Source organism: Variovorax sp. P4_B11 (genome assembly GCF_056402355.1).
The window spans coordinates 1-56451 of record NZ_JBFUHO010000017.1; the positions used below are offsets into that span (position 1 = coordinate 1).

Genomic DNA, 56451 nt, shown 5'->3' on the forward strand with positions numbered 1-56451 from the left:
ATATAGGATATAGGCCCCGGCGGCGTTGGCCCGAATGCGATCAACGGTGGCCGGCCGAACGAAATAGCGCTCCAACATGACAACCTCCAATCTATGGTGGGAAGGGAGATTGATCGTCGCTCTCAGGGCCTCGCCTTATGTGCCTATCCTCAACGAAACTGCAAGGCTTGGCGCGGCGCTCAGGCCGGTTGGGCACATAACGCACCTGGGCACAAAACTACGATTTTGTTCCCGGGAACAAAATCGTAGATGCCCCGGCGCGCGATGCCGCCCAGCGCAGCGAACGAGCGGGTGTGGGCGTCGAACAGCATTTCGTGGCCCTGGCTCGGATAGGCCACCAACCAGAACGCTCGGCTCGCGCAAAGCTTCAGGTGCGAGACCTGCATGCGCCAGTAGATGCCGCCCACCACCAGCCCTTCCTCGCTCCAATCGAATTGGAACGCCTCACCAAGTTCAAACGCCAGCGGCACGAACGCCTTGGTCGCCGCACCTTGGCCCTCGCCCTGGCGCCAGGCCCGGATGAAGTCGGTGAGGCGGCTGTAGCCGCCTTGGTAGCCCTGCGCCTTGATCTCGGCATGCAGTGCTCGCGCCGTGCGCCGCTCGTGCTTGGGACGTCGTGAGTCAACGCGCAGAGACTGAATCAGCGCTTCGTGGAAGGCGCTCAGCTTGCCCGCTGCCGCCTCCCGGCGGTATCGAGGCTCGACCTCCGCCGGCGCCTTGACCCACTTCTTCACGGTGTTGCGCGACAGGCCCGTACGCCTTGCGATGTCGCTGAACGAGAGATGGTCGCGGAAGTGCATCCGCTTGACCTTGCCAATCATGTCCATGGTGATCACCTGTTCGCCCTGCTGAAATATTCAGCAGAACAGTTGAGCACCCTGGTCAATTTTGGATCGGCAGCCTCCGGTTTAGATGGTCAGTTTTCGGTCGGCGCCAACACTCTCGGGTGCAACGCCATCCGCGTTCGCGGCTGACGGGGGCACGGAAAGGGTGCGGTCAATCCTCTTGGCGACCCAGTACGGAGGAGCGGTGTGAGTTGTGGGGGCGCTCAGGGCCCCGACAGCCCCTTTGCTGAATCGAGGATGGAAGGGGGAAGGGCGTCGCATGCTGCGTGGCCAGATAGGAAATCACGAGTAGGACGCCCTGGACCCGAAGAGATAGACAACAGTTGTGGCCCAAAAGTGCCGTCTTTCCCAGGTGGACGCTACTCGCGCCTGTTTGATAAGTTGGCCGGGTGTCAGAAGGACACCTTGCGCCGTCTTCTGCTTCATCAACCACAATAGGACGCGCAGACGATAGTGCGTGGTTGACTCATACAGTGTGTCTCGCGCTTTCGGAGCGCGTCGGTTCAGATTGAGGATCTTGCTCTCATTTACGCCAACTGAAGCGGCAGCACGTTCAAGAGTAAATTTCACGGGTCGGCCGGGCTTGGCGAACCAGTCGGCCATTGCCGTCTCAATCGAATCTGAAAGTTCCGCATCACGCGCGGCGGTAAGTTGTTTGCCGCGATCCACTTTCCGGCTCCGACGCGAGTCATGCATCCATTCGCGATCTCGATAGTACGCCCTCGCGCATGCTTCCCGACGCTGATCGTACGAGCCGCTAGCAAGGATGACTTGCCGATCCTCGCTCACGGAAGGTATTCTCAACACTGAACGTTGGCGGGGTGCTAGCTGCCTCTCAAGCCAAGCACGATCGTTGAATACAAGGAACCAAAAGAGGAACCGCGATCTTCGGTGCAAGCGATGCCAGCTAAGGCGGCGCTTGGTGGACCGAATCATGGCGCGCACAATCTCGCGCGCTTGGGAGGTGCTTTCAATCTTGTCGAGTGACCTGCCCGTTGCATTGCTAACCGGACTGAGCTGGCTAATTGCTTGCTGTGCGCTTTCGTGATTGAAACCTAGTGCCACCAGGCAGGCGCAAAGCGTTGGCATAGTCTCTTGATCCAAGAACAACCGACTGGGTACTGGATTGGCCGTGCTTCGGTGCCAAGCACTGAGAATGGGGCCAAACATTTTGAGTACCACTTTGTCTAGATCGGTGTCTCGCTCCCGGCAGACCCGCCTAATGAAGGCAACTATCTCGCTGGCGGGCCTTGGAGCGTATCTGGAGTACAAGCAGTCATACTCGAACACCGCGAGTTGGCAAATGGGCGATAAGCTGTTCAAGGGCGGCTCACTGCATTGAGTCAGTTCAAAGCCGCAGTTCTCGCATCGCACCGAAACTCTCACAAAATCCGCCCTTGGAATCAGGACTCTGTCGCAACCAGGGCATTGATGAATCAGTCTCACGCCGTGCTCGTGACACACGAGCGATCCTGGAAGTTGATGACTCCGGCGCACGATGGGGACACCCGCGGCGCTGCCAAGGTCCTGTAGAAGACATGTGGGGCAGATCCTCAGATGCAGCCGCGGGTGGGACACCGCCAAGACGACTTCCAAGCGAGTAGGGAGTCGCGAGAGGGCTTCGACATGCCTTCTAGAAAGCTGACGTTGGGTATAGAAGCAAGCCCAGTATGGCTTGGTGCTAAGCCTCTGGATCAAATCGTCAAGACTAATCTCCAACTTCTCGGAAAGGTCGATCCATGTGGGCCTCAGTTCGCTAATATCCATTATTTGCCCTGCRCAGAGAGTCCTTGAAAACCCAAGCCATTTCAGGAATGAATACTTGGAGAGCACGGCGTTCTCATGGGCGAGGCGAGAGAAGTAGCTCCCCGCAATTTCGTCCGTCTCCCACTCTGGCATCCACGGAAAGGGGTACATGGACTACTCTTCCTCTTTCTGTGCGACTTTTGGCGCCGGCGCGCGGTTCAGGCCGGCGAGCTTGAGGGCCTTCCACTGAGGAAAGCAGCCGTTGATATCCGCTAGCTCGGCTCCCGCTCTGGCATAGCGCAGCTGCTGGAAGTCCATCACGCTCTCAACGTTTTGTTGCAGGGCTTCTCTGCAGCGGGGGAGGCGAGGAAGTTGCGATCGTAGGGAGGTCTGCGGTGCTACGGCGCGCATCAACGCGGACATGGAGAGCCGGCGCCTCGGTGAGCGGGCGCGTTGAGCGGAGGATGTCGCCTCGATGCGGCGGGCGTAGTTTTGATCGCGCTTTTCCCAATCGATCCTCGAACGCCGCGTCTTCCGAGTGGTCGAGGCCGGCGCGTGACCGGGACCAGCAATCAGCCAGTTTCGGTCGTGACGGTAGAGCCATGCGTACGCGGCTCCGTCCAGAACGCGACGCTGACGGACGGACGCGGAAACCAGGCCAGTGTTGATCCACCTCCTGCGATAGCCGCGAACAATCTCAGCACTAAGCACACCTTCTTCTTGCGGAAGTGAGAAGACCATACAGGCGCGGATTCGGTACACCGAACTCAACGACAACAACGCTTCCTTGGCGACTTGCGCGGCCGGGGCGCCGGTGCTCAGGCGCTGCTGGACGTGACTCAGACGATCGGGCGTTAACGACTTGCGTCGTTCGGCAATCGGAAGGCCGAGGACGCGCCTGCGCTTGACGACCGTTGACACCGACAGTCCCACTTCCATTGCCGCCGCCCGGCAGCTGACATCGCAATTGGAAACGGCGCTAGCAACCGCAGTGTTGTCCTCTGGAGTCGAAGCCGCCAGTGAATCCGGGACCGAGGCGCCCCTGGCCTTCGCAGCCGCCGCATAGGCGGTGAACGAACCGAACAAGCAGTCGATCAGAACGATGTGCGTCAGGGGATGTGCGAGCCTCTCAGGACGTTGAAACAGCGGATATAGCCAGCTCAGGACAGGTCCCGCGCGATCCGCAATTCGATCTCCCACCGCCCAGCCGCGAAAGCTGTCGTTGGTCTCAAGAATCAATGATGAGATCTTTTGCCACTTGGGCCGACCGGTCGGACTGCACAGGCCCATCTCCTTCAGTCTGGCCAGGTAGGTTCCGGTGCATAGGTCGCCAGTGAGCGAAGGGTCTTTCGAGTTGAGGGCCTCGAACGAGGACACAGCGAACGCGGTCAGGGAAGCCATCGATTGCCGGCCCACCACTATGGGTGTTCCTGCCATGGGAGGAAGCCGCAAAGCGCTACGTGCGCCGTCTTCGCTCTGGACAAGATGCTGAACGAGCGGCGTGCGATGAATCGGGCAGACCAGAACGCCCGGCAGGAGGTGGGCACGGTGCCAGTAGAGGACCCCTTCGTCGTCCCACGCGAGTCGATCACACTCCACGCACGAACGAAAGCTCGCTGTCGCCGAGAACCGCTGCGCGACCAGGCCAAGCCAGGTTTTCAGTGAGGGGCCGGGTCCGTGCGTGGCCCGAACAACGAGTTCCCGCCATCGCTCGGCTGGCATGAAGCGCCGGTGGTACGGATACTGGGTCGTTCTCTCGACGATCTTCGCTATCGAGGGATAGGGGCTGATTTCCGGCCACCGTTCAAGCATTGCGCCAATGTTCGACGGAAGATCCGCGCTGGAGATGGCCTTTGAGTCGCCGAACACGGAGCGAAGGAACCGTCGGCTGGAGCCTGCGCAGTTGTACGCGTCAACCCGCCCGAGGTAGCAGTAAAGCGCCTCGTCCTCCAGGTGTGAGGGTGTGTAGGGCAGGGCACCCAGCGAAGCCATGATGACGAAACTCAGAACGTGGGCTTGACGAAGGGGAGCACCACACCTCCCTTTGTCGATTTTGGCTTCGAGCCCGATGGGCCCTTGGTCGAAGCAGTAGGCTTCTTCTTGCCCTTGGATGTGGCGTTCGACTTTTTCTTGGGGGCGGACGTTTGCTGCTCCTCGCCGAATTCGTCGAACTCCGGCTCGGCTTCGCCGCTCTCCAGCGGCTCGTGCGCCCATCCGAGCTGGTCCAGTAGATCCATCAGGCCGCTCTTGGGAATCAAATCGTCGAACTTCTGAAGGTCAGCGGCATTTCCGGAGAGCAGTGCCTTGATCGCCGGCTTGAGGAGAACCATGTCCGTCTCGGCCACCCTCTCGAAGGAAAGGTCGTCGATCACCTCGCGATCGCCGATCTCGATTCTCTGCGCCAGTGAGAAGCTCATTGCGGTGAAGGCGGGGTTGCCGCCACTACAGGTGTGCCACGCATCCAAAATCTCCTTCCTCAGGGGACCAGGATGCTTGACGATGCGGTATACCCATAGGGCGCGGGCAAGCTCCACCCACTGGGGGTCGTCTCTGCGCATCACAGGGAACTTCGTCATCCCGCCGGATGTGAGCTTCCGAATATTTCTCACGCTGTTGGCGATCACGGGCTCCAACGCAGGCGTCGCCGACAACAAGAGCGAGACGCCAGCACGCTCGAGGATTTGGCTGAACATGTTGAGGACCATCTCAGCTTGTTTCCCTCGCGCGGCGCGCAAGTGCTGAAGGTCGTCAATGAAGATCAATCCGAGTGCCACAGCCCACGCGACCCGCCGCATCAGCAGCGTCATCAATGGGATTGTGCGTACAGCCTTGGCTTCCCTAGCGTAGTGAGTATTCTCGAGAATCATGTCGACGGTTTCGAACAACTGAACGCAGAAACCCAGCAGGGATGCGTCCTGCATGACTGCCATAGGAATGACCGGAATCTGCCTGCACCTGAAAGGACGTCCCTTGTATTGCGTGTGTTCAATCACGTGGCAATAGGGTGCGAAAACTGCCCCACCAAACGTCGTCTTTCCGCTGCCTGAAACGGCCATGATCAACTGTCCACAGGCGCTCGACTTGAAGGCGAGCGCTCGCAGAGCGGCGTCGCTATTCGCGGTTGCGAGTTGGCTGCGGTGTCGTTGGCCCTCGACGGTGAACGGATTTCGGCTCACGTATGCATCTCGAAGGTTGATCGTGGTGCTCGTGGCAGCATTTCGATATTCGGCAAACGGGTAGATCAACGATCCGATTCGCCCGAGCTCAGCGATCCTCACGAGATCACCTTTCTTCCTGTCTGCATCGGAGAATTTCGGTGGAAAGTATTCGATGCGGTCCAGGATCTCGTCCTTTGTTTCCTCCAAAGGCGGAAGCGCCTCAATGAAGGGATTTCCGTCGTACTTCCGAACCCCAGTGGGCTTGTAGTTTGCTGGTATGGATGAATATCGGATCATGATGGTCTCCGTTCGCTTGTCCGTTTGATAATCGAAGCGCGCTCTGCCTTCTCCAGCTCCCTCCAGCTAGGCGCCGAAGTTTTGCCTGTGGAAGGTGGCCGGCCTGCGGGTCGAGCAGGCTTCTTCCGCCCAGTGAGCGCCTCCTTCAGCTTGACGGTTTGACTACGGCGCCGAGCCCGTGTCTCATCCGGACTTGCACGGCGCGCGGGCTGGCGGGCGGTCGGCTGCCTCTTGGGCTTCGCGGAAACGTGTGCGATCTTGATGTCGTTCTTGGCCGTCGCCCACAGGAGCGCTCCGGGCTTCTTGAGCACTTCCTCTTCCTCCATCAACACCCCTTTTGTTTGCTGTCTGTCGGAGTCGTTCATTCGCCAATGGGACCACCCTCCGGTGCGGGTAACCACGTGAAGCTCCTCCCGGAAGGTCTTGTCGTAGTGGACTTCAACTGCCTTGGGTCGAGCGGTCGAGTTGTTCGCGAGAAAAAGGGCGGCGCGATCCACCGGCTCATATGAGCGCTTCTCGAACTTGACTCGACCATTGGAGATCGACCCGTTTCCCACGGAGAGAAGCTTGCGTAGTAGGTCGTTCTCCGTGAGCGCGGAGACGCGCGCACCGGTGATGTGCTCGCAACCCCAGAGGTATGCCTTGGCTGGAATGGGAGGGACGCCCGCCTGGATCAATTGGAGGTTGGCTTTCAGGGCCTTGTGGGGCTTGTTGTTGTGTTCGTCTACCACCTTCAGCACACACCTGTAGACATCTCGCAGGGAACTGGCAGCCGCCCTTTGGGCCTTCTTGGCGATTCGCCTTGACTTGGGGTCGGTCGGGCGCTCGGCATAGACGCCGCGCAGGCCGCTTCGAGCCATGTTCCGCTTAAGTTCTCGGATGGCTCGCTCGATCAATCGCGCGTTTGGAGTCTGGGGCGGCATAGTGAGGGACTCCATCTTCAAGCCCTCCACCGAGGCCTTCAGGTTGGCAATCGATTTGAGGTCGCTTCCCCTGTCGTGCGCGATCGCGAAGGGTGCGCGGGCACGGGGCCAGCGGTTCTCGTCAACTTCGATACCCAGGCAACGAAATCGCGCAGTCCGCGGGGTGAAGGCGAGAAGGAGGAGGTATTTGAGCTCCTCCCATGCCGGGGCGTTCAAGGTGACGTACACCGCCACGATAAACCGACTCCATCGGTCGATCATCAAGTAGATCCACGGTTTGTAGAGAAGAACAGCTTCTCCGTTCGCGTCCTTGCTTACGACATCGACTCTTCCTCCGGTCGCGTCAGCTTCGTAAATTTCGCCTGGGCCGCTTGCAAGTACGGATCTTCCGGGATCATTGCCTACGAGCGCGGGAATGTTGTCGAGGACCTCCTGTTCATAGTCCGTGTGTGCCTTCGTGTAGATCGCGAACTGGCGCTCGGTGACGGGCAGGACGCACCGCTCGTTGATGAAGTCGCCGAATTCTTTCGGGTGACTCTTGGCAAACTCGACCTTCATGTATTCGTCATGAGCCGTCGTTAAGTCGGATTTGTTCTTGCCGGTCCTCTTGGCGGCCTTGATCATGTCTCCAATGTCATCGTTCGAAACGACAAATGTGTTGTCGCCCAAGTCGGCAGCCTCCACGGGCTGGCGCCCCCGACGTTTGGGTGCGGGTTTGGCCTTGGTGCTTTCGTAGGCCTTGCTTGTCCCACGGTCAGGACCGGGAACGAGAGGGGTTAGCCCCTCCTGCACCCGACCGAAGTAGTAGAAGCGGAGTAACGTCCGAGCCACGGTGGTGTAGCTCATCTTGAGTTCATCCGCGCGCTTCTGAATCAGCGCTTTGAACTGACCGCGATTCAGGTTGCTCTCCACATCAAATTTTTTGACCAGCGCTGAGATCCATCCGAAGGCGATCTCGTCGGTCCGTTCAGTTTCCCGAAGCTCCTTCTTGCGCGAGATCTCCGGTTGCTCTCCAACCGGATGCCTTCGAAAAAGCTCTTCAGGTAGTTCGACCTTGAAAAGCCCACATTTCCCAGCCTTGAGGTCTTTCTCGACATCGCGTCTGCCCAACGCTCGGGGTCTTCTGGCTGCCCTCGCGCCGGAGGCCGTCGTATAGGCCATAACATAGATTCGCGCGTTGAAGAGGTGCGTGATTCGAAGGGACGGCGCCGCGTCGCGGCCCTTGTACCGAAGCAGCAGTCCAACGGCGAGCGTCGTTGTGCCAGCACTGACCAAGCCGTCTGTCTTCATGGCAAAAGGATGAGGGAATGATCCAGGCTTATGGGCCTGTGAAGGTCCACGTGGATCAGGTTGGACCACGCACAGTACCGAAAGAGGCTCACCCCATCACGTTGCCGCGTTCTTGAGGCGGCGCGGCAAACGAGCTCCTCTAGAGGTGTCGCGATCTCGAAGCCGCGCTGAAATGCGTCGGCGAAGCGTCGTGCGGCCTCCTCCCGAGGCGTGTAGCAGTCCACGAACCATTGGCGGATGAAACGGAGACTGCTCAGGAGTTCCCGTGTCAACTCGCTCGCCTCCACGCAGGCCCAGTCAATTCCGACCTCGGTGCACCACTGGTGCTCGATGTCCAGCCGGGCCGCGACCTCTGCTTTTGCGACATCTTTCTTGGTCTTGAGGCTCCGTGCCAGTGGAACGATCTTCGAACCAGCGCGTCTGCTGATGATGAAGTCAATCGTGAATGGCGCTGGATAGCGTCCGCGGTAGGGATGGCGGATATGGGACTGAGCGCAAAGCCGCATCGTGCTTTGAAGATCCAGGATCGGCCACTGCTCTTGAATGTCAGAATTTTCCGGATTGCGTTCTTCCAGCAGGAAGTAAGTCGCCTCGAGCGAGGAAAGAAAGTGAAACGGTCGATCGATTCTGATGCCGAGGAAGTTCGAGCATGTGCCACGAGATCCGAATTCGGAAACCTTGATCCATGATTGGTAGGCGGCGCCTTCGCCTAGGCCGATCCCTTTTTTGATGGCGGCCTGAAGGTATGGCGGATACACCGATGGGTCATGTGGCCAGTCCATAGCCGCAACCACCTGATCGTATGTGTCTTCCGAGGCGAGCCTCGTGCGTTCCCGGGGAACTTATCAGTTCCATTTCCCGGTGGGAGGGAGTGTGCAGCTAGCCTTCGTCGCGTGGGCCAGATGTACCCTGTTGCTGTGGGCGAGAGTAGGTCAGCTCAATGCCCTGCAGCGGCCTTGCGGCGGGCCCCGCGAACTCCTTCATCGAGTTGGAGGGTCCTTTGCAACGTGTCCATGGTCCTAGCTTAGTCGCCAGATTTCAAGTTTCAAGAACGTAGACGCGCAAGCAATCGCGGTGCGTGACACGTTACCGGCCGGCGCCTCACGCTGGATCCACTGCGATAGGCGTAAGCGATTGCGTGTGCGCAGACTGATCGAAGCCGACGGAGATTAATTCGGCATGGCACTGCAATCTCCGTCGAGTCGTTACAGGCGCAGGCTCCTGGTGTCACTATGAGTTTGCTGGTGCTGTTCCAAGATGATCTAGCGCGCCGGGGCCAAGCGGGATCAACGCTGCGCAAACGGCTCGAAGCCGCTGCGCGGCGCACAGGGTCAACATCCGGTTCAGACTGTCTGCTGTCCTTCGAATTCGGCTGGCGAATGACGGCGGCCGCCGAAACCCGACCTTGGCCCTTTTTTGTGACGAACGGCCGGTCTACTTTGGAACTTGACCTCGCCGACATCGTTTAGGAAGTTCGAGTTCGACGCCGGCGTCGTGGACACATTGTCTCCATGGAAATCGGCCGCGATTCACTCGATGCGCTCCTCGCTCACCTTGACGCCGAAGGCTGGATGGACTGCCCTTGAGGCAACAGTCGCAGCCAAGATCGGAGGTTCGGCGAGCAGGCTCTTTGCCCCCGTAGCCGACCTCCGCGGCGCGCGAGCAACAATTTCTGTCGGATTGAGAACTCCAGACTCAGGCTTCTGCCGAAGCGGTGGAAAATCGTTGTGAGTACTCTCTCGGGCTTACGCCTAGCCGACGGGCAAATGCCTTTCGGAGCACGTCGACGCTCCGATAACCACACCGCCGCGAAATCTCCTCCAAAGAGCGCCCACCGAATTCCAGCGCCCTGCAGACGGCTTCAAGGCGCGCTTCTTCGACGTACTTCGCCGGCGTAGTGCCCAACTCTCGCTCGAAAATTCGAATCAGCGTTCGCACACTGGTGGCCGACTTGTCCGCAAGGACTTCAACCGTGAGGTCTGTGTGCAGATGTTCGGTAATCCAGGCACGTAGCTCCTCAAGCTTCGAACTGAGCCCATGCTGCGCTTGCAAGGACACACTGAACTGTGCCTGTCCGCCAGGACGCTGCAGGAAAAGGACCAGATTCCTGGCGATTTCCAAAGCGATGTCACTGCCCAGGTCCTCGCCCACCAGGGCGAGCGCGAGGTCGATGCCCGCCGATATGCCGGCGGAAGTGTACACGTTGCCGTCCTTCACCCAGATTGGGTTCGCATCGACTCGAACCGCAGGATAGAGTTCGGCCAGACGTCGCGCCATTGCCCAGTGCGTCGTCGCCCGACGGCCATCCAGCAAACCCGCGTCGGCGAGAGCAAAAGCTCCCACGCATATCGAGCACACCCGCTTCACTGAGCGCGAGCGCGTTCGAATCCACTCGATGGCCGTGCGATCCAGGCTTAGCTCAGGGCTGAACCCTGAGGTCACGACCAACGTGTCGATGGGCTTGCTTGAACGTCGCTCTTGCTCGAGCGTGCGGTGTGCTGTCAGGGCGATTCCTGTTTCACTCTGCAGATTGAGGTTGCTCCCTGAGCACACCAGCTCGAGGTTGTACGGCGGAGGTTGCGACCCATTTAGGCGATTCGCTAGCGTAAAGACCTCTGCCGGACCGATGACATCGAGGGCAACCACCGGTGGCAAGCCGAGGATCACGATGCGTCTTCGCGCCACTTGGGGTGGCTTGCCGGGCAGCTTTCGTTTGGTCATCGTGGTCTCCGTCGGGTAGTTCCATTTCGGCATAAATCGTCCATAAACTGTCACTTACGTCTTGCCATCAACTCCTACAGTGAAGGCCTGTCAACGAAACCTTCGGAGCACGCGACATGGAAACTCCCATCCTCATCGAATCAGCGCTCCGAGTTCTGCACTGACCCGCAAGGCATCCTCGCTCGTAGAGCGGGTATGCACCCGCGACGAAGAACCATGTGCACCGAACCTGGTGGTGACGGCTAGTGCAGGCTCTGCATCGCGACGCCTCCTGCCGTACGCAAGCCGACGACACCTTGCCTCGGCAAGTGCGCTTTGTCCGCCCGCCTAATCTGCTCAGCAGACGGCAGACTCATGGGAGGACCGCCAGGGTCAGCCAGTTTGCAACTAGTGAGGCTTACCGCTGCCGTGTGCTCGTGAAAAGCCAGATGTCAAAGCTCTCCACAGGAGAATTGAAATGACTCCACTAGACAGAAACCCGACATCCCGCCGCGAGCTCCTGTTCGCAGCTGCCGCCGGCGGTTTGCCGCTCTTCCTGCCGATTTCAGCTCGCGCAACCGAGGTTTCATACAACCTTGCGCCTCCAATGGCCTCGGCGGTCCCATACCGTGAGCATCGCATACCGCATGACGGCCACATGACTTACGCTCGTGAATATCCGGGGCAGGGTCCTGCCTACGTCATGATGCACGGATTCCCGGACAATCTCCACATTTACGACTACGTTATACCGTACCTGACGAAGGCTGGCCGGCGCGTTGTCGTTTTCGACTTTCTTGGCTTCGGACAGTCAGAAAAGGTTGCATCTGGGGACTTTCGCTACACGTTCGATCAGCAGGTAGGCGACTTGGCTGCCGTGGCCGACGCGCTGAAGCTCAAAAAGTTCATTCCGGTCGGTCACGACGCCGGCGGTCCGATTGCCGTCAACTATGCGATCGACCATCCTGATCGGATCGAGTGGCTTTGTCTGATGAACTGCTATTACGCAGAATCGCCGACGTTGAGGCTTCCGGAGATCATCGAAGTATTTGGAAACCCATCGCTGAAAGACCTCGCGGACACGCTTCTGAACACGCCTGAGATGATGAACTGGCTACTGAGCTTTCAGGACAGCCACTTCCAGGCCAAAATGCCTCCCGCGCTCCAGGAACGCTTCAACGGTATCCTGCGGCCGATCGTTCGCGAAAACTTCGCGGCCGGGGCAGGACCAGCTTTTCGTCAGATGACCTCTCAGGTCAGGGACAACGTGGCCTACAACACGACCCGACTTCCCGATGTTCGCAAGTTCGCTCCGAAGGTGTCTCTCATCTGGGGAACTGAGGATCCCTATCTGACTCCGGAAGCCGCCAATGCAATCGCAGCGAACTTTCCACATGCCACGGTAAAGTCGGTGGAGGCTGGCCATTGGCTGATGATCGACAGACCCGAGGAGGTCGGGAGGCTTATTCTGCAAGGGGCATAGGTGCTAACCCAGAGGCAGTCGAATGTCATCATGCTGCTTGCGGCGGAGCGCTCCGAGAACAAGTTCATGCCCGTCGATCCGGTGGCACGCGCCAGGTCTGTGGGCGCTTTTTCTATCTTCTGACTGACGTCATCGCGGTAAGTCACAGTGCAGTCCGATTTGAGCAAATCGGTGCGAGCGCTCAAGCCTCGTACATCAATGAACTGGCAAGAGCCTCACTCATCGAGGCGGAAATAATGCCGGACTCGGCAGGGTTCATGGCTGGCGATACGTTTTCGCTTGCCGACATTGCGGAATTTGCCAACGCCAATGCTTCCAGCGGCAGCATTCAGCGGCCGAATCACCCCGCACCTATGCGCTGGTTTCAGGAAATCGCACAACGCTCCGCCGTAGTCCATGGACTGAAGGCATTCGAATGAGAGCCTTACGTGGAAGCTGAATGTCGAGCATTTGTCCGATACTTCCCCCCACGAGCTTGCTAAGTCCCGGTTGAATCCTTCAACCTGAAATCCGACGTCGACCGCCGGATCTTCCAAAAGTGGTTTTGTCGAGAATGAGTCGACAAGAAGGGGACATTGACGATAAAGGTTCAAGCTTTGAGGAGCGAATCACCAAGCTTCTGGCAGCACAAGGCTTTGATGCAAAGAACATCCAGGTGCAGAGGGGAGCGGACCGAGCCACTTACGACTATGACGTGGTGTTCTCGTGGGACGAGTACGTGTTCCTTTTCGAGTGCAAGAATCGCAGCTTGCCTGGCGGCAGCCCCATCGCAATGTATTACTTCGACCACTCAATCGGATAGTTATCAGCAAGGCAGTCGCGGCAGTCGCGCCGAATGGCTGTCTGAAACGGTGATCGCTAAGTTCAATGAACTTCGCAGAGTAGGTGCGAGCGCTGAGCAGATCGCCGCAGCGATCAAGTCGAATCCCGTTGGTGCGTCGGTTTACTGATCATGCTCCGAATCACAGACCGACTCGGGTGGAGCAAACGGGGCATACGAGCTGATTTCTGCCTTACGCAGGTGGGCTCAGCACACAGCAGGAACCGGTCACCGTGACCGGGTAGTCTGGCAAACCGCTGCCGAGGTCAAGCGGATGCACGATGTTACGCGGTTGCAAAAAGGGCTGATCTCGCGTCGTGGACCACGCTATCTATTGTGCGTCGAAGGTTCGCACATCCGTTCCCGCTAAGCAGTCATCCGATCTGGCCGACGGAGTCTTGCATGCGCGGCACGAAACGGATTAACAGCGCAGACTAGAGTCAAGTCTTCAGCACTCCACACGCCTGCGCGTCTGACGCTCCGCTCTTGCGTTTACCGCCGATGTAGCGCTGTCGAATCCGGCGGTTCGCCCGATCCCGTGCTCCCGTATCCGGCACAACGCCGAAGCGTCGGCGAAATTCACCGGGAGTCAGGCCGGTTATACGAAAGAAGACCTTCCTGAAGGAGCCTGGATCACCATAACCCACATCCCACGCGATTGACGCCACAGGCGATGTGCTGAACTGCAGCAACTCTCGTGCTTTCCCAACACGAAGGCGCTGGCAGTAATCGATGGGCGTAAGCCCGGTCGCCCTTCTGAAGCGTCGAAGCAAGGTTCGCTCTTCCAATCCAGCACAGGACGCTAGCGACGTAAGATCCGCTTCTTTGGCGCCCGTCGACTGCAACCAGTGTTGGACCTTCAGCACTGCGGTGTCTCCATGGGTGAAAACGGGAGAGAAGGCGCTGTAGAAGCGCTGCTCTTTGCCACCAGGAAGATCAACCAGCAGAAATCGGGCAGTTTCGGCCATGATCACAGGCCCCATGAAGCGGTCCACCAAGCGAAGGCCCACATCTATCCAAGCCATCATTCCCCCCGCGCTCAGGATATCCCCGTCATCGATGATGAGCCTGTCTATGTCTAGACGGACATCGGGAAACCTAAGTCCAAACTTGTGTGCGTGAGCCCAATGGGTAGTCGCTGTGCGTCCGGCCAAGAGGCCGGTCTCAGCTAGCACAAAAGCCCCGCCACAGATCGAAGCGAGAGTTGCGCCACGACGGTGCTCGCTGACGAGCCAGTCAGCATAAGGCCTGGCATCAACCGCTCGTGGAGGCTCCCATGTGCTGGGAGGAAGGACCAGGACCGCCGGCGCAACCTCCCCCTTCTGCGCTCGCTCCGCTCCCCCTTTTGAGGGTATGCCACCCGGTTCAGACAGCCTCCAATGACTCACGCGGAACAAGCTTGCCGGCTCAGCGCAGTGCTGCAGCATGAGGCGATTGGCTGCCTCAAACAGATCCGTCAATCCATAGACAGCGGCAAGCTGAACGGCCGAATAGACGATGACGCCGATCTCCGTCTCTCGGAAACTCTTCATGTCGGGATCACCCCTTGAAAATGTCGATATTGACACTATGCATCTTCAAGCTTCGACGCGAAACTGTCTAGAAAATGTTCTTCAACCACCTCAAAGGATAGGAAATGCCGGATAAAACGACTGCGCCCGCAAACGTAACTCCCGTAACTCCCGTAACTCCCGTAACTCCCGCTTGGCGAATAGCCGGTGAGTGGTTCGACATTTGCTCCTGCAACTCGCCCTGTCCGTGCACCTACGCCCAACCGCCGACCGGCAACCACTGCGAGGTCCTATGGGCATATCGAATCAACGAGGGGCAATATGGGAAGGTGGATATGGCTGGACTCAAGATCGTCCTGATCTCGGCATTCGACGGGAACCTTTGGGACGGCGCTATGTTGGACTCGGGCGTCATCTTCGACGCGTCAGCAAATGACGAGCAACGAGCCGCGCTAGTGGCAATCTTCACAGGGCAGGCCGGTGGCTGGATGACGCAATTTGTGCCAACACACGTGCGCAATCTTCGAGGTGTTGAATTCGCGAACATTACCGTCGAAATTGGCCGCGCACTCGAGCATTGGAGCGTCAAGGTGGAAGATAGAGTTGAGGCGAGCGGCAAGCCGATGAGCGGCCCGACGTCAGACCCCACCAAACTACTCCAAAGTTTCAACCCCCCTGGCAGCGAAGTAGGTCCCACGAGCGATCCTGTGACCTGGGGCAAGAGCGTGGTAGGCCGTTGGGACGCCTTCGGCTTTGATCAGGTCATTCCGGCCGGCCAAGCCAGCAAGCACATTCCATTTGACTGGCATGGGCCTGACGCACCATGAGTGCGAACCTGCCCGTCACAGGCGCGCCGCCCAGGCGCGCCTTGAAGTTCAGCAGTTGGGCGATCATGATCGTGACCATAAGTGTCGCATCATGGCTCGCCGTGCTGGTCTTCATGTCAGAGATGGACGAAGGACCTGGAACTCCTCTTCACAACCTTCCAGTTTTCCTTCTTGGTTGGACCGTTATGTTGACCGCCATGATGCTTCCATCCGAACTGAGTTACGTTATCGCTTATGGCGCCGTCCTTAAGGCTCGGGGGCGAAGTTCAGCGGCACGCTCAAGGGCGTTGATCTTCTTTGTATCCGGCTACGGAATAGCGTGGGTCGCCTATGGCCTCGGCGCGTACGCTCTCGATTCCGCCGTTCGAGCCGTCAACCCCACATTTATCGCATGGAACCGGGCTGGCCCCCAGTTGGCGGGTGCGGTTTTGATCGGTGCGGGCTTCTATCAACTCTCGAGCCTCAAACACTCGTGCTTGATGGGATGTCGGTCACCACTTTCATTTTTTGCTCGGCACTGGCGAGAAGGAAACTTCGGTGCCACGGCCATGGGAGTYCGGCATGGGCTCGTCTGTGTTGGCTGTTGCTGGGCGTTGATGGGAGTCATGTTCGCTGTTGGCGCTATGAGCTTGACATGGATGGCCCTCCTGACTGCCTTCATGTTTGCAGAAAAAGTGTTGCCGAAAGGACGCGCTCTCGCAGTGCCAATCGCGATTTTTCTCTGGGGAATGGGACTATGGATTGCAATATCGCCAGACACAGCCCCGCTGCTCAAAGACCCAATGATATTTGGAAGTGTCTGCAAGGGGCTGCTCTGACGCATAGGCGAGCTTCGAGCTTGGTCGACACAGACAACAATTCTGAGGTCCCTGCCACCCCAGAAGCGACACGACGCTTTGGGGCGGAACTACCTCTATCTTTCTCACAAATCCAACAAGCGACCGAGTCAGTACCTCATTCGTGCGCCAGGTTGATACTGGAAAAGGGCGGTCAGCTTCATTCTGTGCATGCTCTCCAAAGTGGGAATCAGCGGGCCGGCGAACAGCGACGCGACCGCCGAAACGACAGAGCGCAACGCTCTGCCTGACTCGTCCACCTGTCCCGGTCTGGTGGCGCGGCAGGACTTATTGGTTACCGCTATGAGGTCGAACGGTAGCCGGCGGCGCGTAGTCCCATATCAGGGCGTCGAGCGAAGGTCGCGTACGCTCCGACCGAGTTTCCGACGCAAGAGCGCACGCAGAGTGACTCCGTCTGCATAGCCAACCTGCTCAGCCACTTGGTCAATGCTGTCGTGGCCGGTCTGCAGCAGGTGTACTGCGTGTTCGACTCTCAGATCCTGAAAGAATCCGAGAGGCGACTTGCCAAGCGTGTGCCGTAGTCGCCGGGCCAGCGTGCGTTCACTCGTACCTACTGAGAGCGCGGCTTCGGCGAGGGAGAAGCCATTCGCGAGATTGCGGCGCGCCCAGGCTTCGAAGCGTTCGACTAGAGGGTCGGCGTGTGCGAGGTGGTCAGGGATCGCGTAGGCGGCTTGCGACGCACGCGAGTCAACAAGGAGGTAGCGAGCGGTCAGGGCCGCTAGCGCCGGACTGCGACGTCGCACGAGACCTAGGGCGAGGTCCACATGGGCCAGTGCCGCGCCAGCTGTGACGAAAGGTGCGGAAACGACCATCATTCGCGAATCATCGAGCGAGACGCGTGGGTAGCGGCGGCGAAAGAGGGGGGCTAGCCACCAAGACGTCGTCGCCGAATGGCCGTCAAGCAGCCCGGTCTCCGCGAGCACGAAAGTCGCCGAGCAGGCGGCCCCAATCCAAACGTCCTCGCGCGACTTCGCGATCATCGCTGACTTGATGTCGCGCAAGTCTGGCCGCTCAAGCGCGGCCTCTATCGCCTCGGGCATGACTACGCCTATGGCTGGCGTGATCATCGCGTCGGGCCGCGATGCACGATCAAACAACTTGACTGGTATCAACAACCCGCTGGCCGTTCTGACTCGGTGTCGTGTGCCGACGAGCGTTACGTTGAGAGGCGCGGGCGGCGGATCGAGCGTACCGGCGAGCTGGTTTGCGTAGCTGAAGGTGTCTAGCACCGCAGATAGACCGATGTCCGCGACGCCGTCGATGACAAGTACGTGAATTTCCATGGCGGGAATGATATCAAAATAGGCGAACTCGCCACTTCGTTAGATCGCGTGACCTTCCTAAAGTATGGGCTTCTTCGAAGACACATTTCCCGGTGACGGGAAGAAAGGAACACATGGTTAAGTTCGCCATCCTCGCCCAAGTTGAGGCCAAGCCAGGCAAGGAAGAAGTTGTGGCCCAGTTTCTTGCGGGCGCGTCGCCGCTCGCGGCAGCCAGAACTCATGAACTCAAAACACAGTCAGGATATAGAAATGAAAAGTGCATCTAGCTCATCGAGCGCCCTCGATATCTCGGTTGGCTCTGTAGCTTGGGGAGAGGCCACTAGAGGGGTCCTAAGCGAAATCGAGAAGGGCCAACTTCTCGAGAACTTTAAGTTCATCTTCAGTCAGGAACGGCTCGATTCCGAGCGGCGTCGACTGGGGCTCTTGAATCCGAAGTTCATTCCTCTGGCTGATCTCGCTCCGCCCGACACCAGGATGGTGAGAGAGTCGCTGGAACTTGTGCAGGGAATATACAAACCGACTCTGTTGCGGCACTGCTGGCGCACGTACTTCTTCGGAGCACTAATCGCGGCGCACGATGGAGTTGACTTTGACCGTGAGCTTGGCTTCACAGCGTGCATGCTTCACGACCTCGGCCTGACGCCGACATCAGATCCGCAACCGTGCGAATGCTGCTTTGCCGCAAGTGGCGGGGTGCATGCGCGTGACTTCTTGCTGAGCAAGGGGTTCGCTCGTAATCATGCAGATACGGTTGGACATGCAGTCGCCGTTCATCTGAACTATCACGTTCCGTCAGAGGAACATGGTGCTGTCGCATTCTTGGTGACCAGGGGTGCAATCTGCGATGTGTTTGGTACAGGTACCTCTCGCATGTCAGATCAGTCGATCAAGGATGTGCTTGCCGAGTATTCGCGAGATGAGCTTTACACAGTTTTCAGTGCTTCCGCGTTCGAGCATTTGGCCGGCACGCGATTTGAAGTGTCTTTCAAAGCGGTTACTGACGGGGAAATCGAAATATTTCCACATCCGCTTGATAGGGCCCCCTACGGATGAAGGTGATGAACTCCCACCCCGACCTGGCCTCGACGTCGCGCCGTTCAATCTGACGCACCATCCGTCAATCTTGGTGCCTACGGGAAGAGCGATGGACTTCCGGTCGGCTTGATGTTGACGGGGCGGCACTTCGAAGAGGCGACGCTTTACGGAGCGGCGCAGGCAATTTCCGAGTGACTATATGGTCCGCACCATTCGACGTACGAGCGGTCGCGCAAGGTGACGTCGGTCAGGTCCGTTGTACCGAGCAGGTGCGCAGCGATCCTCAGGAGGCGCTGCGGTCGGGCCTGTCGCGGTTGTGCTGAAGGCTCAGGACGCTTCCCCTGGAGTAGTGGCCCGCCGGATCGAGTTTGAGGTGCGCCCCCAGGACGTCGTCCAACGAAAGGTCAGCATAGAGGATGACCTCCTCGCCGACCACTGGCCCCGCGATGATCTTTCCCCCGGGCGCCACGATCATCGAGCCGCCGTCATTGATCATGTCTCGCCCCTCAGCGACTAGGTTGCGCAAGGGAAAGCTCGTGGGAATGTCTTGTACGCGGAGCAGGCCAGACACCGACGCTGCGTAGATGCGGCCTTCCATGGCGATGAATTGAGTGATGTTTTCAGTGACGTTCAGGTCGCCGGGCCAAGTCGCAATGTGGAGCTGCTCGCCCTGCTGGTACAGCGCCTGGCGAGCGAGAGGCTGCCAGTTTTCGTAGCAGTTGAGGCCGCCAATCTTGAAGTCGCGCCAAGACTGCACCTGCAAACCGTGTCCGTCACCGTCCGCCCACACCAGCCTTTCGTGGAACGTGGGCTTGAGCTTCCGGTGGACGTTGACGATGCCGTGGTCTGGATGAATGGCGACCAGTGACGCGTAGACCGAGCCGCCGGACCCCGACCGTTCCACGATGCCGATGTAGATGAATACACCTCGGTCCGAGGCTTCTTTCGCGATTGCTGCGAGCTCCGGACCATCTGTGCTGACTGCCGACTTGAGGTAGGCGATCTGGCCGACACGCATCAGCTCATCATTGGTTGAAACGCTTGGGTGCCTGGCCCAGATCGGGTATCCAGACAGGAACACCTCCGGGAACGCGACCAGTTCAGCACCGGAAGCGGCCGCCTCGCGTATCAGCCCCAGAACCTTGTCGGTCGTGGCTGAAGAGTCCAAGAAAACTGGGGCGGCTTGTATGACTGCAATTTTCATATGGGGCGTGGGCGTCGTCTGGCAGTGCCATCCTGGAGGCGTCATGAACGCCGCGTGTGGCCCGAGTGCGAGCCGTCAGAGGCTAACAGCTTTGGTGACTGATATCGAGGGCGGGAGCCGCCCTCGACAGGATCTGGGATGCAGGAAAGCGTCTCTTCGCGTCCCGCCAGCCTTCGACGGAGTCGTGCGGGACGACGCCTACGACTAGAGGGCCGGATTTCGCGGCCACTTCTTGAGCCCGTCGTTCGGTGTGCAGTAATGCTTTGCCGTGTCAGCAAAGATCTGGATCTCTGGCTTCACCCAGCTATCGTCGTCGAGCGTCGCAGCCTTCACGGCAGCCAGGTTGCCGAACCCCTCCATCTCCGTGGACAGAGGCGATCCGCAGTTGCCGCAGAAGTTTCGCACCACGGGCTTGCCCGTGTCGCCCAGCACTACGTACTGCCTTCGAGCCTCTCCTTCGAAGATGATGCTCTTCGTCGGCACCAGCACGTTCACCGAGAACGCGGTTCCCGTCTGCTTCTGACAATCGGGGCAGTGGCACATGATCTGCACTGCCGGCTCTTCGTCTGAGTGATAGCTAACCTGACCACACAGACACCGTCCTCTAATCTTGCCCATCGTGAAACTCCTTGAATGCATTAAGGTTGAACATGGATTGGCGGGTGCCAAGCCGACTTGCTGGGGATCTAGTTCTAGTTCTCCGCTGCTTCCCGTCTTCTAGATCAGGTGGGTCCCTGATTGGTTGAATAGGATCGAGTTGTTCTCTGCGTTGGCAGTCTTGGTGAACTGCGCCTCCTTGTGCAGGCTAATGGCGGTGCGCACGGCGGGGCGTTCCTTAATGCGTGCTCTCCAAGAAGCGACGCGAGGGAAGGCCTGAAGGTCAACGCCGAAGTTCTTCGCGATGAAGACCCAGGGGAAAGAAATCATGTCGGCGATGGAGTAGTCGGAAAGCACGTAGTCGCGATCCGACAGGCGAGCCTCAAGGACTGCCAAGGTCCGTTCGTACTCCCCCTTGTAACGCTTGAGCGAATAGTCCTGGCCAGGGGGCGCATAGTTCACGAAGTGGCTGAGCTGTCCAGCCATCGGGCCTTGATTTCCTACCTGCCAGAACAGCCACTCGAGCAGTTCCTTTTGCTCAGCACCCGTCGGAGCCCCGAACCGTCCGCACTTCTCGGCCAGATACAGGAGGATGGCGCCGCTCTCGAACACGGAGACCTGACCATTTTTGCCGGAGTGGTCGACGATTGCCGGAATCTTGGCGTTCGGGTTGATCTTCCGGAACTCCGGGCTGAGCTGGTCGCCCTGCGTCAGGCTTAGGAGCACGGTGTTGTGCTCGATGCCCGACTCGGCGAGCATGATGGCGACCTTCCAACCGTTGGGCGTCGGTGAGAAATAGAAGTCAATCATGCGGTGAACTCGTTTTCATCGATGGGAGAAACGGAGTCAATCAAGGCGATGTCGACGCCAAAATCATGCAGTACGACCCGCGTGTGCTCACCAAGGCTTGGGGCACCTAGGCGGACCGAGGTCGGAGTCCGGGAGAAGACCGCGGCGTGCCTTGCCTGGCGCAGCTTGCCCGCGAGGGGGTGGTCGTATTCGATGATCGTGCCGTTGGCCTCGACCTGAGGGTGCTTGCGCATCTGGGTACGCGTCAGCACCTGAGCGTGAGGGACGTCTGCGCGCTCTAGCCGGTCAACGAGCTCTTTGACGGTGAACTCGCTGATGGCGTCTTGGATGGCCTGCAGGCGTGCATCACGATTGATCTCACGAAGCTCTGCGGTCGAGAAACGTTGGTCAAGAAGCAAATCGAGGCGATCGACGGCGCCTGCGAAGTCTCGCCAGTGCTTGTCTTGCATGATGGACACGCTGACATAGCCGTCCTGGAGCTTGTAGATAAGGTCGATGAAGGATTGAGACTCCTCTCGTTCGAGCTCGTCCCCGACGAACGTGTGACCGTTCATGTCAGAACTCCATAGGAACCCCACCACGGTGTCCAGCATTGATACGGTGATCTCCTGGCCCTCACCCTGCCGCTCGCGTGCATAAAGCGCCGCCGCAATCGCTTGGGCGGTCTGGTAGCCGGTGAGCTTGTCAGGAAGGACCGTTCTGACCAGGCGTGGTCGATCGTCGTCAGAGCCGCCCTGAACCGTGGTCAGCGACGAGACGGCTTGGATCAGGGGATCGTAGACCGGCTTGTGTACCAGTGGTCCTTCGAAGCCAAAACCTGCGATGGAGGCGTAGATGAGTCGAGGGTTGAGCGCCCGCATCTCTTTGGGCCCGATGCCCAGCCGTTGGGCCACGCCCGGGCGGAAGTTTTGGACCAGGACGTCGGCCTTCTTGATGAGCTCCTTCAGGACGGCGATCCCTGCTGCCGACTTCAGGTCGAGCGTGACAGAACGCTTGTTCCGGTTGTTGTTTACGAAGGCTGCCGAGAAGCCGTTGCGGCGGGTCGCGAGAGCTCGCGAGTAGTCACCGCCGTCGGGGGTCTCGATCTTGATGACATCAGCACCCTGGTCGGCCAGCATCATCGTGGACAGCGGTCCGGAGATGACAGTCGTCAGGTCGATGACGCGGATTCCCGTCAAGGGACCGTGCTTGAGATCAGGAGTGTTGGAGTCCATTGCCGTAGTGGGAGTGGTTAAGTTCGAGGTAAGCGTACCGTTGGGGAAGCGATGCCCGCAACGGAAATGAATGCGCCCCAGGCTGAAAAAAATTCATCCTCCAGATGTAGTGAGGCCGGGCGCAGAGCCCCCTGCAGAAGGTGGGGTGGAAGACGCATCACCGCATGAGCACCAGTTCTTCAGCCATGGATGGATGGAGTGCGACGGTGCTGTCGAACTGAGCCTTCGTCAGCCCCGCTGTCACTGCAATGGCGGCCGCCTGGAGGATCTCTGGAGCATCGGGTCCCACCATGTGTATGCCAAGGACGATGTCGCTTTCCGCGTTCACCACCAGCTTGTAGAGCGCACGCTCAGACCTGCCGGCAAGTACGTTTCGCGTCGGGCGGAAGTCAGATGTGAACGTCTTCACCGTGCCGAATCTGTCTCTCGCTTGCTCCTCGGTCAGACCAACGCCTGCGAGGGGAGGGTTGGTAAACACCGCCGAGGGGACGTTCTCGTAGTCCACGCGGTGGGACGCACCGCCAAACTGACTATCCGCGAAGGCTTGACCTTCTCGAATGGCGACTGGAGTCAGCTGCATGCGGTTGGTGACGTCGCCGATCGCAAAGATGGACTGCACGGTCGTCCGGTTGTCGCTGTCGACCTTTACCGCGCCGAGGTCATCCACTTCGACGTCGACCGCCTCCAGGCCTAGGCTGGTCGTGTTTGGCAGACGGCCGATTGCATGCAGCACTAGGTCTGCATCCACAGGCGCTCGCCCTTCGACATGCACCCTCAGCGACTTGTCTTCGCGCAGTTCAATGCCGGTCACCTTAGCGGGCAGTACAAAGTCGATGCCCTTGCCGGTCAGGATCTCGAACAATCGGTCCCGGATCTGTTGGTCGTAGCCGCGCAGGATCTGGCTGGATCGGTGGATGACGGTGACCTTCGAGCGCAGCCCATGAAAGATTCCTGCAAACTCATTGGCGATGTAGCCTGCGCCAGTGACCACGACCCTCTCAGGGAGAGCTGCAAGCCCGAAAATGTCATTCGATGTGACACCAAGCTCGGAGCCTGGGAAGTTCGGCACCGAGGGCCGCGCGCCCGTTGCGATCAAGATTGTTTTGGCGCTGCACCTTTTGCCTCCAGCCAACAGGACCTCGTGAGGGCCAGAAACGGTTGCGCGCTCTGCAAACACTTCGATGTTGTTGCGCCGGAGCGTGTCGGTGTACAGAAGCTCAAGGCGTCCAACCTCCCGCATGACGTTGTCTCGCAGCGTAGTCCACTCGAACTGCGCCGAGCCGAGCGTCCAGCCGTACTTCGCGGCGTCGCTCAGCTCCTCTGAAAACTGCGAGCCGTGGACAAGCATCTTCTTGGGAACGCAGCCTCGGATGACACACGTACCGCCGATGCGATGCTCCTCAGCGATGGCCACCCTTGCGCCGTGGGCTGCTGCGATGCGGGATGCTCGAACGCCCCCGGATCCAGCGCCAATCACAAACAGGTCAAACTCGTACTGGCCCATTGGCCTCCTTCCTCACGGGTAGTGAATTACTTGAAGTAGTTCACGCTAGCAGCCGCTCGGAAAGCTGCTGAGGAAAGAATTCAGTGGCAGCTGAAAAAAATTCAGGTCGCCTGAGCCAGCAACCAGTCATGGACACACCTCACAGCCATGCCCATCTCGCTCGGCAGTCGTACCACGTAGTAGGCGTTCAGGTCGTGACCTGCGTCGCCGTCCAGCGTGACAAGGTCACCCGACTGCAATAGTTTGTCCACCAGAGGCTTGCGGCCGAGCGTGACGCCGAGACCATCGCGAGCCGCTTGAATAGTCAACTCGTAGGTCTCGAGGTTGAAGCGGCTTTTCGCGGGGGGAGGGGGGATGGAGCGCGCTTCGCAGTAGGTGTCCCACTCGTGGGCCATGGTCGTGTTGACAAGGACGCGCGTCGCCTTTAGGGCCTGCTCAACCGTGCGAAGGCCGCGAGATTTGAGGACTTGCGGTGCCACCACGGGAACCAGGACCTCGCGCATCAACGGCTGGACCTCGTAGTCCGGCCAGTTGCCGCGCCCGCGCCGGATGGCCAGATCGATGTTGTCGCGACTGAGGTCAAGTACACGCGTCGTCGTGATGAGATCTAGCTCGATGTCTGGGTGCTTGAGCTGAAACTGCTGAAGCTGCGGTAGCAACCAGCCTGCGGCGAATGACGGCGTAAGCGTCAACGAGACTCGGCGGCGCCCTGGATTCGACCGAATCGCATCGGTCGCTTGCAGCAGGTCACGCAAGGGCCCCTTGATGGCATTGAAGTACTGCTCGCCCTGTGTGGTCAGGCGGAGCTTGCCGCCTTTGTTCTCGACGAGTCGGACGCTTAGCTCCCGCTCAAGGGTCTTCACCTGATGGCTGACGGCTGAGGCGCAGACGTTCAAGCGCTCTGCGGCCTTCACGGCACTTCCCGTCAGCGCGAGCGCATAGAAGGACTTCAGTCCGCCAAAAGAGGGAAATCGATCTTGATCCATGGGCTTCAAGGCTTGACCGACCCCAACGGCGGTGTTTGTAGGCATCGGAACTCCACTTGTTCTTTTATCAGGACGCAACGCTCAAGCTGCATATCGCTTGTACGTAGCTTGGTCAGCAGAGGTATCAAAGCGCGTCTTAGGGGGCTCATCATTTGAGATCTGGCACGTTCAGCATGTTGATGAAGGCGTAGTCGGCGAGGCCAAGCAGCGCGGGCGACGCCGTAAAAGTCAGAGCCTTCGCCTACGAGTTTCAAGCAAGTTGTCTGCCAAGAATTGGTGCGGCCCACCAGGGGCAAGGCCAGTTCGCCGTACGTCGAACGGCACGGGCTGGGCGCAAAGTGGGTATTGCGAGCAGAAGCTCATCGCCATACACCTTGCCGAAGGCCTGCGCGACCAGTTCGCAGAGGCAGGAGTTGGAGGCGACTTTGTCGGCACCAACGTTGGTCGTGCATCGCACCGTCGTGGAGCGCCATGGTCGTCGAGGCCAAAATCCCTTTGGCTCGTGCAGCGGCTGTGTCAGTAAAGGCCTGAAATTTGTCACACGTCGGTGTGACGCCTGCGCAAAACTTACGGTCATTTCCTGTTTGCTGAGGTGACTATGTCTGACGCCCGCGACGGCCGGAGGAACGCCCGCGTGCTAGCCACGTGCCAAGGGCTTTTCACTGCGGCTATTTCCATTGACCTCACGCTGACGGCCATCACTGGCCACCAGCTTGCGCCCGATAAGGCTCTAGCCACACTGCCTTTTGCTCTCATCACGGTCGCTGGTGCCGTAGTGACTTGGTTCGCATCCCTACTGATGCAGCGCATTGGGCGACGCGCTGGCTTCGCACTTGGTGCCGCGTGCGGGACCCTGGGAGGCCTTATTTCCGTATTCGCCGTCTTTCACGAGAACTTCTGGGTGTTCTGTGCTGGCACGTCGTTGGTTGGGGCCTTCCAAGCCTTTGCACAGTACTACCGACTCGCGGCAGCTGACGCGGTGCCGGCTGAGGACAAGGGCAGGGCCGTGTCGACCGTGCTCGCGGGTGGCGTCATCGCTGCCATTGTCGGCCCGGCTTTGGCCGCGTGGAGTAGAGACCTGTTTCCGGTAGCACTGTTCGCAGGGGCCTATCTGATGATCGCTCTGCTGGGAGCGATCTCGGTAATGCTCTTGGTCTTGATGTATCGCGACTCGGACGGCCCAGATGCGGCACCTTCCGCTGATGATCATCTGCCCGCACGGCCATTGCGCGAGATCGCGCGTACTCCCATCTTCATTGCGGCATTGGCGAACAGCGTCGTCGGGTCTGTTTCGATGATGTTTATCATGACGGCTGCCCCGCTCGCTGCGGTTGGCTGCAACCACAGCATCAGCGAGGGCGCGAACATCATGCAGTGGCACCTTTTCGGCATGTTCGCTCCCTCGCTCTTCGCTGGCGCCTTGATCAAGAAGATTGGACTTTCGCGAGTGCTGACGCTTGGCATGGTTTTGAACGTACTGGCGTCGTTGGTGGCGATGAGCTCCACCTCGCTGCCAGCGTTCTTCGCCGCGCTGCTCTTCTTGGGCGTGGGCTGGAACTTTATGTTCGTCGGCGGGACGACGCTGCTGGCGCAATCCCATCGGCCTAGCGAGCGAGGGCGAGTGCAAGGTGCTGGTGAGTTGTTGCGAAATGGGTTCACAGCTTTCGCTACGCTGGCCGCCGGCCCCGCACTAGACTACTTTGGATGGGAAGCGCTCAATGCGGCAATGCTCCCTGTCGTCCTGCTCGCTGGTTTCATGACGTGGACCTGTGTGCGCGCGATTCGTCTATCGCCAGCCTTCTCGTGAACTCCCTGGCGAGCCAGCCTCGGCGCGAGCGTGGGTTCAACGATTTCAGAGACCACGCTGGTGAATTAGGCACGGTCAGGCCTGTTCGCGATCGCGATGACAGGCACGATGCCCACACTCAGGTCGCTACCCGCGAACGGGACAGTGTCGGGCTTGCGCTGCATTTCGAAAATCGCTGCGCGTTTGCTGAGGTGGACCTCCCCCGGCAACTCGTAGATGGTGCCCATCAGGCTTTGGCGCGTTGCGTTGTCGGCGCTCTTTCCCGCGTAGAAGACCACGTCGACGGCCTCCGAGTTCTCGCTGGTCTTGCGCGGGATAGTGAGCACGCGCGAAGGAACGGCCTCAGTCTGCGGCCACAAGTAAAGCCTATCCGCCGGCATTGCGCGGTCGCGTACTCGAGACATCAGTTGCCGCGCCATGGCCTCGCAGGGTTCGGGGCCTTGGTCGGCTCGACTGGGCACCACCGCCCCTTCGCCTGAGGCGATTGGTCGCGAAATGCCGCGCCTACACTGCCGACAAACCGTCCCAATGCAGGAGGTCTTTCAGCGGCTCGCGCCAGGCGCGAAACGCAGCGGTCGCGTGCGCAGGAAATGCGTCGGAATCAGGGCCACAGTGACAGCCAACACGGCACAACCCGCCTCGCACCGCGAGCGCGTGAGTACTGCTCGCCAGATCACGACGAAGCGCTCGATGCACGGCTTCGGCGGGCTCGCCGGCTACGGGCTCCATCGCGTCGGGGAAAACCGCGCCCGCGCGGTCCACGGCCACGGCCGCGAGTTGGTTCTTGTCTTCCGTGAACTGGTGATACATCGAGGACGCAGGGCGCGAATCGCGGAATGCACCTGGGAAAGCGACTTTGCCCGCGACGCGCGTTGTGTCAACAGTGCCCTCGCAAAGAACTAAAGGAATGCAACCATGTCACGCCGGCGCCTTGCCCTGCTTCTCATTCTGCTGCCGTTGGCCCTGACCGCCTGCGGCACCATGCCCTCTGGGTCCTCTTCTTCCACTCAAGGAGCATCCCCCATGACTCTCGAACAGACCAAGCAGGCCATTGCTGGCGACTGGATCAGCCTCGCTCCCGAGATTCGTCCCAGCGCCCTCAAGAACGCGGACGGCACACTCAAGCCCTTCTATTTGAAGCGCGAGTTCAAGACTTTGTCGGACGACCGATTCGAACTGATCGTCGTCAATTCGGCGGATCCCTACGGCAAGGTACCAATGACAAAGATCCTGATCAGGGGCCACATCCACTGGCGCGGTGATCACCCTATCGCTCCCGGCGCGCAAAAGGTGGACTTCGTCGCCGACGAGGCCTACGAGGTTACGCCACTGGTGCGGGGCTTTGCCGACGTGCTTAACCAGGTGTCTGCCCAGGGCTATGCCAAATGGGAGGTTGGCCAAGCGCAAAGCATCTTCGGCAAGGATTTTGTGCCATTCGGCCTCACGGCAGGCAAGGATTTCATGGAGTACGACCTGGTCTACGTGGCGCACGGGCTATTGTTCTGGGGCGCCACGAAACGTGGACGGCCGCGGATTTGATAGTGAGCAGAACCGTCCGACTAATCTTCAGATTCCACTGGCGCGCAAGTGACGCGGAGTAGTGGAACGCGTTGAGCGAACTGGACGTCGGGTTGACAGTCGTCATCTGCACGTCCAGCGCTATCAGCTGTCCTAGGCGCCGAGCAAGGTCTCCACCCTGACCTCGTGCGTATCAGATGACCTTCGCGCGCAGCAGGTCGTTGATGCTGAGCGCGCCGATCAGGACACCGGAGGCATCGACCACCAGTACGCTCGCGATGCGGTGCTGCTCCATCAAATCGGCGGCCTCCGCCGCGAGCGCCTCGGCGCGCAGCGTGTGCGGGGCGACGTGCATCACGTCGCCTGCGGTCAGCGCCCGTAGGTCGGCTCCTGTCTCTACCTGTCGACGCAGGTCGCCGTCCGTGAAGATGCCGATGGCACGGCCGTCCGAATCGACCACGGCGGTGGCGCCCAGGCCCTTGGCGCTCATCTCGCGCATCAGTTCGCTGAGGCTTGTGCCGGGTCCGACGCGCGGTACGGCATCGTTGGAACGCATGACGTCGCCCACATGCGTCAGGAGCTTGCGTCCCAACGCTCCGCCGGGGTGCGAACGGGCAAAGTCTTCAGTGCCGAAGCCGCGTGCATCGAGCAAGGCGACTGCGAGCGCATCGCCGAGTGCCATCTGCGCGGTCGTGCTGGCGGTAGGGGTGAGGTTGAGAGGACAAGCCTCCTTCTTGACGCCGCTGTCCAGGACGATGTCCGCGTGACGCGCCAGGGTAGAGTCCGCACCGCCGGTCATGGCGATCAGCGGCACGCCTAACCGCTTGACGACCGGAAGGATGCCGGTGAGTTCTTCGACTTCGCCGCTGTTGGAGATCGCGAGCACGAGATCGACCGCCTTGATCATTCCGAGGTCGCCGTGGCTCGCTTCGGCCGGATGCACGAACATGGCTGGAGTACCCATCGACGCGAGGGTGGCGGCAATCTTGCGGCCCACGTGACCGCTCTTGCCCATGCCCATGACGACCACGCGCCCGCGCACTTCGAGAATCGTCTGAACGGCCTTTACGAAGCTCGGGCCGACGCGCCGCTTGAGGCCGAGTACGGCTGCGGCTTCGATCTCGAAGGTGATGCGCGCCCGTGCGAGCATGGCATCAGGGTCGGCCGTCGGGGTCAGCCCAGCTTGGGAGCGCGTTGACGGATTGCATGGGGGGGGCGGGGTGCACACTCCTTGGAGGTACCTATCATCCTCGTTTGTAGCCGAACGGGAGTGCATCAGAGGCCTCTCAAACTCAGTATTCAAGTTCAGAACAATCCTTTGCAGACACTGCCAAACATCATGGGGTCTTTAAGTAGAGGTGCGGTGTCCGGCGACACTGCGATCCAAAGGCCCATTGCCCAAAGGAAGATAGCAATCGGCACCGCGAGAGCGCGACCCTTCGGCAAGACTTTCTCCGCGAACATGAACGCCGTCAAAAGAGCCATCCAAGTGAGGCTCATGGCGCCGACAGCAAACATGACTGCCATCAAGGCCCAACAGCAGCCAACGCAGACCAGTCCATGTCGGGCGCCCATTGCCACAGCGCCTAGGTTTCCCTCGCGTCCACAGCTGCTTGATCGGTCATTTGCTATCCAGATTGTTTGTTGAAGAAGCGTTCTATAGACAGTTTCGAGCGGAGGCGTCAAGATGCACAGGGGCGATATCGACATTTCAGGGGGCACTTCCGACATGACATTTCATCGTGCGGCGGAGATTGGCGTCGTCAAGTACCCAGGCGCCCAGCTCGCAGCTGTGCATGGCTTGACTGATCTATTCGAGGCGGCAAATCGCCTCGCGGCACAGCATTGTGCTGAGCCGCCCACCTTCTTGCGCGTGAGCCATTGGAAGACGCCAGTTCTAGGCAAGATGCCTACTAGAGGTGAGGACCGTGGAGCGCGGGATGAGACCTCCGCGCCGGAGGTGCTTGTTCTGCCACCAAGCACCTGGGATCCCCCCACCGCGGAGGATGCTGAGCCTCTTGTGGATTGGCTCGTTGACTGCCACCACCTGGGCACAACGCTCGCCTCAGTTTGTGGCGGATCCTTCGTCCTGGCTGAGACGGGACTTCTGGTCGGGCGTGCGGCGACGACCCACTGGATTCACGCTGAGAAGTTCCGGGCGAGGTTTCCTGACGTGCGTCTCGACGTCGATCGGCTCATCATCGACGACGGAGACATCATGACCGCTGGCGGAATGATGGCGTGGGTGGACCTTGGGCTGCGCTTGGTGGATCGCCTATTGGGGCCCGTCATCATGGCTGAGACGGCCCGCTTCTTGTTGGTTGACCTCCCAGGGCGGGAGCAGCGCTTCTACAGCGCATTTTCGCCAATCTTGACGCATGGAGACGCAGCAGTGCTGAAGGTCCAGCATTGGTTGCAGTCGACAGGAGCGAAGGACGCCGATCTGGCGTCCCTAGCTTCATGTGCGGGGCTGGAGGAGAGAACGCTTCTTAGGCGCTTCAGGAATGCTACGGGGCTTACGCCTATCGACTATTGCCAACGACTTCGCGTGGGCAAGGCACGAGAACTGCTTCAGTTCAGCAAAACGCCAGTAGAGTCGATCGCGTGGGAGGTGGGCTACAGCGACCCCGGCGCGTTCAGGAAGATCTTCCTTCGCGTGACCGGCCTCACTCCTAGCGACTACCGCCGGAGGTTCAGCGTCATAGTCAAGCCGGCAGCAAGCTAGCTTGCTCCACAGCAATTTCACATCGATCTTGAAAACGACCAGTGGTACGAGCGCCGCATCGGGTCGCTCTCGCTCCACGCAGAGAATGAGCGCTGAGTCAATCGGTGCTCGGTGCTCAGCAACGCGTTGCCTCAGCTGTCAGACAGAGCGTCTTGAATCAAGTCTCAGAAGTTCGCGCATCCGATGCCACGATGCCACGGACGTGGCGCAGACGGAACTCTACCCCTCTACCAGGCCAGCCTCAAGCGGCGGGCGAGGCTTCTTGCGGGGGCTTGAGCACTTCCTCGAGCCAAATGTGGCCAACACTGCAGGTATGGCCATGAGTGGAAGTCGAAAGCGGCGAGGCGCTGCCTGTAGACCTCACCGGGCGCATGATCTAGCTGACGCGAATCCTGTTCCGTTGCATCCGTCAGTTAGGCAGGCTTGCTTTCTATCGCGAACCGTTGAGCGTACTCCTTTGGGGTCACGCCGAGGCGCCGCACAAACGCCCTCCGCAAAACGTCCACACTTTGATAACCATACCGGCGCGCAATCGTCTCCAATGACCGTCCCCCGAGTTCCAGAGCTCGGCAGACCGCTTCGAGCCGAACGTCCTCGACGTACTTGGCGGGGGTCGTCTTCAATTCTCTCTGGAACAGCCGCACCAGTGTTCTCACGCTCGTCGCTGCGACGTCAGCAAGCATTTCGACCGTCATCTCGGTATTCAAGTGCTCGTTTATCCAATGACGCAGGCCGTCAAGCGTGGGGTTCAGCCCTTGCTGGGCCCGGAGCGCCACGCTGAACTGCGCCTGCCCTCCCGGGCGCCGGAGGAATAGCACCAAATACTTTGCGAGTTCCAAGGCGAACGCGTTTCCCAGGTCCTCTCCCACCAGGGACAAAGCGAGGTCAATTCCCGACGAGATTCCAGCAGACGTATATACGTTGCCGTCCTTCACCCAGATCGGATTCGGTTCCACCTGCACCTTCGGGTAACGGTCCGCAAGGCGCTGTGCCGCGGACCAATGGGTCGTCGCTCGCCGGCCATCCAAAAGTCCGGCCTCCGCCAATGCAAATGCACCAACACATATCGAGCACACACGCCGCACGTTCTTGGCGCGAGTCTTAATCCAATCGATAGCACGGGGGTCCAGTTGCTCCGGCGAAGACATGCCGGAGGCGACGATGAGCGTATCGATGGTCTGACTTGCCCGCCGCTCTTCGTCCAACGTCCTGTGTCCCCTGAGTCCAATGCCTGTTTCGCTTTCCAGATGGACATCGGAACCTGAACTTACCAGTTCAAGGGAATACGGCGCGGTTTCTCCCTTATGCATTTTGCTGGCCAAGGCGAAAACTTCGGCCGGACCTATGACGTCCAGCGCATCCACGGGCACCAAGCCCAGGATAACCACCCGCTTTCGCGCGGAACCCGCAGGCGCGCTTTCAGACTTCGTTCGCTTCTTCATTTTGGTTTCACGTCTCACATGACGATGGATCCAATTTTGGCATAAATAATCTGAAGTCTGTCATTTATGACAAGCATGAGATCTGCGAACGCAACCGCGGGTCGGGTCAAATCGGGGACCTCGAAGAGGCAAACACCGGTCACTATCGGCAGCATCATTGCCCCTGATACTCAGCTTGCCCGCAAGGCCGCCTCGCTCGTGCAACTAGTCATTCGGAATGATGAAGAACCACCTGCATCAGACCTGGTGGTTCTTTGATCTTCTAGCAGGCTGCTGAAGTACCAGGCGCGCTGAAGTCATCCTGCGCACTGAAGTCGGCGGTTGCGTGATTTCGACGTTCCGGGCTCGCTTCCATCGCCGTTTTCCCCTCTTCGAGGGTCGTTTGAGGCTCTCGCTGACCCTCTACGGGACCGTTGGACGGACTTCTGCCAAGGTCCGCATGCGCACGAGGTTGTAGGCGGCCATCGTCAGCACGAACAACTGGTCGACCTTCTTGATGCCGCGCACCATCACCTGGCGGATGGGGCCGACGAACTTGGCCCAGCCGAAGCCCTGCTCGATGAGCTTTCGCTTGCGCTGCGAGATGGCGTAGCCCTCGCTCTGTGCGATCTCGTCGGCCACCGCCGAGCGACGCCCAGATTTGTTCTGCGCCACGTGCGGCGTGACCTTCATGCGATGCAACTCCTCGATGAACTCGGCCGCGTCATATCCCTTGTCGGCGCCGAGCGTGACCTCGGCATCTGGAGTGGTGGCTGCTTGACGTGCGTCCCAGATCATGGCCTTGGCCGCTTCACGCTCGGCAAAGCCATCGGCCTGCGTGACCATGGCGTTGACGACCAAGCCGTGCCGGTTGTCGGTGAGCGTGTGCCCCATGTAGCGAAGCTCGCTGCCAGTCTTGCCCTTGCGGTACAGCTTCGAATCGGGATCGGTCTTCGACTCGTGCGTTTCGTTGCTGCGTTTCTGTCCCTTGAAGTCCCCGCCGCTGTCGCCAGCGTCGTCCCCGTCCTTGCGAACGAAGCTCTTGTGTCCGGCCCAGGCCTGGATCAGCGTGCCATCGACACTGAAGTGTTCACCCGACAACCAATCCTTGTTCTCGGCCGTCTCCAGCACCTCATTGAAGAAGGCGACCACCGCGTCGTGCTCGATCAGGCGCTGGCGATTCTTGCTGAACACCGTCGGCACCCACACCGCGTCGTCCATCGCCAGGCCGATGAACCAGCGAAACAGCATGTTGTATTGCGTCTGCTCCATGAGCTGGCGCTCCGAGCGGATGCTGAACAGGATCTGCAGCAGCATCGCGCGCAGCAGCTTCTCCGGCGCGATGCTCGGGCGGCCGCCCTTGATGTCGGCCTCGTACATCCGAGAGAACAACTCGTCCATCTTGGCCAGTGCCTCGTTGACCATCACCCGGATACGTCGCAGCGGATGGTCGGCGGGAATGAAGTCGTCCAGCCGTCTCATGGTGAACAAGCCTTCGGTGAATGTGTCAGGGCCGCGCATCGGAGGTGGTTTCGTGGGTCTGCAAGGACAACGCGCCAGGCTCAATGACGGGGGACCTTCGAGTGAGGTATTTCAGCAGCCTGCTAGGCGAGGAGCGCGGCTTCAGGTACGACTGTGAAGCTGTCTACCTAGCCTCGCTGCTCCACGATCTAGGGCTGACGGCCGAATACGTAGCGGACAATCGTTTTGAAGTCGACGGAGCAGTTGCTGCCTCTCGCTTCTTGGTTGCCGACGGATACCAATGACCAAGGGCGAGCCATCGCGCGCATTCTCGACAAGGAAGCCGGCGCGAATATCGACGAACGCTGTTCCGGAACGGAGTCCCCGAGGCGACAGCCGTTCGATTGGTCAGCTGTCCAAGTCCGTCGACGGCGCCAGTTCCTTTTGCGCCTCTTTGGCGGTTACTACATCGGTAGAGCGCGCTGCATACGTCCTACTGGGGAAACAGCGCTGATCAATGAGGTAGCAAGCTACAAGTTCAATCCGTTCCTTGTCGAGCACCTCGTCGAAGTAGCCCAAGAGTATCAGAACGCTGTGTTTGGGGGGGGCAACGGACTTTCGGAGGGAACATGTCGGCAATCGCGTTGTGCGCATCCACTGCCAGCACGCCGAGGGTGACGCTAGCCAGAAGAATTACTTCGACAGGAATAGTTGTCTGAACGAGTCCATTGGTTGAAGTGCCGCCGATGAAAAAGGTGCCGAACAGGACCCAGAATGCGGAGTCGTCCACGGCGGCGCGCAGAGTCTTCAGCGGCGACTGCAGCGGTTGGGCGATTCCGTGGGGGAGGGCGGCCGAGTTTGCCTCCTCCTCGACGCTGAGCAGCTTCGGGCCGAGTTCGGCAGGTGTGTTGCGCATCAGCAGCGCCACCATAGCCACTGCCCAACCTAAGCCACTCAATACAAAGGCGAGCGCGACGTGGCAGCCGTGTTTCTCAGTCACGTGAGCCATCAATGGCAGAAGGACGAGTTGACCCGTCGCTGAACTGGCGAACATCATGCCCACCACCAGTCCTCGGTGGGTGGAAAACCAGCGCGTGGCCACCTGCGCGCCGAGTGCGATGCCGATAAGGCCACTACCCAAGCCCACCACTACGCCCCACAGCAGCACAAGTTGCCAATGGTGGTCCACGAACAGCGACAGCAACAGGCCGCCAAAGACCACGGCGAGCGCGAAGACCGTGGTGCGGCGCGCACAGACGCGGCTCATGCACGCAGAGGCGAACGGTCCCAGCAGCCCAAACAGGCTAAACCGCACCGTCAGGGTAGAGGAGATTGCTGCAGAGTTCCATCCAAACTCCTTCTGGAGCTGGCCCATAAATACGCCCGGGGCACCCAACGCCCCGGCCATAACCAGCATGGTCAAAAAGGTGACTGCGGCAACTATCCGGCCATAGTGGGCATGGCGCTGAGCGAGCGAAGTTGCCAACGCGGCGGGAATCATGCCTTACTCCAGTTAGTGATGACTAGTGTGGTACGCCGATCAGATATGTACTTATCCGTACGTAGCTTGTGGCATTCCTCAGTAGCCCCACACGGAGGCTGCAAAATCGGACGCTCCCATTCAGCGCCCATCGCGTTCCAAGCCGATGAATGCGCTCGGCCCATCAGTGTCGCAATACGCGTCCGTGCTGGGCCGCAAGCCGAGCAGCTCGATGCTGCGTTCCCGCAGCAACTCGGAGTCGCTCCTCAGAGCGCGCTGCAGGCACTCATCGATATAGGTTCTGTCGCTCTGCAAGCGCGACAGATCGACGCGCCATCCCACGCCAGCCATGAGCCATTTGAAGTCGACCAAATTGAAGAAGGCGTCGTTTCCTTCCGAGCCGCTGGCACGTGTCGCATTCATGTGTTTCGCCGATAAGTACAACAACTTCGAGTGTCCACCACTAGCCTCGACTTTGGGCGATCATGCGTTGGCGTGATTGACCAATCGCGGACGATTTATGCCAATTCATCTTGAGCTCCGATTTGCTCGGACCGGTTGCCCTAGAGCTAATGCGAGGTCGTCACGCTGCGCCGGGCGGAGATTGCGAGGGCACGCGGCGACGCTGAAGTCAGGGCTGTCGGATTGTTGCAACTCGGAAGTAGTTACGTAGTGATCGCCATGCCTCGGCAATGTACGCAAGCTCTGTTATCTGTTACATCAGGCGGCTAGTTGGCTAACTTGCGTCAGCATCAGGAGCGCTTTCAATGGCGCGTCGATGGGCGACGACAAGAACCGGCAGGGTCTCGTCTGAGTGTTGGGCAAGGAGTCGGGCGCTCGGCGAAGCGGCCTGATTTGGCGCAGCAACGTGAGGTCCCGCGAGTCTCAGACTTCAGCTTAGAGAGTTGCGACCGACTGCAAGTACGCGATGCCGAGAGGTTCGAGGTTCATCAAACTCTCAGTGTCCTCGCAGGGACAGCCGGAAGCCAAAAACCGGCAGCTCCCCCTGTACGAAGTCTAGGTCGGGGGATCTTGCGAAACCAAGCCGCTCATACATCCCCCAGGCGGCCTGCATCGCTTTGGTGGTGTGCAGGACGACTTCGCCGTGCCCTTGCTCACGAGCTGCACCAATACAGGCAAGCGCCAGCGCCTTCCCGACGCCCATGTTCTGGCTCTTGGGATGAACACCAAGGAGGCGGATGCCCGAGGCTTGTTTGACGTCCACTGCAATAGCGGGGCCGTATTGACTCATATCTCCGAAGTAGACAACTCCTCCAGCGAGCTCTCCGGACGCCAAGAGCGCGACGAGCACCCGTGCCCCGGGCTTTTTCGTGAACTCGCCAATGCCCCGCAGCATTTCGTAGTAGGCGGGCTGTTCGACGGGTGTCGGAAAGTTGACCAGCCTCGAATAGACATCGACGAGCAGTTCGCCAAGCGCCACAAACTCCTCAGGTCTGATATCTCGGATAAAGATTTGCGTTTCCATGTGGGTCCTCTTCTGTTTCAGACTTGGAATGGCCATATCGCTAGTGGCGGCGGCGTCATCTATGAAGTCATTGGCACCGATCGCTCACCGATGGCATAGGCTCGTGCTGCCAAGTGGCACTCAAATATCGTCTTGCAGCTTGATTTGAAAAGCGATCCGTGGCCCGCATCCTGGCCGGAATCGGTCTGCATTGCCGCATGCGACGAGCAATGACCAGTCGGTCTGTGGGCTCTGGCTCCGGCAATCGGAGACGAAGCCGTCATCAATAGCTGACAGCGCGTCTGTGTCCTCGATCCTCCGACGCGCCTGGAGAGTTGGTTGGTTCCGAAAAGCGCGTCCAGCGGAATGTGAACTCAACTTAACAGGGTAAGGTCCATCAGTTTACGTCGGGATCGGGTCGGGGATATCCCGCACCACTTCGACCAGCTCGCCACTATCAATGTTATAGAAGAAGCCATAGAGATTCAAGTGCTTGGGGACGCCCGTGTTAGAACGCAAAAGATCCACGTCGTACTTGAGCGACTTCTCGTAGTCAGCAATGCTGAGACTTTCTCGGTCGTATACCGAGGAGATGTCAACACCCTCTTCCGTTTTGAACGCCTCAATGAGGCCTTCAGGCGTGAACGACGTCGCGCCACAGAATGAATGGTGTACTACAACGACGTTCTTGAAGTTGAATAGGTACTGCATCGTCGATATCGACTGCAGGGCCCCGATAGCGCGACCGCCGGCATCTGCTACGGCAAACAACGTTGTCGTCGCACCAACCTTGTTGCCAGACTCGTCAAAAATGACCTCTCCGGGGTAAGTCTCATCTCCAAAATGGTCGGCTACGGCCTTTGGAATCCCGCTCACCCTCGGATCGATGCAATGAACCACCAGTGTCTTCATTGGGACAAACGTGGGAAACAACGAGCGCAATGATGCTTCGTCGAGTCCGGGGAGGTTCAGAAATCTAAATTTCGCGAAATCACACATGTTCATTCCAGTCGTGTTCGTTGACGACGCTGCGACCAATGCTCAGCGGATTGCGAACCACAACTGAATCGTGGCCGCCGTCCTCCTCTTGGCAAACAGCTCCTCGGAGAGGATAGCTCCCGCGAGTGAGGCAGTAATGACAGAACTCGGTTGATTTCTGCCATACGGGACTCCGCTCGATCTCGCTTTCCCTGAGCATCCTTGGCAGTGAGGTGGTCGCCGCGGGTCGGCGGGTCACGTCCCCGCGCATGGTGTAAGTCTTCAGCCGGACAGAGTGGGTGCAGTGTCGCTCGAAGCGCGCTCGGCCAATCTATTCCTGACGGTACCTTCGAGCGAATCGCGGTCTACGGCAAGGGCACCGGACTCGGCGAATCGGACAGCCGAATTGATATGCTGCTCGTCACCAAGGATTGGCTTATTGATTGACGGAACGCCGGCTGAACGCGTGCAGCCCACGTTGGACCGCGGGCCGCGCCAAGACTCGCTGATACCACTCATGCAACTGTGGGACGTTCGGCCAATCCATTCGCTCCCGGAACGCCCAGATGATGGTAAACGCCGCGATGTCAGCGATCGAAAACTTATCGCTCGCCATGTAATCTGACGCGGCGAGAAATCGCTCGGCTTGAGCAGCGCGATCGATGACTTGGGCATAGAGGGCATCGCCTCCAGGAATTTCCCGGCTCTTGAGAAAGAAGCCTGTCGCGCTGAAACCAATCACGTCCGTCAGAAAGTAGAAGAACCTCTCCAAAACCGCGAAATACTCAGTGTTCCCAGCTTCCGGCAGCAGGTCACCGTTGCTGCGTGCAGCCGCGTAGAACATGATGGCGTTGGATTGCGGAAGAATCAGGCGCCCTTGGTCAGACGTCTCGACAAGAACTGGTACCTGGGCCGCCGGATTTAAGGCAAGAAATTCTGGGGTTCTTTGCTCTCCTCCTCGTAGATCCACCCGCCGAACCGAATAGGCGACGCCAGCCTCCTCAAGGGCGATAGCCGCTCTGAGGGAGTTTCCCGTGTGCGCCCCCCAGAGTTCCACGTTGATGTTCATTCGTGCTCCTAACGCCTAGGTGCTCAGGCGAGAACGTGCCTCGGAGAGGATCTGATTTGCAAGCTTCGGGTCGTCCACCATGCGAGCCATGGTCAGCGCGCCGATCATTGACGTTGCCACCCCTAGCGCGTGTGACCAAGCATCTTCGTCGCCCTCGGCCAGGCCCTCCTTGGCTAGAGCGTCCACGACCCCCTTCAACCCCACGGTAGCGGCTTCGCGAACTTCTGGGCTTCCGCGGCTGAGTTCTGAGCCAAGTGCGGCGAACGGACACCCTTGAGACACGTTGGAAAGATGTTTCGAGGAAAGGTAGTTCTTGATCGCCTGATTGAGGTTCAGGGGGCGACCTGCTTGCACAGCTGTTCGTTGTTCGACAACTGTTGACACGTCGGCAATTGCGCGAGTGCACGCCTCGGCTGCTACTTCGTCCTTCGACGAGAAATGCTTGTAGAAGCCACCGTGAGTTAGCCCGGCGGCAGCCATCAGGTCGGTCAGCCCCGTACCGTCGAAGCCGTTCCGACGGAACTCGTGAGATGCGGCTTCAATGATGCGAAGGCGGGTTTGGGCCGCTTCCTCTCGAGACTTTCTCATTTTCTACCCTTCCTTGTAGGTGCAGGTACCGAGGGTCCATCAAGTTGGATGATAGTAAACATCTAACACGATGTCAATTGGGGCCGGCCGAGTGCTGATCAGCGCGGCGACGGGCTGCGGGGGCCAGGGCTGACCGTATCGACCGCTCGTGCAAGGCCGAACGCTCTAGTGCCCAAGGCCAAGTGCCATGCGCGGCGGCGTATCTCCACGACCTGTTCGGCGATTCTCTTGAGCGGTTTGTCTTGCGCAGCGTTCTGCAGTAGGCAGCCTAGACCGTTCCGCCACCGTACAACGGACCGATTTACAACTCCCCTCGTCTGGCCCTTGACTTTTTAGATGTTCACTTTTATCTTTTCGTTTAGTATCAACCAAACATCTAAAGTGGGAGGAAGCGGCGCGGGTCCGAGCTCACTTGATGGAGATGTCTTTGGGGCAGCGGGAGCTTGTCCGGTCTGTGGTGCATGCGGCCACGGACGTCCAGCAGGCGGTCCGTGGCACAAGAGCGAGTTTTCAGGAGTGAGCAATGATCAGAAGAGTCAGAGAGAGCTTGAGTCACGCGCCTTGGTGGGCCAACAGAGCCGCGACGGCCGCATCCGTCGCAGTCTTGAGCGCGCTCCTGGGCGCCTGCTCAACAACAGCCCCACCGAAGGCAGAGTTGGGCGTTCCACTGTCCGATGAGTTCCGTGAGAGTGGTGCTACTGGTCCGGCGACGGCCAGTGTTAAATGGTGGCAGGCCTTCGGCGACGAACAATTGTCGGGGCTGATTGAGCAGGCGCTTGAAAGGAACCAAAACCTTCAGATTGCCCTCCAGCGGGTCAACGCGGCGCGATTTGGGGTGACGGCGCAATCAGCCGCGTTGCTGCCGAGCCTGGACGGGCAGGCCGGAGCGCAGAAGTCTTCGTCGGGTCTTCCAGCGCCAGTCAAGACCGCTTGGCAGCCCGATGTTCGGGCCTATCAGGCCGGCCTGCAACTCTCGTGGGAGCTGGATTTGAGCGGCGCGCTGCGTGCTGCTCGCGATGCGGCCAAGTCCGACCTTGTCGCTGCGCAAGCCGGCGTCGTCGGTGTGCGTCTTGAAGTCGCGAGCGAAGTCGCCCGCCAGTACTTCATCTTTCGACGCGCAGAAAAACGATTGGCAGTACTGGGAAAGCTGGCCGAGTCCAAGCGCCAGTCCGCCAAGCTCGTCGCCAACCGCGTTGAACAAGGGCTGTTCAGCCAAGTCGAACTGGAACTTGCGCTGGCGGATGCGGACGTAGCGGAGGCACAATTGCCGGCCCTGCGCAGCCTATGCACCAGCGCACAAGCTTCCACGGCTTCGTTGCTCGGAATGAATCCATCGCAGCGCCCAATTGCCAGTGTCACCGAGTACGTCTGGCCAAAGGTGGTTCCGATTGGTGCTGGGCAACCCAGCGACCTCTTGAGACGCAGGCCGGATCTGCTGGCGGCCGAGGCCAAATATTCCGCGCAAACGTTGCGCGCGGTGCAGGCGCGAGACCAGATGTGGCCGCGTTTGTTCCTGGGGGCGTTGATTGGGCGGGAGAACTTGCGTCTGAACAGTCTCAGCTTCGCGCCGACGTACTTTGAAAACGTCGCGATGTCATTCGCCGTGCCGCTCTTCAACTCTGGGCGCATCTCGGCCATCGCCGACGGAGAAGACGCCGTAGCGAAGCAGACTCTTCTCGAATGGCAACACGCCGTTCTGATCGCCGTTCAAGAGGTTGAGAGCAGCCTCGCGGTCAAGCATAACGAAGACGCGAAGAGCTTGATCGTCGGCGATGAGCTCGCCCGCCGGCAGGGTGCGTTCAGGCGGGTGCAGTCGCTCTTTCGCGAAGGCCAGGCCAGCCGGCTAACCGTTCTTGAGGTCCAACGGTCCGTTCTCTCCAGCGAGTTGGATGCGGTGGATGGTGCCGAGGAGCGCGTGTTGTCTTATGTCCAACTCTACAAGGCACTTGGCGGTGGGTGGTTCTCGCGGCCTCAAGACGGCGACAAGATTGCCACCGATTCGATGAATACCGACGTCCAAAAAAATCTGAAATGAATACGAAACTCAACCTTACTTCCCTTGTTCTTGCTGGGGCCGCCTCGAGTGCGCTTCTCGTCGGATGCAGTGACCAAAAGACTGATGCTGTCGCTCCGCTTCCAGTCTATGTGACCGAAGTCACTCAGATTGCAGCGTTGCGCTCGCGGGAGTTCACCGGAACGGTTCGTGCGCACATTGAATCCGAACTCAGCTTTCGCGCAGGAGGGAAGGTTGTTCGGCGCGCAGTGGAGGTTGGCGACCGGGTCAAGGCTGGCCAGGTCATCGCGGTACTAGACGTTGCTGACTTCAAGCTGGGCGTTGAAGCGGCTGAAGACCAAGTGAAGCAGGCAAAGGCTCAAGCGCGTCTTGACTCCTCCGATCAGGCGCGGTTCGGCCGCCTGGTGACTGATGGCTCGATCGCCACTGCTGACCATGAGCGTCAAATCTATCGATCGGAGGCTTCTGACGCGCGACTGAACCAGGCGCAACGGCAGTTGCAAGTCTCCAAGAACCAAGCGTCCTACACGACTCTGGTCGCGCCGTTTGAGGGGGTCATTACGAGCCTGCGTGCGGAGGTTGGCCAAGTGGTTGCGCAGGGGCAGTCGATCGTCTCTATCGCTCGACAAGGTGATCGAGAAATCGTGGTTGACATTCCCGAGGGCATGGTAGGTGAAATCAGGTCTCTCAATGCTCAGGCATCCTTGTGGGGCAGCGCCGGCGGCGCGATCGACCTCAAGTTGCGCGAGGTTTCGCCAATCGCTAGCCCGCAGGGACGCACCTATCGCGTGAAGTTTGTGCAAAGCCAGTCGGATGTTCATGAACTCGACGCTTGGCCTCTTGGGAGCACCGCCGACTTGACCTTGAGGTACCCGTCAAAGCCCTCCGTGGTGCTGCCGATGAGTGCGCTGGTGAACAACGGAACCAAGCCGACGGTTTGGGCACTCGACGAAGGCGGCGAGAAGCTGAAGCCAATCGAAGTCAAGGTCCTTGCATCGAACACGGACAGCGTCAGCGTCCTTGGGGTTCCGGAGCACACCCGTGTCGTGACCTTCGGTGCCCAGAAGCTGGACGCTGGAATAAAGGTCCGTGCAATCGATCGCCAGCCGGACGAGGCAATGAAGATCGGTAGGAACGCATCGTGAAAAGGTTCAATCTGTCTGAGTGGGCAGTGACCCACCGCGCGATGGTCTTGTTTCTGATCGTCGCAATCTTACTGGCGGGTGTGGTGTCTTTCCTCCGCCTTGGTCGGCTTGAAGACCCGAGCTTCACCGTTCCGAGCATGACCGTAGTGGTCGTTTGGCCTGGGGCCACCGCTCAAGAGCTGCAGGACCAGGTTTTGAATCGCATCGAACAGAAGGTTCAAGAGCTTGGTAGTCTCGACAACGTCCGAACCTATTCTCGACAAGGGTACGGTGCGATTACGCTGTGGATGAAGGGCGGCACGAGCTCCAAAGAACTTGAAGAAGCGTGGTATCAAGCTCGAAAGAAGATTGGGGACATCCGCGCGTCTTTCCCGGAAGGCGTTCAGGGGCCCTTCTACAACGACGAGTACACCGACCTTTACAGCGTTCTCTACGCAGTTGGCGGCGAGGGTATGCAGATGTCTGAGCTGCTGACGATGGCGGAGGATGTCAAGCGGCGGCTGCAGACGGTCGAGGGTACCAACAAAGTGGACATCCTTGGGCAGCAGCCTGAGCAAGTCTTCGTTGAGGTTTCCACTAGGCGTCTCGCCGCCCTTGGCATCGCTCCGGGAACCGTAGTTGACGCGCTGGCAAAGCAAGGACTGGTTGTTCCCTCGGGCTCCGTTGATACTAGTGTAGACCGCGTTCACGTGCGGGTGAGCGGAGCTTTGCGCAACATCAACGACGTTGGGGATGTGAGGATCGAGAGCGGGGGGCATGTCCTCCGCCTGGCAGACATCGCCTCGGTCAAGGCCGGCTACAAAGATCCTGCGAGCTACACGATTCGCGAGAACGGACAGCCTGTATTGGCTGTTGGCGTGACCATGGTCAAGAACGGCAACGTGCTTGACCTTGGCAAGGCGCTCGACAAGAAGATGGCGGGGATTCAGGCCAGCCTGCCTGCAGGAGTGACCATCGAAAAGTACGCTGACCAGCCAAAGCTGGTGGCAGAAAGCGTGTGGGAGTTTGAACGCTCCTTCCTCGAAGCGCTGGCGATTGTCCTGGGGGTCTCTTTCCTCTTCTTGGGCTGGCGCACGGGTATCGTGGTTGCGGCGACGGTACCGCTGGTGCTGAGCATGGTCGCGATCGTCATGTACATCATGGGCTGGAATCTGGACCGAATTTCTCTCGGCGCGCTCATCATTGCACTAGGCTTGCTGGTCGATGACGCGATCATCGCCGTTGAGATGATGGTCGTTAAGCTGGAGGAAGGCTGGGACAGAGTCAAGGCGGCCACGTTCGCCTACACGTCCACTGCTTTCCCCATGCTGACGGGCACCCTTGTCACGGTCGCTGGCTTCATGCCGGTTGGGTTCGCGAAGTCGATCGCTGGTGAGTACGCGGGCGGCATCTTCTGGGTGGTTGGCGTCGCTCTGATTGCTTCATGGTTCGTCGCAGTCGTTTTCACACCGTATCTTGGCGTCAAGCTCCTGCCGAAGAATCTGGTGCACGTTGATGAGCGGCACAATCCCTACGCGTCGCCCCGTTACCGTCGCTGGCAAGCGGTCATCGACTGGAGTGTTCAGCACCGGAGGCTTGTCGTCATCGCTACCGTCGTTGCCTTTGGTGTCGCGGGAGCTGGCATGGGCTTAGTGCAGCAACAGTTCTTCCCGACGGCCTCGCGTGTAGAACTGCTGGTTGACCTGCGCATGCGCGAAGGCAGCTCCTTCGCCGCAACGCAGGCCCAAGTGGTTCGTCTCGAGTCGATCCTCAAGGCGGACAAGGACGTGAGCAGCTTCACCGCCTACACGGGCGCCGGCTCGCCGCGCTTCTACATCGCGCAGCAGCCCGAGCTCCCAAGCCCGAGCTACGCTCAACTAGTGGTGCTTACACCTGATATTCCGGCGCGCGAACGCGTGAAGACTCGCATGCAGGCGCTGTTCGACAAGAATGAGCAGTTCCCGGATGCGCGACCCCGTGTCTTGCGCCTGGACATTGGCCCGCCCGTTGGCTTCCCCGTTCAAGTGCGGGTGATGGGGCCGGACCCTCTGAAGGTTCGCTCGATCGCTTACAAGGTGCGTGACATCATGCGCACCAGTCCGCTGGTACGAGACACGCAACTGGACTGGAACGAGCAAGTTCGTCGGGTCGGTGTGGATGTCGACCAAGACAAGGTGAAACTGTTGGGGCTGACCAGCACTGATGTGCAGAGGGTTGTCCAGGCTGCAGTGTCTGGAATCCCAGTGACGCAGATCCGTAAGGGCGAGCACGTGGTGGACGTCGTTCTTCGCTCGACTGCCAAGGAGCGGAAGGATCTGAGCTCGCTTGACGACATTCAACTGTTCACGCCTGCTGGATTGACTGTCCCCCTGTCTCAAGTCGCTCACATCAAGCACGACTACGACGAGCCGGTGTTGTGGCGGCGCAATCGCGAGCTCGCGCTGACCGTTCGGGCGGATCTGCCCGACGGTGTTCAGGGCCCGTACGCGACAGGAAAAATCATGCCCATGCTGAAGCCTGTCGTGGACAGCCTGCCTCCCGGCTATCACCTCGAGGCTGGGGGCGCTGTTGAGGAGAGCGAAAAGGCGAACCTAGCCATTTTTGCCGTCTTTCCGCTCATGTTCCTGGTCATGCTGACCTTCCTTATGCTGCAACTGCAGAGCTTCTCGAAGATGTTCCTTGTCTTCATGACGTTCCCTCTCGGCGTGATTGGCGTAGTGCCAGCTTTGCTGATCTTCCGTGCGCCGTTTGGATTCGTGGCGCTGCTTGGGGTTATCGCCTTGGGCGGGATGATCATGCGGAACTCGGTCATCTTGGTTGACCAAATCGACCAGAACGTGAAGGCCGGCGCAGATCCTTGGACGGCAATCGTGGAGGCCACGGTGAAGCGGACCCGCCCTGTTGTCTTGACCGCGGCCGCTGCAATACTGGCGATGATTCCACTGGTGGACAGCGTGTTCTGGGGTCCCATGGCGATCTCTATTATGGGCGGCCTCATCGTCGCAACGGCACTCACGCTCATCTTCGTCCCCGCGCTTTACGCGCTGTGGTTCAAGGTGAAGCGAGATGCCGCTGGCGTGGCCCCGGAAGCTGCTGAAGCCGTCTAGTCAGTGCCGGCCTGTTTCGTGCAGGCCGCCACCTTTCGTTTACCTCCCAGGAGGTAAACACCGTTCCTGACAGGCCGGCTGATATTCGGTCTGCAAGAGCTAGGCGGGGCGAAAGCCCCATGGTGATCAAAGTCTCTGGGTGTGAATAGAATGGATGTTGTGTTGTAACCAACTCTCGCGCGCACATCTGACTGATAGGCGGATGGGGCGTGGAAGAGTTTTTCCGTGAAGCTAGATATAGCGGATGGCAGGATGGAGTTCCCGATGAGAAAGTCAAGGGAAGATGCGGCTGCGACTCGTAGGCGAATTGTTGAAGTCGCGGCACATCAGTTTTGGCGTAACGGAATTCATGCGACGCGCATCTCCGACGTGATGGCGGCTGCCGGCTTGACCCACGGTGCGTTCTACCGACATTTTGATTCAAAGGACCAGCTTATCGCAGAAGCCTTTGCGGAGAGCATCGGGGATCTTGTTTACGCAACGGACACCGCAGTGCTGGGAGGCGACGAGGAGTTTGCGCGGTATGCGGAGAGCTTTCTTTCACGAGAATTCCACGAGGACTTCGCAACAGCCTGCCCGCTGGTGACCATGGGAAGTGAAATCGCGAGAGCCGACGGGGCGACGCGACTGGCCGCTTCGCAGGGGCTCCGTGACCTCATCGGTGTCTTGGCTAGGCAAGACGGAAGCGCTGATCCTGAGATTGCCGACGCCAACGCGATGTTCAAGGCGTCCAGCATGGTTGGAGCCGCTACCTTGGCCCGTCTTGTTGACGACGAGCAACTGGCCGAGCGAATCCTCAAAGCAGCGAGGCGAGGACTGGAAAGTGGTCGAGGCGGCTCGTCGACAGAGGAAAAGGCGTCTGTTCCACACGCTGGAATTGGATAAGCCCTGTCAGCAGACCGTGTTGACGGGAGAGCGAGGAAGGTAAGGTACCCGGATTGCTAGGGATGGTCTGCAGAACACGCGCAGCGCGGACGGTTGAATGAACAAGCCAACGCCGATGAATCCGAACGTCTCAATCGAGCTGTTGTGGCGTCGATTTGCCGCGCGGCGCAGCCTTCAAGCAGGTCTTGTGGGCCCGATTCCGGCCCTGCAGACACACTCATCCCTCGATCCCGATCAAACGCCTCCGCGCCATCCACAGGTTCGACAGCGCGAACAGCGTGACGATCTGCGCCGTGTTCTTCGCCAGCCCTCGGTAGCGCACCTTGGTGAAGCCGAACTGCTGCTTGATCACACGAAACGGGTGTTCGACCTTGGCTCGGATACTGGCYTTCATCTTCTCCACACGCTCGGCCATGAACTCCGGCTCGATAAAGGGGTTGAGCATCCTGCGCTTGCYCGGACGCATCGCCACATGCCAGGTCGGCCCTTGGGCTTCGCCACGCTTGTGCACGCCTTGGTAGCCGGCGTCGCCGAAGGCTGCCTGCTCCTCACCATGCAGCAGTGCGCCAGCGACGTTGATGTCGCTCACATTGGCTGCGGTGCCCACCACCGTGTGCACCAGGCCCGAGGCGGCATCCACGCCGATGTGCGCTTTCATCCCGAAGTACCACTGGTTGCCTTTCTTCACCTGATGCATCTCCGGGTCGCGCTCGCCTTCGGCGTTCTTGGTCGAACTCGGCGCCGAGATGAGCGTGGCGTCCACCACCGTGCCCGTGCGCAGCATCAGACCCTTGGCTTGCAGGATGTCGTTGACCACGCGGAGCATGTCGACGGCCAGGTCGTGGGCCTCCAGCAGATGGCGAAACCGCAGGATGGTGGTCTCGTCGGGCAGGCGGCTCACGCCATCACCGAGGCCAGCAAACTCCCGGTACAGCGGCACGTCGTGCAGCGCTTCTTCCATCGCCGGATCACTCAGACCGAACCATTGCTGAAGGTAATGAATGCGCAGCATCGTCTCGATCGCAAACGGTGGTCGACCGGTCTTTGCCCGCGGCGCATGCGGCTCGACGATTTGAACCAGTGCGCCCCAGGGCACCACCCGATCCATCTCGTCGAGAAACTCGCGCTTGCGCGTCTTCTTGGTGGACAGGTTCAGGCCCAAGCCGAGCTGATTAGGGGGCGTCACGCGTTTGGAAATCATGGGCTCAGATCATGCAAGGGATGGGCCTGTTTTGCAGACCATCCCTAGATGTCTGCGTTCTCGGTGGCTCCTGCCGCGTTGACGTCAAGCTACCCGCCGTGAGGGGAGTACCAGTGGTCGCGGCCGGAGATGCCCTTCCTATCCGTGAAAATAGGCGCCATCGCGTCTCCTAGCCCAGCCTTTTTAGGAGTACTGACGCATTGACGCCGCCGAACCCAAAGCCGTTGGAGATGGCGTACTCGGACTCAAAAGGCCTGGCGACGCTGCCAACGACGTCGAGCCCGGAGGCAACTGCATCCAAGTTCTCAAGGTTCAGCGTCGGTGGGGCCACTTGGTGTCGCAGGGCAAGCGCCGTGAAGATCGCTTCAGTCGCGCCAGCTGCGCCCAGCAGATGGCCGGTTGAGGATTTCGTCGCGCTGATCGCAATGTCGCCCTGGTCTCCAAAGACTGCCTTGATAGCCGCGAGCTCGCCCGCGTCGCCAATCTGAGTAGAGGTTGCATGGGCGTTCAGGTGACGGACTTCGCTTGGCGGCAGGTTGGCCTGTTCCAGCGCGATCTCCATTGCCCGTCTCGCTCCACGACCGTCTTCGTGGCCAGAAGTGATGTGGTGAGCGTCTGAGGTCGTGCCGTAGCCAACAACCTCCGCGATGGGCCGCGCGCCGCGCGCGAGGGCGTGCTCCAAGTCCTCGATGACGAGCACCCCCGCTCCCTCTGCCATGACGAATCCATCACGTGCGCAGTCAAACGGTCTGGAAGACTTCGACGGTAGGTCGTACTTGGCGGTAGAGAGCGCGCGTGCCGCCGAAAATCCACCCAAACTGACTTCATTGATGCAAGACTCTGCTCCTCCGCAGATCGCGACGTCGGCTTCGTTGGAGCGAATGAGTCTGGCAGCATCACCGATGGCCTGAACGCTTGCCGCGCATGCCGTCACGGGCGCGCCGGACGGACCGGTAAAGCCGTACTTGATTGAGAGCTGCCCCGCGGCGAGGTTGATCAGGAAGGACGGAACAGTGAAGGGGGAGAGCTTTCCCGGACCACGTTGACGGACCGTATCAACGGCATTGGTGATTGAGTGGAAACCTCCGATAGCGGAGGCCAGGATGGTAGCTGTTCGAGAGCGGTCGCGCTCTGAGGTCGGACGCCATCCAGCATGACTGATTGCTTCCTCCGCTGCGGCCAACGCGAGGACGATGAAGCGGTCCATTCTGCGCAGGTCCCGCTCCATAACAAACCGAAGCGGGTCGAACCCCGCGGCAAGGTCCTCACTGACTCCTGGAACTAGTCCAGCTACCTTGCTTGGGAGGCGCTCTACCAAACTCACAGGGAGCCAGTTCAGGCCGGACTTTCCGGCAAGTAGGCGGGCCCAGACCGGCTGAACGCCGGCTCCCAAGGGCGTAACAAGGCCCATTCCAGTGATAACTACTCTTCGCATGTAAGGGACTCTCAAATCGGCGCCGCGGACGGCGCGAGGCAAATCCGCGGCCTGTGGCAGGGCTACGTATTCCGACGTTAGATGTTATCAAACATCTTAATGAACATGACCTCGCCGTACAACGCATATGGCTTTGGCGTGCGTTACCGAGAGTGCGCGGTTCGGCACCGAGGAAGCCTGTCTGGCCTACCTGGAGCGGCTGCGCTGGCCGCAGGGATTCGTGTGCCCACGCTGCGGTGCTGCCGGCGCACCGTACCGATCCAGCCGCGGGCAGCTGATGTGCCGCGGTTGCTCGCGCCAGACCACGGTGACCGCCGGCACGATCTTCGACAAGCCGCGTACAGCGCTGCGGGTGTGGCTGGCCGCAGCCTGGTACGTGACCAACCAGAAGCAAGGCGTCAGCGCTCTGGGGCTACAGCGGGTACTGGGGCTGGCCAGCTACCAAGCGGCCTGGACGATGTTGCATCCCTCCGCCGGGCCGATGACGTCGAGCGCGTCAACCGGAGGCAGGCCAAGAATCACGACGCGCCGGTGCATTGTCGACGGGTGGCTGGCGTGGAATCTTGGGTCTTGTCATGACGAGGTGCCTGGGTATCGTGATGTCTCACTATGGCACAAAACACCAATAAACTGTCATAAATGCCATGTGCGAAAGTCCTACAGTAAGGGGCATCGAAGCCCTCTTCAAGGAGCAAACACCATGGAAACCCCCATCTTCATCGGAGGAATCCGCGCTCCGACATCCGTGCTATCGCGAAAGGCTGCAGCGCTGGTGGACAGTGTTCATTCACTGACCATGAAGAACCACGTTCACCGCACATGGTGGTTCTCCGAGTTCCTCGGAAAAAAGCGGGGCTTGAAATACGACCGTGAAGTGGTGTACCTCGGCTCCTTGCTTCACGACCTGGGCCTGACAGAAGCCTACGCGGCCGACCAACGGTTTGAGGTGGATGGGGCGGACGCGGCCAGCCGAATCCTTATCGCCGACGGCTACCCAGAGTCGAAGGCGCAGTTGGTTTGGGATGCCATTGCACTTCACTCCAGCGCAGGCATCGCCGACCGCCGGGAGCCGGAAGTGGCCCTCGTGCACATGGGCGCCCATGTCGATGTGATGGGGCTTCGGATGGAAGAAATCACCCCGTCCCTCATCGACGACACGCTCTCACTCTATCCACGCCTCGGATTCAAGGCCGCATTCCAGAGTGCCTTGGCAGAAGTCGCGAGAAAGAAGCCACATACCACGGTTGGCACTGGGCTGGCCGATATCGGACATCGCCACGTTCGTGGCTTCGAAATACCCGACGTTTGCGACTTGCTCGACCACGCTCCGTTCGAGAGTTGAGTCGCAAGCGCGAAATGTGGCCTTGTGCCTCCACGCAACGGGCACAGCTTTGTCGACTGCGAGCATATGCCCGCATCGACTGAAAGGAATGAAATCATGACTCAAGCAGAAATCCTCGTAAGTGGCGCGACTGGCCGTACTGGCGGTGCAGCCATAGACACATTGTTGAAGATGAACAGGCGCGTGCGGGCCTATGTGCGCTCGGACGGCGAAGCTGCCCAAGCCTTGCGCGAGAAGGGGGTCGAAATCGCACTGGGCGACTTCACCGACCTCGATGCAATTCGCTCGGCGATGGAAGGCATCCGCTCCGCGTACTTCCTGCATCCCATCAGCCCGGGCATCGTGCAGGCGAGTGCCTTCTTTGCGCAGGCCGCGAAGGAGGCAGATGTCACTGCCATCGTGAACATGTCTCAGATTTCCGCCCGGCGGGATTCGAAGAGCCATGCCGCGCAAGACCACTGGGTTGCAGAGCGCGTTTTCGATTGGTCCGGCGTGGCAACGACCCACCTTCGTCCCACGTTCTTTGCCGACTGGCTTGTCTACCCGCATTTCGCGCACGAAATCTGGGCGACGAAGCGCATTCAGTTCCCGTTTGGAAATGGCCGCCATGCGCCAATTAGCACGGACGACCAAGGCCGCGTCATCGCACACATTCTGGACAACCCTGCACCACATGCTGGCAAGACCTACAGCCTCCACGGGCCGGTCGAGATGAATCACGACCAGATAGCCGCGGCCATGAGCGAGGTACTCGGCGCACGAATCGATTACGCGCCGCTGACCATCGATGCGTTCCGCCACGAGATGGAGCGCACCTATAAGTTCAATCCGTTCCTTGTTCAGCACCTGGTGGAGGTGGCCCAGGACTACCAAGACGGCGTGTTCGCGGGCACCAACGATGCCGTCGAGCAGGTGACGGGTACGCGGGCGCTGTCCGTTCCCGAATTCATCGCGAAAAACCGCGAAGCGTTCGTCTGAAGGACGAAGCTGAACTGGAAACCAAGGAGCTTTGAATGTCCAAGGTCGATGCGCGCACGAGTGTGGAGGATTGCAACTGCTTTGCCATCAAGAAGGCAGCCAGACAGGCGGCAAGGCTGTACGACGCGCACCTGCAGCCGACCGGGCTACGGATATCGCAGTTTCTGATTCTGGCTTTGCTCGAAGAGGTCAAGAGTGCGCCCATGAACACCCTTGCTGAGCGCCTCGACACCGAACGGACGGCCATGGGAAAGATGGCTTCCGTTCTGGAGCGGGATGGCCTGGTTCAGATTGGCCCCGCGCCCGACGATGGCCGCATGCGCCTGGTGGAACTCACGCAGGCGGGCGAACGACTCCTTCGCCAAGCCCTTCCACTTTGGCTCCAAGCGCAACGTCGGATGGAGGCTTTGAATGGAACGCAGAGAGTGGTCGCCCTCAGGATGGAGTTGGCTGGACTGGATTTGCGCAACATGTCCGCTGCGTGAGTCGAATTGTCGAATTGGCAGGAAATCGAGCCGCAGTTGCTGGCTCGCAGAAAGGAAACCATCATGTCAAAAACATGGCTTATCACTGGCACCAGCAGCGGCTTCGGCCGTCAGCTGACCGAGATTCTTCTGCGGCGAGGTGACCGAGTCGCCGCCACTGTTCGCAAGCAAGACGCTCTAGATGACTTGAAGAAGGCGCACGGCGACCGACTCTGGGTGGAGGTCCTCGATGTCGTGCACGCCGACGACGTTCGACGTGTAGTCGAGAAGGCGTTCTCCGACCTCAAGCGTATCGACGTCGTTGTCAGCAATGCGGGATATGCGTTGCTCGGCGCGGCGGAAGAAGTTGATGACGCACAAATCGAGCGGCAGGTCGATACCAACTTGCTTGGCTCAATACATATCGCCCGGGCCGTGATTCCGCACTTGCGCAAGCAAGGCGGGGGGCGAATCGTTCAGATTTCGTCCATGGTCGGCCAGGGCTCGTATCCGACGATGGGCGTCTATGCGGCGACCAAGTGGGGCATCGAGGGATTCTATGAAGGAACGATTCCTGAAATCGCCAGCTTCGGAATCGAGGTAACGCTCGTCGAGCCTGGTGCCTCCCGCACGAACTTTGGAACCTCGAGCGCCGCGTTCGGCAAAACGATGGACGTGTACGAAAAGACGGCCGCCGGGGACTTCAGGCGCATGGTTACCTCCGCGGGGCTCTCCATGTTCCGCGGTGACCCGCGCAAAATTGCTCAGGCAATTATCGATTCGACATCACAAAGCCCCGCACCGCGGCGACTCACACTGGGAAGTGATGCTTACGCCTTTGTCCACGAAGCTCTGACCTCGAGGCTCTCCGCCCTGGAGGCCCAGATGGAGTTGGCGCACTCGACCGAATTCGACGAGTGATGGGTAGGCGAAGCGCGCTGTCGACCTTTTCTGCGGCAGTCATATTTGACTTCACGACATCGTAGGCGAAAGGCCGCTTTGGAGAAAGTTCTACAGCCGCTTCGGGCCCGGAACGCTAGTTCGGCGTCTGGAGAAGCGGACCTTCGAGGGAGCATCGACATAGCGCCGGGCGCGCTTCGATAGTTTCGGCCCAGCTTCGCTCGGCTATGTCGGCTGTACCTTGGAACCGGTCGTCTGGCCGAGATCTCCGCGGCACCTGAAGGCCAGCAATCGGCGCCACGGCGTGTGTTCGCAGATCGACTCGGGAAGACGGCAATCGCTGCGCAACTGCCTTTGAACGGAGCAGCAGCGAGCATCGAAAAGCCGACGCTCGAGCAGATGCGGAGCCGCCGACTCGAAGGCGCCGCGAGGGGGTGGTGCTGGATCGCAACGCGATTCAGGGAACATCGAACAAAACCGCGCGGTGGGCCAAGACGATGAAGGGCAACCGAACGGGCAGGCAAACCATCAACAAGGCAGGCTTTCCAAGAACTCCAGAGAACGGAACCAACGCGGCTCAAACGCAGGAATCGCTTTTTGACCCAGCGGACGATCGCGCTGCCTTGTTGCAGGTGCAACCACCCCTACGCCAGTAGCCGATCGCAATGCGAACGTGGACGCCTGGATAGTGAGCGAGGGGGGTGTTCAAGTACAAAATAGTCGTAAACGATCTAATACAGCCGTAAACGGCCTGCCTTAGGTTTACTAAAGTTATTTACTAAAAAATTGAGTTGTGGGATCTTTCGACTAAAAACTCCGGATCGGGGCTCATCCTGCCCTGAGTTTCCAATCGCGAGGGCGCGAGGCGCAACCGGAGGGGCATGAGGATGCACCCTGGGTGTAGGGGAGCATGCACTGCCCGCGGCTGTTCTCGGGAATGCAGCAACTTCAGCTTGAGACTGGTTGCTGTCGTTCACGCGCGAAGGGCGAATAGCAAGGATGGGCCCAAAGCGGGTATACGATTTTCTCCGAAGCGGCCACTCGAATGCCACTGAAATCCGGGGGGCGCCAACCTTGCGCAACGCTCGCCCCACCCCACCGACTGAATTCATGTGCAACCTATCTCGTCGGCAGTGCAACGATTCTCTACGCCGCTGGACGCCACGAGTAGACGCCCCGCGAATGACGCTCGGCTTCAAGGTTTTCGACCGCGCGGCGGTGACGATCGCCGGCGTAAGTTGCTGCACCGAATCCGCAAGGGCCAGTTCAATCTTCGTCGACTGGGGCTTCAAGGCCGAGCCGCGCCCGCGATCTGAAACGCGGTGCTTTCGGCCTGACTGGGGGGCGACACTCAGGAAGTCCGGGACACGCTGCTTGACGCCCTCCAGCCTGACCGGCGCAACGCACTCACAAAGCCGTTCGGCTGCGCAAGAAATTCGCACCAGAGCCGGGGCGTCCGCTTAGGCCCAGCAGGATAAGCAACTGGATGGTTTCGCAAGTTGAGGCGGTGCCCTTTACGCTGAAGACGATGGAGCGCTACGGTGTGGTGGATCTGCGCAGACAGAAGCAACACGTGCAGCCCTTTGACACCCTGGACAAACCGGAAGGCTGGACTGAAGCTCGGAGGAGTCGCAGATACCAAAAGGGGCACGGCAGTTGGCAATGGAAGCAAGCTGAGCAGCGAATCGTCCGAAACGGCCGCTTCCGCATGTCGTGAATTGGCGTTGCGGGCACCGTTGCCGAGTATTGGAACGAGGACCGATCGACCGAACGAGTGCAATGCAGCTCTCCATCACCATCCTATGTCTCGGCGCGTGTGCCGAGGTACTCTGACAGCAGCTTGGCTGCAACCGAAAGGCTTTCGGCATCGCGAAAACAGAGAACGAAACGGCGCTCGGCCCAGGACTCGGCTAACGAAATGACGTGCAAGCCGTTGGACGCACCTTGGCGGTCGGCCACTTCTCTCGAGACAATCCCGATGGCCAGGCCTGCGCGCACCACGCCCAGAGCGGCCTCAAAATTGCTCACGATGATGCGATTAACCAATGCGCGCCCCGCCCGTGCGGCGGCGCGCTGGAGCATGACCTGCAACGCGCTGCTGATAGGCAGGCCGACATGCTCATAGTCGAGCGTCTGCTCGAACCGGACAGTCTTTCGCGATGCGAGCGGATGGCCGCGCGGCACTACGACACACAGGCTGTCGCGCCGGTAGGCCCGACTCTGCAGCGTTCCAAGCTCGACGATGTCCCAGCAGACCCCCACCGAGGCGAGGCCATCGCGCACACCAGACACGACCTCTGGACTCAGTCGCTCCTCGAGATCGACCTGAATGGTGCGGTGCTCCGGCATCTTCAAGAATGACGCGACGTCTTTGGACAACGAACCGGCCATGGTGGAGATGCTCGCGAGGACGCGCACTTGGCCGCGCGCGCCCGTCAGGTAGCTTTCCATGTCGCGCTCGATGCGTGCGGCGCCATCCAGCATGCCACGCGCATGCTCCAGCAAAGTCTGGCCCGCTGCGGTTGGAACGACGCCGTGGCGCTTACGCACCAACAGCGGTGTTCGCAGCTGATCCTCGAGTTGCGCCAGCCGTTTGCTGATCGCGGAGCCGACTATGTTGGCCTGCTCGCCGGCGCGCGCCATGTTGCCGGCCTCGCAGACTGCTACGAAGAGGCGGAGGGTGGTGAGGTCTAGGTCGCGCAAGATATTCCGTTCGGGAACTCAGAGCTTCTCAAATTGACAACCAAGCTCAGTTTGGAAATTCTAGACTGAAGCCAGCGAAATGCCCAGGAAACGATCCATGACCCGTTCTTCCACCTTGCCACTACAAGTCGTGATCAGGGAGGTCGGCCTTCGCGATGGCCTGCAGATCATCCCGCGCGTGGTGCCGACCGCCGCCAAACTTGAATGGATTCGTGACGCTTATGAAGCGGGACAGCGCGAGATCGAGGTCGGCTCCTTCGTACCCGCGCGCCTGCTGCCGCAGCTGGCCGACACCGCCGAACTGCTGGCCTTCGCCAAGACCTTGCCGGGCCTCAAGGCGTCGGTGCTAGTGCCCAACCTGAAGGGGGCCGAGCGCGCGATGGAGTGCGAAGCCGATCTCATGCTGCTTCCACTGTCGGCCAGCCACGCGCACAGCCTTGCCAATCTGCGCAAGACGCCCGATCAGGTGGTCGAGGACATTGCGCGCATCCGCGACGCGCGCGATGCGCGCGGCTCGCCCACGCGCATCGAGGTCGGTATCAGCACGGCCTTCGGCTGCACGCTGCAGGGCCGGGTCGAGCCCTCGGAGGTGGTTCGGCTGGTCAAGGCGGTGATCGACGCCGGTGCCGAGGCGATAAGCCTGGCCGACACGGTGGGCTATGCCGACCCGGCCATGGTGCGCTCGCTGTTCGAGGC

49 protein-coding genes and 5 pseudogenes (1 of these 54 only partly in view) are annotated in these 56451 nt (G+C 59.7%); 23 read left to right on the top strand and 31 right to left on the bottom strand.

What is annotated here, in order from left to right; translation table 11 throughout:
• Positions 1-242 precede the first annotated feature (242 nt).
• The 8 genes and pseudogenes from istA to AC1DYD_RS16800 all read right to left on the bottom strand — a co-directional run.
• A pseudogene (gene istA, locus AC1DYD_RS16765) lies at positions 243-827 on the bottom strand (IS21 family transposase); the annotation flags it as partial.
• Positions 828-1127: 300 nt separating this feature from the next.
• Positions 1128-1514: a hypothetical protein gene (locus AC1DYD_RS16770; protein WP_478174001.1), complete on the bottom strand. Its 387-nt coding sequence runs from the start codon at positions 1512-1514 to the stop codon at positions 1128-1130.
• Positions 1515-2294: 780 nt separating this feature from the next.
• Positions 2295-2762 (bottom strand): annotated as a pseudogene (locus tag AC1DYD_RS16775) (TniQ family protein); the annotation flags it as partial.
• Positions 2763-2765: 3 nt separating this feature from the next.
• Positions 2766-4583, bottom strand: a complete 1818-nt coding sequence (locus tag AC1DYD_RS16780; protein ID WP_478173882.1) for a TnsD family Tn7-like transposition protein — start codon at positions 4581-4583, stop codon at positions 2766-2768.
• An 11-nt stretch (positions 4584-4594) separates the two neighbouring features.
• Positions 4595-6046: an AAA family ATPase gene (locus AC1DYD_RS16785; RefSeq protein ID WP_478173883.1), complete on the bottom strand. Its 1452-nt coding sequence runs from the start codon at positions 6044-6046 to the stop codon at positions 4595-4597.
• Positions 6043-8259, bottom strand: coding sequence for a hypothetical protein (locus AC1DYD_RS16790; protein ID WP_478173884.1), 2217 nt, complete (start codon positions 8257-8259; stop codon positions 6043-6045). The genes AC1DYD_RS16785 and AC1DYD_RS16790 overlap by 4 nt, the downstream gene beginning before the upstream one ends.
• The gene (locus AC1DYD_RS16795) at positions 8256-9041 is read right to left on the bottom strand and encodes a TnsA endonuclease N-terminal domain-containing protein (RefSeq protein ID WP_478173885.1); all 786 of its coding nucleotides are present in this window, start codon (positions 9039-9041) and stop codon (positions 8256-8258) included. The genes AC1DYD_RS16790 and AC1DYD_RS16795 overlap by 4 nt, the downstream gene beginning before the upstream one ends.
• A gap of 913 nt (positions 9042-9954) precedes the next feature.
• The gene (locus AC1DYD_RS16800; RefSeq protein ID WP_478173886.1) at positions 9955-10980 is read right to left on the bottom strand and encodes a GlxA family transcriptional regulator; all 1026 of its coding nucleotides are present in this window, start codon (positions 10978-10980) and stop codon (positions 9955-9957) included.
• A 457-nt stretch (positions 10981-11437) separates the two neighbouring features.
• Here AC1DYD_RS16800 and AC1DYD_RS16805 point away from each other — a divergent pair, with 457 nt between their 5' ends.
• The 3 genes from AC1DYD_RS16805 to AC1DYD_RS16815 all read left to right on the top strand — a co-directional run bounded on the left by AC1DYD_RS16805 (position 11438) and on the right by AC1DYD_RS16815 (position 13244).
• A complete protein-coding gene (locus tag AC1DYD_RS16805; protein WP_478173887.1) occupies positions 11438-12442 on the top strand; it encodes an alpha/beta fold hydrolase in 1005 nt (334 codons plus the stop codon).
• Between the two features lie 236 nt (positions 12443-12678).
• Positions 12679-12861: a glutathione S-transferase family protein gene (locus tag AC1DYD_RS16810; protein ID WP_478173888.1), complete on the top strand. Its 183-nt coding sequence runs from the start codon at positions 12679-12681 to the stop codon at positions 12859-12861.
• Positions 12862-12995: 134 nt separating this feature from the next.
• Positions 12996-13244 (top strand): PDDEXK family nuclease, encoded by a 249-nt coding sequence (locus tag AC1DYD_RS16815; protein WP_478173889.1) that lies wholly within the window; start codon positions 12996-12998, stop codon positions 13242-13244.
• 458 nt (positions 13245-13702) lie between these two features.
• Here AC1DYD_RS16815 and AC1DYD_RS16820 read toward each other — a convergent pair whose 3' ends face one another.
• Positions 13703-14230 (bottom strand): helix-turn-helix domain-containing protein, encoded by a 528-nt coding sequence (locus AC1DYD_RS16820; protein WP_478173995.1) that lies wholly within the window; start codon positions 14228-14230, stop codon positions 13703-13705.
• Between the two features lie 36 nt (positions 14231-14266).
• A pseudogene (locus tag AC1DYD_RS16825) lies at positions 14267-14794 on the bottom strand (DJ-1/PfpI family protein); the annotation flags it as partial.
• A gap of 104 nt (positions 14795-14898) precedes the next feature.
• On the opposite strand from AC1DYD_RS16825, the gene AC1DYD_RS16830 reads away from it, so the two are divergent.
• Both AC1DYD_RS16830 and AC1DYD_RS16835 read left to right on the top strand, forming a co-directional pair.
• A complete protein-coding gene (locus AC1DYD_RS16830) occupies positions 14899-15600 on the top strand; it encodes a DUF1326 domain-containing protein (protein ID WP_478173890.1) in 702 nt (233 codons plus the stop codon).
• 65 nt (positions 15601-15665) lie between these two features.
• Positions 15666-16418, top strand: a complete 753-nt coding sequence (locus tag AC1DYD_RS16835) for a DUF2182 domain-containing protein (RefSeq protein WP_478173891.1) — start codon at positions 15666-15668, stop codon at positions 16416-16418.
• A gap of 359 nt (positions 16419-16777) precedes the next feature.
• Here the strand turns inward: AC1DYD_RS16835 and AC1DYD_RS16840 are convergent, their stop codons facing one another.
• Positions 16778-17740: a GlxA family transcriptional regulator gene (locus AC1DYD_RS16840; RefSeq protein ID WP_478173892.1), complete on the bottom strand. Its 963-nt coding sequence runs from the start codon at positions 17738-17740 to the stop codon at positions 16778-16780.
• A 113-nt stretch (positions 17741-17853) separates the two neighbouring features.
• On the opposite strand from AC1DYD_RS16840, the gene AC1DYD_RS16845 reads away from it, so the two are divergent.
• Together AC1DYD_RS16845 and AC1DYD_RS16850 are read left to right on the top strand one after the other, a co-directional pair.
• Positions 17854-18006 carry a hypothetical protein gene (locus AC1DYD_RS16845; protein ID WP_478173893.1) on the top strand — a complete coding sequence of 51 codons (153 nt, stop codon included), beginning with the start codon at positions 17854-17856 and terminating at the stop codon, positions 18004-18006.
• A complete protein-coding gene (locus AC1DYD_RS16850) occupies positions 17990-18793 on the top strand; it encodes an HD domain-containing protein (protein WP_478173894.1) in 804 nt (267 codons plus the stop codon). The genes AC1DYD_RS16845 and AC1DYD_RS16850 overlap by 17 nt, the downstream gene beginning before the upstream one ends.
• A 265-nt stretch (positions 18794-19058) precedes the next feature.
• Here the strand turns inward: AC1DYD_RS16850 and AC1DYD_RS16855 are convergent, their stop codons facing one another.
• The 6 genes from AC1DYD_RS16855 to AC1DYD_RS16880 form a co-directional block, all read right to left on the bottom strand.
• Entirely contained in the window at positions 19059-19979 is a 921-nt protein-coding gene (locus AC1DYD_RS16855) for a carbon-nitrogen hydrolase family protein (protein ID WP_478173895.1), read from the bottom strand.
• A 204-nt stretch (positions 19980-20183) separates the two neighbouring features.
• On the bottom strand, positions 20184-20618 hold the full coding sequence (locus tag AC1DYD_RS16860; RefSeq protein ID WP_478173996.1) for a GFA family protein: 435 nt from the start codon (positions 20616-20618) through the stop codon (positions 20184-20186).
• A gap of 78 nt (positions 20619-20696) precedes the next feature.
• Positions 20697-21386, bottom strand: a complete 690-nt coding sequence (locus AC1DYD_RS16865) for a glutathione S-transferase family protein (protein WP_478173896.1) — start codon at positions 21384-21386, stop codon at positions 20697-20699.
• Positions 21383-22600, bottom strand: coding sequence for a CaiB/BaiF CoA transferase family protein (locus AC1DYD_RS16870; RefSeq protein ID WP_478173897.1), 1218 nt, complete (start codon positions 22598-22600; stop codon positions 21383-21385). Before AC1DYD_RS16870 ends, AC1DYD_RS16865 begins: the two co-directional genes overlap by 4 nt.
• Before the next feature lie 157 nt (positions 22601-22757).
• Positions 22758-24104, bottom strand: coding sequence for a glutathione-disulfide reductase (gene gorA, locus AC1DYD_RS16875; RefSeq protein WP_478173898.1), 1347 nt, complete (start codon positions 24102-24104; stop codon positions 22758-22760).
• A 101-nt stretch (positions 24105-24205) separates the two neighbouring features.
• Positions 24206-25135 carry a LysR substrate-binding domain-containing protein gene (locus AC1DYD_RS16880; RefSeq protein ID WP_478173899.1) on the bottom strand — a complete coding sequence of 310 codons (930 nt, stop codon included), beginning with the start codon at positions 25133-25135 and terminating at the stop codon, positions 24206-24208.
• Between the two features lie 553 nt (positions 25136-25688).
• Here AC1DYD_RS16880 and AC1DYD_RS16885 point away from each other — a divergent pair.
• A complete protein-coding gene (locus AC1DYD_RS16885; protein WP_478173900.1) occupies positions 25689-26897 on the top strand; it encodes an MFS transporter in 1209 nt (402 codons plus the stop codon).
• A gap of 65 nt (positions 26898-26962) precedes the next feature.
• Here AC1DYD_RS16885 and AC1DYD_RS16890 read toward each other — a convergent pair whose 3' ends face one another.
• Positions 26963-27316: a hypothetical protein gene (locus AC1DYD_RS16890; protein WP_478173901.1), complete on the bottom strand. Its 354-nt coding sequence runs from the start codon at positions 27314-27316 to the stop codon at positions 26963-26965.
• A gap of 109 nt (positions 27317-27425) precedes the next feature.
• On the opposite strand from AC1DYD_RS16890, the gene AC1DYD_RS16895 reads away from it, so the two are divergent.
• Entirely contained in the window at positions 27426-27800 is a 375-nt protein-coding gene (locus AC1DYD_RS16895; RefSeq protein WP_478173902.1) for a hypothetical protein, read from the top strand.
• Between the two features lie 120 nt (positions 27801-27920).
• Positions 27921-28436 (top strand): hypothetical protein, encoded by a 516-nt coding sequence (locus AC1DYD_RS16900; protein ID WP_478173903.1) that lies wholly within the window; start codon positions 27921-27923, stop codon positions 28434-28436.
• A gap of 172 nt (positions 28437-28608) precedes the next feature.
• Here AC1DYD_RS16900 and AC1DYD_RS16905 read toward each other — a convergent pair whose 3' ends face one another.
• Positions 28609-29565, bottom strand: a complete 957-nt coding sequence (locus AC1DYD_RS16905) for a KpsF/GutQ family sugar-phosphate isomerase (RefSeq protein WP_478173904.1) — start codon at positions 29563-29565, stop codon at positions 28609-28611.
• Between the two features lie 155 nt (positions 29566-29720).
• Positions 29721-30146 (bottom strand): DUF2182 domain-containing protein, encoded by a 426-nt coding sequence (locus tag AC1DYD_RS16910; RefSeq protein WP_478173905.1) that lies wholly within the window; start codon positions 30144-30146, stop codon positions 29721-29723.
• 175 nt (positions 30147-30321) lie between these two features.
• Here AC1DYD_RS16910 and AC1DYD_RS16915 point away from each other — a divergent pair, with 175 nt between their 5' ends.
• Positions 30322-31140, top strand: a complete 819-nt coding sequence (locus tag AC1DYD_RS16915; protein WP_478173997.1) for a GlxA family transcriptional regulator — start codon at positions 30322-30324, stop codon at positions 31138-31140.
• A gap of 413 nt (positions 31141-31553) precedes the next feature.
• Here AC1DYD_RS16915 and AC1DYD_RS16920 read toward each other — a convergent pair whose 3' ends face one another.
• The 8 genes from AC1DYD_RS16920 to AC1DYD_RS16955 form a co-directional block, all read right to left on the bottom strand.
• Positions 31554-32582 carry a GlxA family transcriptional regulator gene (locus AC1DYD_RS16920; RefSeq protein ID WP_478173906.1) on the bottom strand — a complete coding sequence of 343 codons (1029 nt, stop codon included), beginning with the start codon at positions 32580-32582 and terminating at the stop codon, positions 31554-31556.
• Between the two features lie 402 nt (positions 32583-32984).
• The gene (locus tag AC1DYD_RS16925) at positions 32985-34082 is read right to left on the bottom strand and encodes an IS5 family transposase (RefSeq protein ID WP_478173907.1); all 1098 of its coding nucleotides are present in this window, start codon (positions 34080-34082) and stop codon (positions 32985-32987) included.
• A 478-nt stretch (positions 34083-34560) separates the two neighbouring features.
• Entirely contained in the window at positions 34561-35523 is a 963-nt protein-coding gene (locus AC1DYD_RS16930; protein ID WP_478173908.1) for an MFS transporter, read from the bottom strand.
• Between the two features lie 120 nt (positions 35524-35643).
• Positions 35644-35925: a hypothetical protein gene (locus AC1DYD_RS16935; protein ID WP_478173909.1), complete on the bottom strand. Its 282-nt coding sequence runs from the start codon at positions 35923-35925 to the stop codon at positions 35644-35646.
• Between the two features lie 535 nt (positions 35926-36460).
• Positions 36461-36988, bottom strand: a complete 528-nt coding sequence (locus tag AC1DYD_RS16940; protein ID WP_478173910.1) for a GNAT family N-acetyltransferase — start codon at positions 36986-36988, stop codon at positions 36461-36463.
• 381 nt (positions 36989-37369) lie between these two features.
• Positions 37370-37966, bottom strand: a complete 597-nt coding sequence (locus AC1DYD_RS16945; protein ID WP_478173911.1) for a carbonic anhydrase — start codon at positions 37964-37966, stop codon at positions 37370-37372.
• 415 nt (positions 37967-38381) lie between these two features.
• Positions 38382-39014 (bottom strand): glutathione S-transferase family protein, encoded by a 633-nt coding sequence (locus tag AC1DYD_RS16950; RefSeq protein WP_478173912.1) that lies wholly within the window; start codon positions 39012-39014, stop codon positions 38382-38384.
• A 15-nt stretch (positions 39015-39029) separates the two neighbouring features.
• Complete coding sequence (locus tag AC1DYD_RS16955; RefSeq protein WP_478173913.1) at positions 39030-39602, bottom strand: TetR/AcrR family transcriptional regulator; 573 nt, start codon at positions 39600-39602, stop codon at positions 39030-39032.
• A 523-nt stretch (positions 39603-40125) separates the two neighbouring features.
• On the opposite strand from AC1DYD_RS16955, the gene AC1DYD_RS16960 reads away from it, so the two are divergent.
• From AC1DYD_RS16960 to AC1DYD_RS16975, 4 genes are all read left to right on the top strand, one after another.
• Complete coding sequence (locus AC1DYD_RS16960; protein WP_478173914.1) at positions 40126-41637, top strand: efflux transporter outer membrane subunit; 1512 nt, start codon at positions 40126-40128, stop codon at positions 41635-41637.
• On the top strand, positions 41634-42761 hold the full coding sequence (locus AC1DYD_RS16965; protein WP_478173915.1) for an efflux RND transporter periplasmic adaptor subunit: 1128 nt from the start codon (positions 41634-41636) through the stop codon (positions 42759-42761). The genes AC1DYD_RS16960 and AC1DYD_RS16965 overlap by 4 nt, the downstream gene beginning before the upstream one ends.
• On the top strand, positions 42758-45847 hold the full coding sequence (locus AC1DYD_RS16970; protein ID WP_478173916.1) for an efflux RND transporter permease subunit: 3090 nt from the start codon (positions 42758-42760) through the stop codon (positions 45845-45847). The genes AC1DYD_RS16965 and AC1DYD_RS16970 overlap by 4 nt, the downstream gene beginning before the upstream one ends.
• Before the next feature lie 225 nt (positions 45848-46072).
• A complete protein-coding gene (locus tag AC1DYD_RS16975; protein ID WP_478173917.1) occupies positions 46073-46732 on the top strand; it encodes a TetR/AcrR family transcriptional regulator in 660 nt (219 codons plus the stop codon).
• 217 nt (positions 46733-46949) lie between these two features.
• Here the strand turns inward: AC1DYD_RS16975 and AC1DYD_RS16980 are convergent, their stop codons facing one another.
• Both AC1DYD_RS16980 and fabF read right to left on the bottom strand, forming a co-directional pair.
• Positions 46950-47933: an IS5 family transposase gene (locus AC1DYD_RS16980; RefSeq protein WP_478173918.1), complete on the bottom strand. Its 984-nt coding sequence runs from the start codon at positions 47931-47933 to the stop codon at positions 46950-46952.
• 169 nt (positions 47934-48102) lie between these two features.
• Positions 48103-49368 carry a beta-ketoacyl-ACP synthase II gene (fabF, locus tag AC1DYD_RS16985; RefSeq protein ID WP_478173919.1) on the bottom strand — a complete coding sequence of 422 codons (1266 nt, stop codon included), beginning with the start codon at positions 49366-49368 and terminating at the stop codon, positions 48103-48105.
• 127 nt (positions 49369-49495) lie between these two features.
• Here fabF and AC1DYD_RS16990 point away from each other — a divergent pair.
• From AC1DYD_RS16990 to AC1DYD_RS17020, 7 genes and pseudogenes are all read left to right on the top strand, one after another.
• Positions 49496-49834: pseudogene (locus tag AC1DYD_RS16990) on the top strand (transposase); the annotation flags it as partial.
• Positions 49835-50068: 234 nt separating this feature from the next.
• The gene (locus AC1DYD_RS16995) at positions 50069-50710 is read left to right on the top strand and encodes an HD domain-containing protein (protein WP_478173998.1); all 642 of its coding nucleotides are present in this window, start codon (positions 50069-50071) and stop codon (positions 50708-50710) included.
• Between the two features lie 96 nt (positions 50711-50806).
• Positions 50807-51688 (top strand): NmrA family NAD(P)-binding protein, encoded by an 882-nt coding sequence (locus AC1DYD_RS17000; RefSeq protein ID WP_478173920.1) that lies wholly within the window; start codon positions 50807-50809, stop codon positions 51686-51688.
• Positions 51689-51723: 35 nt separating this feature from the next.
• A complete protein-coding gene (locus tag AC1DYD_RS17005; protein WP_478173921.1) occupies positions 51724-52173 on the top strand; it encodes a MarR family winged helix-turn-helix transcriptional regulator in 450 nt (149 codons plus the stop codon).
• Between the two features lie 63 nt (positions 52174-52236).
• Positions 52237-53073: an SDR family oxidoreductase gene (locus AC1DYD_RS17010; protein ID WP_478173922.1), complete on the top strand. Its 837-nt coding sequence runs from the start codon at positions 52237-52239 to the stop codon at positions 53071-53073.
• 1167 nt (positions 53074-54240) lie between these two features.
• Positions 54241-54368: pseudogene (locus tag AC1DYD_RS17015) on the top strand (IS6 family transposase); the annotation flags it as partial.
• 170 nt (positions 54369-54538) lie between these two features.
• Entirely contained in the window at positions 54539-54769 is a 231-nt protein-coding gene (locus tag AC1DYD_RS17020; protein ID WP_478173923.1) for a hypothetical protein, read from the top strand.
• 83 nt (positions 54770-54852) lie between these two features.
• Here the strand turns inward: AC1DYD_RS17020 and AC1DYD_RS17025 are convergent, their stop codons facing one another.
• Positions 54853-55755, bottom strand: a complete 903-nt coding sequence (locus tag AC1DYD_RS17025) for a LysR family transcriptional regulator (RefSeq protein ID WP_478173924.1) — start codon at positions 55753-55755, stop codon at positions 54853-54855.
• Between the two features lie 97 nt (positions 55756-55852).
• Between AC1DYD_RS17025 and AC1DYD_RS17030 the strand changes: the two genes are divergently transcribed.
• On the top strand, positions 55853-56451 hold the 5' portion of the coding sequence (locus AC1DYD_RS17030) for a hydroxymethylglutaryl-CoA lyase (protein ID WP_478173925.1). Its footprint extends 346 nt past the window's final position; only the first 599 of its 945 coding nucleotides appear in the window; its start codon is at positions 55853-55855; the stop codon falls past the right edge of the window.

Excerpts from the sequence above, each read along its gene's own strand:
- AC1DYD_RS16915 (WP_478173997.1), top strand. The coding sequence starts at position 30,322 with ATGCCTACTAGAGGTGAGGACCGTGGAGCGCGGGATGAGACCTCCGCG.
- AC1DYD_RS16870 (WP_478173897.1), bottom strand. The coding sequence starts at position 22,600 with ATGGACTCCAACACTCCTGATCTCAAGCACGGTCCCTTGACGGGAATC.
- AC1DYD_RS16910 (WP_478173905.1), bottom strand. The coding sequence starts at position 30,146 with ATGTCGGAAGTGCCCCCTGAAATGTCGATATCGCCCCTGTGCATCTTG.
- AC1DYD_RS16995 (WP_478173998.1), top strand. The coding sequence starts at position 50,069 with ATGGAAACCCCCATCTTCATCGGAGGAATCCGCGCTCCGACATCCGTG.
- AC1DYD_RS16905 (WP_478173904.1), bottom strand. The coding sequence starts at position 29,565 with ATGCTCGCACGGGCGCGCATCACCTTCGAGATCGAAGCCGCAGCCGTA.
- AC1DYD_RS16790 (WP_478173884.1), bottom strand. The coding sequence starts at position 8,259 with ATGAAGACAGACGGCTTGGTCAGTGCTGGCACAACGACGCTCGCCGTT.
- AC1DYD_RS16965 (WP_478173915.1), top strand. The coding sequence starts at position 41,634 with ATGAATACGAAACTCAACCTTACTTCCCTTGTTCTTGCTGGGGCCGCC.
- AC1DYD_RS16960 (WP_478173914.1), top strand. The coding sequence starts at position 40,126 with ATGATCAGAAGAGTCAGAGAGAGCTTGAGTCACGCGCCTTGGTGGGCC.
- AC1DYD_RS16880 (WP_478173899.1), bottom strand. The coding sequence starts at position 25,135 with ATGCCTACAAACACCGCCGTTGGGGTCGGTCAAGCCTTGAAGCCCATG.
- AC1DYD_RS16900 (WP_478173903.1), top strand. The coding sequence starts at position 27,921 with ATGACTCTCGAACAGACCAAGCAGGCCATTGCTGGCGACTGGATCAGC.
- AC1DYD_RS17000 (WP_478173920.1), top strand. The coding sequence starts at position 50,807 with ATGACTCAAGCAGAAATCCTCGTAAGTGGCGCGACTGGCCGTACTGGC.
- AC1DYD_RS16845 (WP_478173893.1), top strand. The coding sequence starts at position 17,854 with ATGGTTAAGTTCGCCATCCTCGCCCAAGTTGAGGCCAAGCCAGGCAAG.
- AC1DYD_RS16860 (WP_478173996.1), bottom strand. The coding sequence starts at position 20,618 with ATGCATTCAAGGAGTTTCACGATGGGCAAGATTAGAGGACGGTGTCTG.
- AC1DYD_RS16840 (WP_478173892.1), bottom strand. The coding sequence starts at position 17,740 with ATGGAAATTCACGTACTTGTCATCGACGGCGTCGCGGACATCGGTCTA.
- AC1DYD_RS16795 (WP_478173885.1), bottom strand. The coding sequence starts at position 9,041 with ATGGACTGGCCACATGACCCATCGGTGTATCCGCCATACCTTCAGGCC.
- AC1DYD_RS16820 (WP_478173995.1), bottom strand. The coding sequence starts at position 14,230 with ATGGCCGAAACTGCCCGATTTCTGCTGGTTGATCTTCCTGGTGGCAAA.
- AC1DYD_RS16815 (WP_478173889.1), top strand. The coding sequence starts at position 12,996 with ATGAGTCGACAAGAAGGGGACATTGACGATAAAGGTTCAAGCTTTGAG.
- AC1DYD_RS16925 (WP_478173907.1), bottom strand. The coding sequence starts at position 34,082 with ATGCGCGGCCCTGACACATTCACCGAAGGCTTGTTCACCATGAGACGG.
- AC1DYD_RS17005 (WP_478173921.1), top strand. The coding sequence starts at position 51,724 with ATGTCCAAGGTCGATGCGCGCACGAGTGTGGAGGATTGCAACTGCTTT.
- AC1DYD_RS16805 (WP_478173887.1), top strand. The coding sequence starts at position 11,438 with ATGACTCCACTAGACAGAAACCCGACATCCCGCCGCGAGCTCCTGTTC.
- gorA (WP_478173898.1), bottom strand. The coding sequence starts at position 24,104 with ATGGGCCAGTACGAGTTTGACCTGTTTGTGATTGGCGCTGGATCCGGG.
- AC1DYD_RS16890 (WP_478173901.1), bottom strand. The coding sequence starts at position 27,316 with ATGGCGCGGCAACTGATGTCTCGAGTACGCGACCGCGCAATGCCGGCG.
- AC1DYD_RS16785 (WP_478173883.1), bottom strand. The coding sequence starts at position 6,046 with ATGATCCGATATTCATCCATACCAGCAAACTACAAGCCCACTGGGGTT.
- AC1DYD_RS16920 (WP_478173906.1), bottom strand. The coding sequence starts at position 32,582 with ATGAAGAAGCGAACGAAGTCTGAAAGCGCGCCTGCGGGTTCCGCGCGA.
- AC1DYD_RS16950 (WP_478173912.1), bottom strand. The coding sequence starts at position 39,014 with ATGAACATCAACGTGGAACTCTGGGGGGCGCACACGGGAAACTCCCTC.
- AC1DYD_RS17010 (WP_478173922.1), top strand. The coding sequence starts at position 52,237 with ATGTCAAAAACATGGCTTATCACTGGCACCAGCAGCGGCTTCGGCCGT.
- AC1DYD_RS16945 (WP_478173911.1), bottom strand. The coding sequence starts at position 37,966 with ATGTGTGATTTCGCGAAATTTAGATTTCTGAACCTCCCCGGACTCGAC.
- AC1DYD_RS16830 (WP_478173890.1), top strand. The coding sequence starts at position 14,899 with ATGCCGGATAAAACGACTGCGCCCGCAAACGTAACTCCCGTAACTCCC.
- AC1DYD_RS16865 (WP_478173896.1), bottom strand. The coding sequence starts at position 21,386 with ATGATTGACTTCTATTTCTCACCGACGCCCAACGGTTGGAAGGTCGCC.
- AC1DYD_RS16895 (WP_478173902.1), top strand. The coding sequence starts at position 27,426 with ATGCAGGAGGTCTTTCAGCGGCTCGCGCCAGGCGCGAAACGCAGCGGT.
- fabF (WP_478173919.1), bottom strand. The coding sequence starts at position 49,368 with ATGCGAAGAGTAGTTATCACTGGAATGGGCCTTGTTACGCCCTTGGGA.
- AC1DYD_RS16855 (WP_478173895.1), bottom strand. The coding sequence starts at position 19,979 with ATGAAAATTGCAGTCATACAAGCCGCCCCAGTTTTCTTGGACTCTTCA.
- AC1DYD_RS16850 (WP_478173894.1), top strand. The coding sequence starts at position 17,990 with ATGAAAAGTGCATCTAGCTCATCGAGCGCCCTCGATATCTCGGTTGGC.
- AC1DYD_RS16780 (WP_478173882.1), bottom strand. The coding sequence starts at position 4,583 with ATGGCTTCGCTGGGTGCCCTGCCCTACACACCCTCACACCTGGAGGAC.
- AC1DYD_RS16800 (WP_478173886.1), bottom strand. The coding sequence starts at position 10,980 with ATGACCAAACGAAAGCTGCCCGGCAAGCCACCCCAAGTGGCGCGAAGA.
- AC1DYD_RS17020 (WP_478173923.1), top strand. The coding sequence starts at position 54,539 with ATGGTTTCGCAAGTTGAGGCGGTGCCCTTTACGCTGAAGACGATGGAG.
- AC1DYD_RS16885 (WP_478173900.1), top strand. The coding sequence starts at position 25,689 with ATGTCTGACGCCCGCGACGGCCGGAGGAACGCCCGCGTGCTAGCCACG.
- AC1DYD_RS16955 (WP_478173913.1), bottom strand. The coding sequence starts at position 39,602 with ATGAGAAAGTCTCGAGAGGAAGCGGCCCAAACCCGCCTTCGCATCATT.
- AC1DYD_RS16935 (WP_478173909.1), bottom strand. The coding sequence starts at position 35,925 with ATGAATGCGACACGTGCCAGCGGCTCGGAAGGAAACGACGCCTTCTTC.
- AC1DYD_RS16930 (WP_478173908.1), bottom strand. The coding sequence starts at position 35,523 with ATGATTCCCGCCGCGTTGGCAACTTCGCTCGCTCAGCGCCATGCCCAC.
- AC1DYD_RS16810 (WP_478173888.1), top strand. The coding sequence starts at position 12,679 with ATGCCGGACTCGGCAGGGTTCATGGCTGGCGATACGTTTTCGCTTGCC.
- AC1DYD_RS16940 (WP_478173910.1), bottom strand. The coding sequence starts at position 36,988 with ATGGAAACGCAAATCTTTATCCGAGATATCAGACCTGAGGAGTTTGTG.